Source organism: Streptomyces sp. YKOK-I1, from assembly GCF_054660435.1.
Genome location: NZ_BAAGDR010000001.1, coordinates 5482626 through 5537118 on the forward strand (window position 1 = coordinate 5482626; position 54493 = coordinate 5537118).

At 73.2% G+C, this 54493-nt stretch carries 52 protein-coding genes and 1 pseudogene (2 of these 53 only partly in view); 22 read left to right on the forward strand and 31 right to left on the reverse strand.

Translation table 11 applies throughout. From position 1 onward, the window contains the following. On the forward strand, positions 1-1267 hold the 3' portion of the coding sequence (locus ACYQ8Q_RS24400) for a ricin-type beta-trefoil lectin domain protein (RefSeq protein WP_460067854.1). The gene continues 128 nt to the left of window position 1, outside the view; 1267 of the gene's 1395 nt are visible here — the last part of the coding sequence; the start codon falls outside the window, past its left edge; it ends in the stop codon at positions 1265-1267. Between the two features lie 15 nt (positions 1268-1282). Here ACYQ8Q_RS24400 and ACYQ8Q_RS24405 read toward each other — a convergent pair whose 3' ends face one another. The 3 genes from ACYQ8Q_RS24405 to ACYQ8Q_RS24415 form a co-directional block, all read right to left on the reverse strand. Then, complete coding sequence (locus ACYQ8Q_RS24405; RefSeq protein ID WP_460067855.1) at positions 1283-3325, reverse strand: ATP-binding protein; 2043 nt, start codon at positions 3323-3325, stop codon at positions 1283-1285. Then, on the reverse strand, positions 3322-3999 hold the full coding sequence (locus ACYQ8Q_RS24410; protein WP_460067857.1) for a DUF4255 domain-containing protein: 678 nt from the start codon (positions 3997-3999) through the stop codon (positions 3322-3324). Before ACYQ8Q_RS24410 ends, ACYQ8Q_RS24405 begins: the two co-directional genes overlap by 4 nt. 151 nt (positions 4000-4150) lie before the next feature. Beyond that, on the reverse strand, positions 4151-4765 hold the full coding sequence (locus tag ACYQ8Q_RS24415; protein WP_055632411.1) for a helix-turn-helix transcriptional regulator: 615 nt from the start codon (positions 4763-4765) through the stop codon (positions 4151-4153). A gap of 422 nt (positions 4766-5187) precedes the next feature. On the opposite strand from ACYQ8Q_RS24415, the gene ACYQ8Q_RS24420 reads away from it, so the two are divergent. Together ACYQ8Q_RS24420 and ACYQ8Q_RS24425 are read left to right on the forward strand one after the other, a co-directional pair. Next, positions 5188-8607: a helix-turn-helix transcriptional regulator gene (locus ACYQ8Q_RS24420; protein WP_460067858.1), complete on the forward strand. Its 3420-nt coding sequence runs from the start codon at positions 5188-5190 to the stop codon at positions 8605-8607. A 43-nt stretch (positions 8608-8650) separates the two neighbouring features. Then, positions 8651-8998: an AQJ64_40280 family protein gene (locus tag ACYQ8Q_RS24425; RefSeq protein WP_460073469.1), complete on the forward strand. Its 348-nt coding sequence runs from the start codon at positions 8651-8653 to the stop codon at positions 8996-8998. On the opposite strand, the gene ACYQ8Q_RS24430 is transcribed toward ACYQ8Q_RS24425, so the two are convergent. Together ACYQ8Q_RS24430 and ACYQ8Q_RS24435 are read right to left on the reverse strand one after the other, a co-directional pair. After that, positions 8995-9753, reverse strand: a complete 759-nt coding sequence (locus ACYQ8Q_RS24430) for an SDR family NAD(P)-dependent oxidoreductase (protein ID WP_460067859.1) — start codon at positions 9751-9753, stop codon at positions 8995-8997. The genes ACYQ8Q_RS24425 and ACYQ8Q_RS24430 overlap by 4 nt on opposite strands. A gap of 114 nt (positions 9754-9867) precedes the next feature. Beyond that, positions 9868-10314 (reverse strand): anthrone oxygenase family protein, encoded by a 447-nt coding sequence (locus tag ACYQ8Q_RS24435; protein ID WP_460067860.1) that lies wholly within the window; start codon positions 10312-10314, stop codon positions 9868-9870. Between the two features lie 91 nt (positions 10315-10405). Between ACYQ8Q_RS24435 and ACYQ8Q_RS24440 the strand changes: the two genes are divergently transcribed. Beyond that, positions 10406-10984 carry a TetR/AcrR family transcriptional regulator gene (locus ACYQ8Q_RS24440; RefSeq protein ID WP_460067861.1) on the forward strand — a complete coding sequence of 193 codons (579 nt, stop codon included), beginning with the start codon at positions 10406-10408 and terminating at the stop codon, positions 10982-10984. 16 nt (positions 10985-11000) lie between these two features. Here the strand turns inward: ACYQ8Q_RS24440 and ACYQ8Q_RS24445 are convergent, their stop codons facing one another. Beyond that, positions 11001-11573, reverse strand: a complete 573-nt coding sequence (locus ACYQ8Q_RS24445; protein WP_460067862.1) for a dihydrofolate reductase family protein — start codon at positions 11571-11573, stop codon at positions 11001-11003. 55 nt (positions 11574-11628) lie between these two features. After that, entirely contained in the window at positions 11629-12816 is a 1188-nt protein-coding gene (locus ACYQ8Q_RS24450) for a macrolide family glycosyltransferase (protein ID WP_460067863.1), read from the reverse strand. 192 nt (positions 12817-13008) lie between these two features. Here ACYQ8Q_RS24450 and ACYQ8Q_RS24455 point away from each other — a divergent pair, with 192 nt between their 5' ends. Continuing rightward, positions 13009-14223 (forward strand): wax ester/triacylglycerol synthase domain-containing protein, encoded by a 1215-nt coding sequence (locus ACYQ8Q_RS24455; RefSeq protein WP_460067864.1) that lies wholly within the window; start codon positions 13009-13011, stop codon positions 14221-14223. A gap of 253 nt (positions 14224-14476) precedes the next feature. On the opposite strand, the gene ACYQ8Q_RS24460 is transcribed toward ACYQ8Q_RS24455, so the two are convergent. Next, positions 14477-15076 (reverse strand): DinB family protein, encoded by a 600-nt coding sequence (locus ACYQ8Q_RS24460; RefSeq protein ID WP_460067865.1) that lies wholly within the window; start codon positions 15074-15076, stop codon positions 14477-14479. A gap of 115 nt (positions 15077-15191) precedes the next feature. After that, positions 15192-15962, reverse strand: coding sequence for an SCO2400 family protein (locus tag ACYQ8Q_RS24465; protein WP_460067866.1), 771 nt, complete (start codon positions 15960-15962; stop codon positions 15192-15194). A 251-nt stretch (positions 15963-16213) separates the two neighbouring features. On the opposite strand from ACYQ8Q_RS24465, the gene ACYQ8Q_RS24470 reads away from it, so the two are divergent. Next, positions 16214-17797, forward strand: coding sequence for a carbohydrate-binding protein (locus tag ACYQ8Q_RS24470; protein ID WP_460067867.1), 1584 nt, complete (start codon positions 16214-16216; stop codon positions 17795-17797). 82 nt (positions 17798-17879) lie between these two features. Then, on the forward strand, positions 17880-18194 hold the full coding sequence (locus ACYQ8Q_RS24475; RefSeq protein WP_460067868.1) for a DUF6191 domain-containing protein: 315 nt from the start codon (positions 17880-17882) through the stop codon (positions 18192-18194). Here ACYQ8Q_RS24475 and ACYQ8Q_RS24480 read toward each other — a convergent pair. From ACYQ8Q_RS24480 to ACYQ8Q_RS24490, 3 genes are all read right to left on the reverse strand, one after another. After that, on the reverse strand, positions 18076-19218 hold the full coding sequence (locus ACYQ8Q_RS24480; protein ID WP_460067869.1) for a Rieske 2Fe-2S domain-containing protein: 1143 nt from the start codon (positions 19216-19218) through the stop codon (positions 18076-18078). The genes ACYQ8Q_RS24475 and ACYQ8Q_RS24480 overlap by 119 nt on opposite strands. A gap of 9 nt (positions 19219-19227) precedes the next feature. Further along, positions 19228-19869, reverse strand: coding sequence for a hypothetical protein (locus ACYQ8Q_RS24485; RefSeq protein ID WP_460067870.1), 642 nt, complete (start codon positions 19867-19869; stop codon positions 19228-19230). A 143-nt stretch (positions 19870-20012) separates the two neighbouring features. Continuing rightward, positions 20013-21455, reverse strand: a complete 1443-nt coding sequence (locus tag ACYQ8Q_RS24490; protein WP_460067871.1) for an aldehyde dehydrogenase family protein — start codon at positions 21453-21455, stop codon at positions 20013-20015. Positions 21456-21512: 57 nt separating this feature from the next. Here ACYQ8Q_RS24490 and ACYQ8Q_RS24495 point away from each other — a divergent pair, with 57 nt between their 5' ends. The 3 genes from ACYQ8Q_RS24495 to ACYQ8Q_RS24505 are packed head-to-tail and all read left to right on the forward strand — an operon-like array spanning position 21513 to position 23377. After that, positions 21513-21983, forward strand: a complete 471-nt coding sequence (locus ACYQ8Q_RS24495; RefSeq protein ID WP_460067872.1) for a DUF1569 domain-containing protein — start codon at positions 21513-21515, stop codon at positions 21981-21983. Next, a complete protein-coding gene (locus tag ACYQ8Q_RS24500; protein WP_460067873.1) occupies positions 21976-22635 on the forward strand; it encodes a TetR/AcrR family transcriptional regulator in 660 nt (219 codons plus the stop codon). Before ACYQ8Q_RS24495 ends, ACYQ8Q_RS24500 begins: the two co-directional genes overlap by 8 nt. 52 nt (positions 22636-22687) lie before the next feature. Continuing rightward, a complete protein-coding gene (locus tag ACYQ8Q_RS24505; RefSeq protein WP_460067874.1) occupies positions 22688-23377 on the forward strand; it encodes a DUF899 family protein in 690 nt (229 codons plus the stop codon). Between the two features lie 44 nt (positions 23378-23421). Here ACYQ8Q_RS24505 and ACYQ8Q_RS24510 read toward each other — a convergent pair whose 3' ends face one another. The 10 genes from ACYQ8Q_RS24510 to ACYQ8Q_RS24555 all read right to left on the reverse strand — a co-directional run bounded on the left by ACYQ8Q_RS24510 (position 23422) and on the right by ACYQ8Q_RS24555 (position 36857). Then, complete coding sequence (locus tag ACYQ8Q_RS24510; protein WP_460067876.1) at positions 23422-23838, reverse strand: RidA family protein; 417 nt, start codon at positions 23836-23838, stop codon at positions 23422-23424. A 41-nt stretch (positions 23839-23879) separates the two neighbouring features. Then, complete coding sequence (locus ACYQ8Q_RS24515; RefSeq protein ID WP_460067877.1) at positions 23880-25064, reverse strand: pyridoxal phosphate-dependent aminotransferase; 1185 nt, start codon at positions 25062-25064, stop codon at positions 23880-23882. 39 nt (positions 25065-25103) lie between these two features. Next, positions 25104-25970 (reverse strand): phosphate ABC transporter ATP-binding protein PstB, encoded by an 867-nt coding sequence (gene pstB / locus ACYQ8Q_RS24520; protein WP_460067878.1) that lies wholly within the window; start codon positions 25968-25970, stop codon positions 25104-25106. Positions 25971-25980: 10 nt separating this feature from the next. After that, complete coding sequence (locus tag ACYQ8Q_RS24525) at positions 25981-26871, reverse strand: sortase (RefSeq protein WP_460067879.1); 891 nt, start codon at positions 26869-26871, stop codon at positions 25981-25983. Between the two features lie 98 nt (positions 26872-26969). Continuing rightward, a complete protein-coding gene (locus ACYQ8Q_RS24530; RefSeq protein ID WP_460067880.1) occupies positions 26970-28943 on the reverse strand; it encodes an Ig-like domain repeat protein in 1974 nt (657 codons plus the stop codon). Positions 28944-29066: 123 nt separating this feature from the next. After that, a complete protein-coding gene (locus ACYQ8Q_RS24535; protein WP_460067881.1) occupies positions 29067-31676 on the reverse strand; it encodes a hypothetical protein in 2610 nt (869 codons plus the stop codon). Beyond that, positions 31673-33325, reverse strand: coding sequence for a phosphate ABC transporter substrate-binding protein PstS (locus tag ACYQ8Q_RS24540; protein WP_460067882.1), 1653 nt, complete (start codon positions 33323-33325; stop codon positions 31673-31675). Before ACYQ8Q_RS24540 ends, ACYQ8Q_RS24535 begins: the two co-directional genes overlap by 4 nt. After that, entirely contained in the window at positions 33322-34587 is a 1266-nt protein-coding gene (gene pstA, locus ACYQ8Q_RS24545) for a phosphate ABC transporter permease PstA (protein WP_460067883.1), read from the reverse strand. Before pstA ends, ACYQ8Q_RS24540 begins: the two co-directional genes overlap by 4 nt. Before the next feature lies 1 nt (position 34588). Beyond that, on the reverse strand, positions 34589-35608 hold the full coding sequence (gene pstC / locus ACYQ8Q_RS24550) for a phosphate ABC transporter permease subunit PstC (protein WP_460067885.1): 1020 nt from the start codon (positions 35606-35608) through the stop codon (positions 34589-34591). Between the two features lie 199 nt (positions 35609-35807). Next, positions 35808-36857: a PucR family transcriptional regulator gene (locus tag ACYQ8Q_RS24555; RefSeq protein WP_460067887.1), complete on the reverse strand. Its 1050-nt coding sequence runs from the start codon at positions 36855-36857 to the stop codon at positions 35808-35810. A gap of 129 nt (positions 36858-36986) precedes the next feature. On the opposite strand from ACYQ8Q_RS24555, the gene ACYQ8Q_RS24560 reads away from it, so the two are divergent. Next, positions 36987-37712 carry an ALF repeat-containing protein gene (locus ACYQ8Q_RS24560; RefSeq protein ID WP_460067889.1) on the forward strand — a complete coding sequence of 242 codons (726 nt, stop codon included), beginning with the start codon at positions 36987-36989 and terminating at the stop codon, positions 37710-37712. Positions 37713-37721: 9 nt separating this feature from the next. On the opposite strand, the gene ACYQ8Q_RS24565 is transcribed toward ACYQ8Q_RS24560, so the two are convergent. Beyond that, on the reverse strand, positions 37722-38135 hold the full coding sequence (locus ACYQ8Q_RS24565) for a VOC family protein (RefSeq protein ID WP_460067890.1): 414 nt from the start codon (positions 38133-38135) through the stop codon (positions 37722-37724). Between the two features lie 68 nt (positions 38136-38203). Then, positions 38204-38410, reverse strand: a complete 207-nt coding sequence (locus ACYQ8Q_RS24570) for a DUF4287 domain-containing protein (RefSeq protein ID WP_460067891.1) — start codon at positions 38408-38410, stop codon at positions 38204-38206. A gap of 137 nt (positions 38411-38547) precedes the next feature. Between ACYQ8Q_RS24570 and ACYQ8Q_RS24575 the strand changes: the two genes are divergently transcribed. Beyond that, positions 38548-39165 (forward strand): phosphoribosylanthranilate isomerase, encoded by a 618-nt coding sequence (locus tag ACYQ8Q_RS24575; protein WP_460067892.1) that lies wholly within the window; start codon positions 38548-38550, stop codon positions 39163-39165. Between the two features lie 39 nt (positions 39166-39204). Here the strand turns inward: ACYQ8Q_RS24575 and ACYQ8Q_RS24580 are convergent, their stop codons facing one another. Next, entirely contained in the window at positions 39205-40095 is an 891-nt protein-coding gene (locus ACYQ8Q_RS24580) for a glycerophosphodiester phosphodiesterase (protein ID WP_460067893.1), read from the reverse strand. A 280-nt stretch (positions 40096-40375) separates the two neighbouring features. Here ACYQ8Q_RS24580 and ACYQ8Q_RS24585 point away from each other — a divergent pair, with 280 nt between their 5' ends. The 3 genes and pseudogenes from ACYQ8Q_RS24585 to ACYQ8Q_RS24595 all read left to right on the forward strand — a co-directional run. Further along, on the forward strand, positions 40376-40768 hold the full coding sequence (locus ACYQ8Q_RS24585) for a winged helix-turn-helix transcriptional regulator (RefSeq protein ID WP_460067894.1): 393 nt from the start codon (positions 40376-40378) through the stop codon (positions 40766-40768). Positions 40769-40836: 68 nt separating this feature from the next. Beyond that, the gene (locus ACYQ8Q_RS24590) at positions 40837-41247 is read left to right on the forward strand and encodes a VOC family protein (protein ID WP_460067895.1); all 411 of its coding nucleotides are present in this window, start codon (positions 40837-40839) and stop codon (positions 41245-41247) included. A gap of 28 nt (positions 41248-41275) precedes the next feature. Beyond that, positions 41276-41512: pseudogene (locus tag ACYQ8Q_RS24595) on the forward strand (AraC family transcriptional regulator); the annotation flags it as partial. A gap of 57 nt (positions 41513-41569) precedes the next feature. On the opposite strand, the gene ACYQ8Q_RS24600 reads toward ACYQ8Q_RS24595, so the two are convergent. Next, entirely contained in the window at positions 41570-42205 is a 636-nt protein-coding gene (locus ACYQ8Q_RS24600) for a VanZ family protein (RefSeq protein ID WP_460067896.1), read from the reverse strand. Positions 42206-42373: 168 nt separating this feature from the next. On the opposite strand from ACYQ8Q_RS24600, the gene ACYQ8Q_RS24605 reads away from it, so the two are divergent. Together ACYQ8Q_RS24605 and ACYQ8Q_RS24610 are read left to right on the forward strand one after the other, a co-directional pair. Further along, entirely contained in the window at positions 42374-43690 is a 1317-nt protein-coding gene (locus ACYQ8Q_RS24605) for a sensor histidine kinase (protein ID WP_460067898.1), read from the forward strand. Beyond that, positions 43687-44343 (forward strand): response regulator, encoded by a 657-nt coding sequence (locus ACYQ8Q_RS24610; protein ID WP_460067899.1) that lies wholly within the window; start codon positions 43687-43689, stop codon positions 44341-44343. The genes ACYQ8Q_RS24605 and ACYQ8Q_RS24610 overlap by 4 nt, the downstream gene beginning before the upstream one ends. A gap of 16 nt (positions 44344-44359) precedes the next feature. Here ACYQ8Q_RS24610 and ACYQ8Q_RS24615 read toward each other — a convergent pair whose 3' ends face one another. Beyond that, a complete protein-coding gene (locus ACYQ8Q_RS24615; protein ID WP_460067900.1) occupies positions 44360-45127 on the reverse strand; it encodes a hypothetical protein in 768 nt (255 codons plus the stop codon). A gap of 63 nt (positions 45128-45190) precedes the next feature. Then, the gene (locus tag ACYQ8Q_RS24620; RefSeq protein WP_460067902.1) at positions 45191-47170 is read right to left on the reverse strand and encodes a BTAD domain-containing putative transcriptional regulator; all 1980 of its coding nucleotides are present in this window, start codon (positions 47168-47170) and stop codon (positions 45191-45193) included. A gap of 414 nt (positions 47171-47584) precedes the next feature. Between ACYQ8Q_RS24620 and ACYQ8Q_RS24625 the strand changes: the two genes are divergently transcribed. Next, complete coding sequence (locus ACYQ8Q_RS24625; protein ID WP_460067903.1) at positions 47585-48385, forward strand: SGNH/GDSL hydrolase family protein; 801 nt, start codon at positions 47585-47587, stop codon at positions 48383-48385. An 86-nt stretch (positions 48386-48471) separates the two neighbouring features. Here ACYQ8Q_RS24625 and ACYQ8Q_RS24630 read toward each other — a convergent pair whose 3' ends face one another. After that, entirely contained in the window at positions 48472-49395 is a 924-nt protein-coding gene (locus tag ACYQ8Q_RS24630) for a peptidoglycan-binding protein (RefSeq protein WP_460067904.1), read from the reverse strand. Between the two features lie 118 nt (positions 49396-49513). Further along, positions 49514-50578: an ABC-2 transporter permease gene (locus ACYQ8Q_RS24635; protein WP_460067905.1), complete on the reverse strand. Its 1065-nt coding sequence runs from the start codon at positions 50576-50578 to the stop codon at positions 49514-49516. Positions 50579-50680: 102 nt separating this feature from the next. Here ACYQ8Q_RS24635 and ACYQ8Q_RS24640 point away from each other — a divergent pair, with 102 nt between their 5' ends. Next, positions 50681-51487, forward strand: coding sequence for an inositol monophosphatase family protein (locus tag ACYQ8Q_RS24640; protein WP_460067906.1), 807 nt, complete (start codon positions 50681-50683; stop codon positions 51485-51487). A gap of 606 nt (positions 51488-52093) precedes the next feature. On the opposite strand, the gene ACYQ8Q_RS24645 is transcribed toward ACYQ8Q_RS24640, so the two are convergent. Then, complete coding sequence (locus tag ACYQ8Q_RS24645; protein ID WP_460067907.1) at positions 52094-52414, reverse strand: GYD domain-containing protein; 321 nt, start codon at positions 52412-52414, stop codon at positions 52094-52096. Between the two features lie 236 nt (positions 52415-52650). Between ACYQ8Q_RS24645 and ACYQ8Q_RS24650 the strand changes: the two genes are divergently transcribed. From ACYQ8Q_RS24650 to ACYQ8Q_RS24660, 3 genes are all read left to right on the forward strand, one after another. Continuing rightward, positions 52651-53535 carry a polysaccharide deacetylase family protein gene (locus tag ACYQ8Q_RS24650; RefSeq protein ID WP_460067908.1) on the forward strand — a complete coding sequence of 295 codons (885 nt, stop codon included), beginning with the start codon at positions 52651-52653 and terminating at the stop codon, positions 53533-53535. Positions 53536-53540: 5 nt separating this feature from the next. Further along, complete coding sequence (locus ACYQ8Q_RS24655) at positions 53541-53801, forward strand: hypothetical protein (RefSeq protein WP_460067909.1); 261 nt, start codon at positions 53541-53543, stop codon at positions 53799-53801. A 112-nt stretch (positions 53802-53913) separates the two neighbouring features. Continuing rightward, positions 53914-54493: the 5' portion of a polysaccharide deacetylase family protein gene (locus ACYQ8Q_RS24660; protein WP_460067910.1), read on the forward strand. It continues 137 nt past the right edge of the window; only the first 580 of its 717 coding nucleotides appear in the window; the start codon lies at positions 53914-53916; the stop codon falls past the right edge of the window.

Sequence of the window (54493 nt, forward strand, 5' to 3'; positions counted from 1 at the left end):
CGTCGCGCCCTGGACCACGGTGGAGCCGCAGACGCTGCGGCTGTATCCGGGGACGACGGGGACGGTCGAGCTGACCTTCGCCCCGCCGCGCAGCCCGGACGCGGTCGCGGGGCCGAATCCGTACGCCGTGCGGATCACGCCGACCGAGCATCCGGACGCGACGACGGTGCCGGAGGGGAATCTGACGATCACCCCGTTCACGGAGGTGCGGGCCGAGCTGGTGCCGCCGACCGTGAAGGGGCGGTTCCGGGGCCGGCCGCGGCTGGCGATCGACAACCTCGGCAACAGCAGGGTCACCGCGTCCGTCGCGGGGGCGGACACCGGTGACAACCTGGCGTACGAGTTCCGGCCGGGCAATGTGCAGATCGAGCCGGGGCGCGCCGTGTTCGTGGACACCACGCTGCGGCCCCGGCAGATCATCTGGTTCGGGTCCAAGGAGCAGCGGCCGTACGCGCTGAGCGTGCAGCGTTCGGGGGCGGCGCCGCTCTCGGTGGACGGTACGTTCGTGCAGCGCGGGTTCCTGCCGCGCTGGCTGGCGACGACGCTGAGCATCGCGATGGCACTGACGATCGCGTTCGTGATGATCTGGCTGGCGTACAAGCCGCAGGTGCGGTCCCTCGCCTCGGAGAAGATGGTCGAGGTCAACGGCTCCGCGCTGCCGAGCCCCTCGGTGGCGGCGCCGTCCGCGCCGAAGACCGACTCCTCCGCGCAGGCGCCCGCGGACCAGCCGGCCGCGTCCGCCCCGGCGCAGAACAGCGACAGCGGCGGCTCGGGCTCCGGTTCCGGGTCGGGGTCCGGCGGCGGGTCGGGCGGCTCGTCGGGGTCGAGCGGTGGCGGGGGCGGTTCCGACGACTCGGACGACCAGACCGAGGTGGCCGGGCAGCTGATCATCGGGAAGGGCTCCAACCGGTGCGTCGACGTCACCGACGCGCAGAACGGCAAGGGCAAGGACGGCACCCCGCTCCAGATCTGGGACTGCGCGGGTTCCGCCAACCAGAAGTGGGACTTCCGCAGCGACGGTACGGTCCGCGCGCTCGGTCTGTGCATGGACGTCGCCTGGGGGTCGAAGGACGACGGCGCGGTCATCCAGCTCGCGAACTGCAGCGGCAACCCCGCCCAGCAGTTCGTGCTGAGCGACGCCGGTGACCTGGTCAACCCGCAGTCGGACAAATGCGTGGACGTCAAGGACAACGGGACCGGCAACGGGGCGAAGCTCCAGCAGTGGACCTGCTCGGGGACGCCCAACCAGAAGTGGCGCGTGGAGTGAGCGGGTGGGCGGGGCTCACCAGTTGGCCTCGCCCGGTACCAGGCGGCCCGCCTTGCGGTACTCGCGGCGGGCCCCCTCCAGCAGGTCGCCGTCGCCCACCGGCTCGCCCCGTCCGGCGGCCAGGTAGGCGGCGGTGACGACCGCGCTGCGGATCGATCCGCCCGCCAGCTCGAACTCCCCGGCCAGCGGGGTCGGGTCGACTCCCTCGGCGCAGGGCACATGGACGAGTCCGTGCCGCCACAGGGCGAGCCGCTGCTCCCGGTCCGGGAACGGGAAGTCGATCACCAGGTCGAGCCGGCGGGTGAACGCCTCGTCGATGTTGGCGCGCAGGTTGGTGGTGAGCAGCGCGATCCCGTCGAAGGACTCCAGGCGCTGGAGCAGATAGGCGCTCTCCATGTTGGCGTACCGGTCGTGGGAGTCCTTCACCTCGGAGCGCTTGCCGAAGACGGCGTCGGCCTCGTCGAAGAGCAGGACGGCGTCGGTGCGGTCCGCCTCGGTGAAGATGCGCTCCAGGTTCTTCTCGGTCTCGCCGACGTACTTGTCGACGACCGAGGACAGCTGGACGACGTACAGGTCGAGGCCGAGTTCGGCGGCGACGACCTCGGCGGACAGGGTCTTGCCGGTCCCGGACTCGCCCGCGAACAGTCCGAGTACGCCCCTTCCCCGTCCGCCGCCCGCGCTGAGCCGCCAGTCGCCGAGGACGCGGTCGCGGTGGCGGGCGCGCAGGGCGAGTTCATGGAGCTGGGTGAGGGGGCGGTCGGGAAGGACGAGGTCGGTCCAGCCGACGTCGGGGCGGATGCGGCGGGCGTGCTTCTCCAGTCCGGACGCGGACTGCTGGCGGGCGGCGAGCCGGATGTGGCCGGGGGCGAGGGGGACGCCCTCGAAGGCGGCGAGGGCTTGTGCGGCCCGCGCGGCCCGTGCGACCCGGTCGCCGCCGAGGCGGTAGGGGGCCACGGCGGCGGCGAGATCGAAGCCGGGTCGGTCGGGGGCGGGCCCGGCGGGGGCCGGTTCCCGCCGGGGTACGCCGAGTTCCGTCTCCCAGAGTTCCGTGCCGCCCGCGCTGCGGCGGGGGGCGTCCAGGACCAGGGGGTCGGTGGGGGACCAGTGGGGGTCGTAGGGGCGGGGGTCCGTGAGGAGGACCGTCACGTCCGGTGCGGCGGCCAACGCGGCCACCAGTGGGGCCGGTTGTGCGGGGAGACCGGTCACCACGACCACCCGTCCGGTCAGCCGGGCCTCGCGCAGGAGGGCGGGGAGCTGGTCGGTGGGGCCGGTGAAGCGCAGGGCGTCGGCGCCGGCCGTGTGCAGGGCGGTGGCGAGCGCGGCCAGGCCGTCGCCCTCGCGGTGTTCGCGGAGGTAGGCGGTGAGGGGGCCGTGCCGGAGCCGGTCGGCGAGCCGGTCGGCGAGGCGGGCGGCGAAGGGGGCGGTGGGGTGGCTGGTCGGGGGGTGTGGCAGCGGGTGCAGGTGGCCGTGCAGGGACGCGTCGGGGGTCGGGTCGCCGAGGAGATGCGCGAGGACCCGGTCCGGGACGCGCAACGAGCGGGAAAGGAAGGGGCGTTCGGGTTCCTCGACCTCCAGCAGGCCCAGTGCGGACAGGGGGGCCGAGGCGTGGAAGCGGGCCCGGGCCGACGCGAGGTGGGGAGGCGCCCCGCACAGCTCCAGCGCGAGCCCGACGGTCGCCCGGCGCCTGCTGACGTCGTCGTTGAGGTAGCCGTACAGCGGCTCGAACGTCCGGTCCAGATCGGGCGCGAGGGCGACGAGGAGTACGGCGAGATCGAGCGCGGTGAGGGGGAGGCGGGCGGCGAGGGCGGTGAGGCGGTCGGCGGGCGCGTCCGCGGGCGGATCCGCCGGGGGGACCGGCCCACGGCCCAGCAGGTGCCGTACCGCCTCCTCGGAGAGGTACAGCCCGCGCAGCGGGTCGTCGGCCGTGGGATCCCCGACGGCCCGCCGGTCCACCAGCCCGGCCACCCGCTCGCGCAGGGCACCGAGGCGGGCGAGCAGGGCGGCGGAGTGGTCTGTGCTGTCCGTCGGGTACGCGGCGAGGGCCGTCGTGGCGGTCATCGGCCGTTCTTCTTCGCGGCGGCGCCGGTCTCCCGGGCCTCGCGGGCCGCCTCCAGGTGGTGGGGGCGGTGGGCGCGGCCCTCGTCCTGCGGGGGGTCGCCTTCGAGGCCGGCGACGCGGACGAGGGCGCCCTCGGTGACCGGCGGGCCCGCGTCGTACTCGGGGTAGGCCGGGAAGGGGGCCGTCACCACCAGGTCCAGGGAGGGCTTGAGCTCGCCGCCGAGGGCGGACCAGATCTCGGCGAGGGAACGGGTCTCGGTCTGGACGCCGGCCACGTTCACATGGACCGCGAGCCCCAAGGTGCCCAGGGCGCCGGGGAGTTCGTCGGCGGCCAGGATCTCGCGCGGGATGAGGTTGGCCAACACGGCGGAAAGCAGCCGGTGTTCGTCCTGTGGAGTTTTCGTCCAGGCGGTCACGAGGTAGGAAAGTCTGAACCAGCGCGGCGGCTGACGCCGTTTCACCACGACGTCCCGCTCGTCACGCACCGCGACCTGTCCGCGCTGGCGGCGGGCCACGTCCTCCCGGATGTCGTACAGATAGGCGTTGACGACAGGGGAGTTGCGCCGGGCCGCCCAGTCACGGGTGGGTGCCTCGAAGGAGACGTCGATGCCGGAGCCGGTCAGCGCGCCCCCGCCGAGCAGGCCCTTGAGGACCTCGTCGACCTCGTGGATCACCCTCGCGCTCCTCCGTCACCCGTACCGCGGAACCCCCTTGGAACCCCTTTGACCGATCGTGCCCGTGACCGGCCGGGTTCCGCAGGCGCGCCGGGGTCGGCGGCCGGGCACGACACGCTGCCCGCGTGTTCTCCTTCGAGTGCCCGTTCGGTCAGATGTAGCCTTCCCGGAGGGCATATGCCACCGCATGCGCCCGGTTCCGCAGATGCAGGCGCGTCGTGAGTCCGTGCATCACGTTCTTGACGGTTCGTTCGGAGTAGGACAGCTTGCTGGCGATCTCTCCGGTGTCGAGGCCCTCGGCGACCAGCCGCAGGACGTCCACCTCCCGTGGCGCGAGCCCCAACGAGGGCGCGCCCGGGCGCCCTGCCGCGCCCCGGTGCAGCGTGCCGACCTGGCTGATCAGTCTGCCCAGCAGATCGGAGGGCAGGTCGCCGTCGCCGCGCGCGGCCGCGAGGACCGCCTGCACCAGCCGGTGCGCGGTGGCCTCCCGGCGCCAGACGATCGCCCCGACCCCGCACTCGATGACATCGAGCAGCTCGGTCTCGCGGATCGCGCCCACCACGAGCACCACCCGGGTGCCCTCGGTCCGGGTGATCCTGCGCAGCCGGGCCAGCGCGGTGTCGTCGAGGGTGTCCTCGACGAGCAGCGCGACCGTGCCGGGTGTGGGCGTGGGCTCCTCGCGGACCTCGATCTCCGGCCGGCCGCGCAGCTGGCTCGCGGCGCCCTCCCGGGAGATGGGGTCGGGGGCGAGGACGGCGACGGGCAGGCGCCGCCTGACGTTCGGCGTGCCGGTGTCCGGTGTCCGGGTGTCCGGTGTCCGGGCGTCGGAGGTCCGAGTGTCGGAGGTCCGAAGGGCGGACGTCCGGGCGTCTGCTGTCCGGGGTGAGCTGAGCAACCTGTCCCCCATGGTGACGGGACCGCGGCCGGCGGGAACCGGTGGCGGCTGGGTCCGGTCAACACTTCTGTGGTTCCCGGGGCGGGCGCAATCGTGGACCACCACGAGCCGCACCACGAGAGCAACGGGTAAGCAACCACAAGGTGCGAACATCACTGCAGGTCAACGGGGGTTCGATGGTCGTGCGGGAGGCGTGTCGTGAGCCTCGCCACAACGGCCGTACGACGTCGTGCGGAACCGAGCCCGGCAGACGGACCGCGTCTGCGGGGCGTACCGACTGGCAGGAGACAGGGATGAGCGGACCCTTGCGGGAACGCGGCGACGCGCACGCGCTGCTCGTGGCCGAGGTCGAGCGGGCCCGGGCCGGCGCGGGCCGGCTGGTCCTGCTGCGCGGGGCCACCGGCACCGGCCGCTCCGCGCTGCTGGAGGCCGCGGTGGCGCATGCGGCGGGGCGTGGGCTGCGGGTGCTGCGGGCCCGCTGCTCGCCCGGGGACACCGCCGTCCCGTTCTCCTGCGTCCTCCATCTCCTGGGCCCCGTACCGGAGTTCGCGGACGAGGAGGTGGGGCCCGGGGAGGACGACCGGGGGAGCGCGGCGCGGCTGTGGCGGCTGCTGCGGTCGTACGCGGCCGAGGGCCCGGTGATGGTGGCGGTGGACGACGTCGACCTCGCCGACGACGCCTCGCGCCGCTGGCTGATGGAGGCGGCGCGGCGCGTCGACCGATTACCGCTGCTGCTCGTGGCCACCGAGCGCAGCCAGTACGACATCGATCCCCCGCCGACAGGTATCACGCACGCCCTCACCCCCTCCCTGGTCCGTACCCACACCCTCGCCCCGCTCTCCGACGGTATGTCGGCGGAGCTGGTCCGTGCTGCCTTCCCGCAGGCCTCGCCGCGGTGGACGGCGGACTGCGTCGACGCCGCCGCGGGCAGTCCGCTGCTGCTGCACGCGCTCCTCGACGACCTCGCGGGCGCCCCCTCGTCCACCTCCGTGCCGCACACCTGCGCCGCGCTGTACCCCGGTTCCTACCCGGCTGCCGTGTCCTGGTGGCTGGAGAGCGCCGGGGAGGCGACGGCCGAGGTGGCCCGCACCCTGGCGGCCCTGGAACAGACGGAGGACGACGCAGCGGCCCACCGGGAGCGTGCCGATTCCCGCCTCCCGTCACCGGACGGCTCCGCGAAGCCCCGCCCCGCCGCCGACCCGAGCGGACGGGGCTGGCCTGCCGAGCCTCGTTCGGCCGTTGACCTGAGCGGACCGGGGTGGCCTGCCGAGCCTCGTTCGGCCGTTGACCTGAGCGGACCGGGGTGGCCTGCCGAGCCTCGTTCGGCCGCCGACCCGAGCCGCCCGGGGTGGCCTGCCGAGCATGGGCTGACCGCTGACCTGAGCGGACCGGCATGGCCGACCGAGCCCCGCCCGGCCGCCGACCTGAGCGGACCGGGCTGGCCTGCCGAGCATGGGCTGACCGCTGACCCGAGTCGGTCGGGGTGGCCCTCGGGATCTCGTCCGGCGGCTGATCCGAGTCGGTCGGGCCAGCCCGCCGTGCACGGTCCGACCGCCGCCGATCCGAGCCGGCCGGGCCGGCCCGCCGTGCACGGTCCGACCGGTGAGCCGGGCCGGACGGGACGGCCGGCCGCGTATGGTCCCACCGGTGAACCGGGACGGACGGGATGGTCTTCCGAGGGCGGGCCGACCGCTGATCCGGGTCGGCCGGGGTGGTCCGCCGGGGCGCGGCCGGGTGCCGGTCTGCGGGTTCCGGGGGACGGGTTCGGAGGGGGTGGCGGTGATCCGCGTTCGGGCTCGCTGCGCCAGGAGACCGCCGCGCTGCTCGCCGATGTCTGTGCCGCCGATCCCGCGCGGGTCTCCGGCTGGCTCACCGCGATGACCCGGCTGGGCCTGCTGCGGCCGGGCGCCGACGGGCGTCCCCGGTACGCGCACCCCCTGCTGCGGGACGCCGTCCTCGCCGGCTGGCCCGCGGGGCGCCGGCAGGACGCGCACCGCGCGATCGCCCAGGCCATGCTGCGCCGCGGCGACGGCGTGGAGAGCGTGGCCCGGCAACTGCTGGACAGCGCGCGGGTCGGTGAGCCCTGGGCGCTGCGCGTGCTGCGCGACGCGGTCACGATCGCCGTCCGCGCCGGCCGCACGGACGACGCCGTCGGCTATCTGCGCCGCGCCCTCGCCGAGCCGCTCCCCGACGACCTGCGGCAGCGGCTGCTGACCGAACTGGGCTCCCTGGAGTACGCCTCCGCGGACGCACCGGTCGGCATCCCCCGGCTGGTCGAGGCCCTGGACCTGCCGGCCGAGCCCCGTGACCGGGTCCGTACGGCGGTCGCGCTGGGCACGGCGCTCGCGGGCCGGGGGGAGGTCCGTACGGCGGTGGAGGTGCTGCGCCGCACCGAGGCGCTGCTCCCCGGTCACCCCGAGCTCACCCGCACCCTGCAGACCGCGTCCGCGCTCCTCTCCGACCAGGACCAGACGGTCCGCCAGGACGCCTACCGCTGGCTGGCCGAGACCGCGGAACGCTCCCCGGAGCTGGTCGGCGCCTCCGGCCAGGCCCTCCTGGTGCGGTACGCGGCGACCGCCGGGGACATCGGGGCGCGCGAGGCGATGCGCCGGGTGCGCACCCTGCTGGAGGAGCCCGCCGACCCGCTCGCCGAGCCCTTCCTGCTGGGCACGGCGGCGGCGGTGGCCCAGTGGGCCGACGAACTCGACGAGGCGCAACGCCTGGTGGAACGCGGCCTGGCCTCCCAGCGGCCCTCCCTGCTCCACCCCATGGAGCAGGCGCTGCTGGACACCCGCTGCGACATCGCGGCGGCCCGCGGCGACTACCGCACCGTCCTCGCCGGTCATCCGCAGACGGCCCGCGGCCGCCGCCGCGGCATTCCCGGCAACGCGGACGCGCACGCCCTGACGGCGCTGGTGGAGACGGGTCGTACGGCCGAGGCGCGCGCCCTCGCGGACACCTTCGACCTGCGGGACGCCCCCGACTCCTGGGAACTCAACCGCTTCCTCTACGCGCGGGGCGTCCTCCGCTTCACCGAGAACGATGTCGCGGGCGCCCTGCACGACTTCCTGGAGTGCGGCCGCCGGCAGTCCGCCCGCGCCGTCCTCAGCCCGGTCGTCACGCCGTGGCGTACGGCGGCCGCGGAGTGCCGGCTCGCCCTGGGCAACCCCCGGGAGGCGCTGGCCCTCGCGGAGGAGGAACTCCGGCTGGCCCGGCTGTGGAACACCCCGCGCACGGTGGGGCGGGCGTTGCGCGTGCTCAGCCGGGCGACCCGGGGGCGGCGCGGTCTGGAACTCGGCGACGAGGCGGTCGCCGTCCTGCGGGACTCGCCCGCCGAGGCCGAACTGATCGCCTCCCTGCTCGCCCAGGGCTTCCAGCTCAACGACTCCGGCGAACGCGCCCGGGGCCGCGACCATCTCCGCGAGGCCGCCGAACGCGCCGAACGTCTGGGCAGCGCCCGGCTCCTGGCCCACGCCAACCAGGCCCTGCGCACGGCGGGCGCCCGCCGTACCACCCCGGCGCACACCGGCTCCGGCTCTCTCACGGGCAGCGAGCGCCGTATCGCCGAACTCGCGGTGCAGGGCCGTACCAACATGGAGATAGCCGCGCTCCTGCACGTGGCCCGCCGTACCGTGGAGACCCATCTCACCAGCGCCTACCGCAAGTTGGGCATCCGCAGGAGAGGTGAACTGCGGGCGGCGCTGGAGCGGTGACCGCACGACCGAACACGGACCTGGAGTGGACGACGTGGACGACGTGGACGACGTGGACACAGTGGTGGAGTGGGTGGACGCCCGTGAGCGGCTGCCGCGGTCCGGGACGCCGGTGGCGGCCGCGACGACGGGCCGCTACCCGGACGGGGAGGAGTTCTGGCTGGTGCTGCCCATGTACTTCACCACCCTCCACCTAGCCGAGGACGGCACCGAGCACCACGACTGCTTCGTCGACTCCGACCGGGTCGTCCGCCTCCCCCGGGGCGGCCGCCCCTGCGCCGAGCCCGTCACCCACTGGGCGGCCCTGCCGACGCTGCCGGGCACGGCCGTGCACCAGGTCCTGGGGGACGCCGTGGGACCCGCCCTGCGGCAGGCGGACGCCCGGGACTAGGAGGCGTCGGCGGCCGGGTCCAGGAGCACCGGGGCGCCGGCGAGGACTCCGCCGTCGAGGACGAACTCGCTGCCCGTGGCGAAGGTGGCCTCGGTGATGATGAACAGGACCGTGCGGGCGACCTCCTCGGGCGTGCCGAAGCGGGGGATGGGCTGACCCGCGACGAACCGGTCGTCGAAGCCCGCCGTCATCGCCGTACGGATGGCGCCGGGATGGACGGAGCAGACGCGGACGCCGTCCCCGGCCAGTTCCAGCGCGGCCGTCTTGGTCAGTCCGCGCACGCCCCATTTGCTCGCCACGTACGCGCCGACGCCGGCGTATCCGGTCAGCCCCGCCAGGGAGGACATGTTCACGATCACCCCGCCGCCGGCCCGGCGCAGCGAGGGCGCCGCCGTGCGCATGCCGAGCCAGGTGCCCTGGAGGTTGACGTCGAGGACCCGGCGGAACTGCAGCAGGCTCTCCTCCTCCAGGGTGCCCCATCCGGCGATCCCCGCGTTGTTCACCAGCACCGACACCGGTCCCGCGTGCTGCTCGGCCTTGGACACCGCCTTCTGCCAGCCCCGCTCGTCGCTGACGTCGAGGTGGAGGAAGCGGGCCGGGGCGCCGAGTTCCTCCGCGAGGGCGGTGCCCTCGGAGTCGAGGATGTCGGCGATCATCACCGCGGCCCCCTCGGCCGCGAGGAGGCGTACCACCGCGGCGCCGATCCCCCGCGCCCCACCGGTGACGATCGCCACCCGCTCGTCGAGTCGACCCATCGTGACCTCCGTGACCTCCTGAGACGACGACCACCAGGCCCAGCATCGGCCGCGAAGGGGCGGGACCGCAGTTCCGGCTGACCCGGACGGGGCACGGGGCCGTTGCCGGGGGGCTCAGGTGCGGGCGGTGACCAGCAGGGCGAACGCGGCGATGATGACGGCGACGCGGACGTAGTGGTAGCGGTCCCAGCGCCTCATCTGCTCCTTCCAGTCGGCGGGCCGGTTCTCGGGGGTCCACGTCTTGCCCCGGTTGTTGATCGGGACGAGCAGCAGGATCGACATGATCACGCTGAGGATCAGCAGCGCGGCGGCGACGACGACGAGGCCGGCGCCGTCGTGGTGCCATCCGGCGACGGCCCAGACCGCGGCGAGGACCAGCGAGCCGATGTACCAGAACGGCATCACGGCGCCGAGCATCCGGCCCCCGTGGGCGCGGCCGAGCTGGCCGCTGTCCTCGGGCAGGGCGTCGAAGATCGGGTTGATGACGAACGCGACGGCGAACTCCACCCCCACCATCAGGCCGACGACCACGGTGGTGACGATCTCAAGTGCGGTGAGCATGATGGTCCTCCCGTTTTCTAGCGGTGCTAGGTGATGAGGCAACGCTAGACCTGCTGTCGCTCGATTGTCTAGCGGTGCTAGAATCGGGGGCATGTCGGTACAGGAACGCAAGGAGCGCGAGCGGGCGGGCCGCGAGCGTCTCATCGTGGCGACGGCCCGCGAACTCGCCGAGCAGCAGGGCTGGGACGCGGTCACCACGCGCCGGCTCGCCGAGCGCATCGAGTACAGCCAGCCCGTCCTCTACAGCCACTTCCGGGGCAAGCGCGAGATCATCGGCGCCGTCGCCCTCGAAGGCGCCACCGAGATGGCCGCGGCACTGCGGGCCGCGACCTCCGCCGCGGACGGCCCGCGCGCCCGGGTCACCGCCCTCGCCCGCGCCTACCTCGACTTCGCCGAGCGCAACCCGGCGGTCTACGACGCGATGTTCCAGCTCGACGGCGGCCTGGCGTTCGCGCGGGAGGACACCCCGGAGCCCCTGAAGGACGCCTTCGCCGCCCTGCTGGAGACCCTCGGGGAGGTGGCCGGGGAGGGCGTCCACCCGGGAGTGTTCACCGAGGTGTTCTGGGCGGCCCTGCACGGGCTGGCGACCCTCACCCGGGCGGGACGGCAGCCGCCCGCGCACGCCGAGCGGAGGGTGGCGCTGCTGGTGGACCGGCTCGCCGTCCTCTGACCGGAGGGTTCCTCGCCTACGTCGGCCGGCGCGTCACGCGGTGGCGGAGGTACACGACTCCCGAGCCGAAGGTGCGGGTCTCGGCGAGTTCGAGGTCCACGCGGCGCTCGTGGCGGGGGAAGAACGGGATGCCGCCGCCGACCAGTACCGGGTAGACGATGGTCCGGTACTCGTCGATCAGGCCCGCCTCGGCCGCCTCGGCGGCGAGCGTCGCGCCGCCGATGGCGATGTCGCCCGGCTCCGGCTCGGCCCGCAACCGTTCGATCTCCTCGATCAGGCCGCCGGAGGCCAGGCGGGCATGGCCCTGCACCGAGGAGAGCGTGGTCGAGAAGACCACCTTGGGGAGCGGATTCCAGAGGGCGGCCCACTCGAGTTCGGAGTCGTCGAGTGCGCGGTCCTGGTCGGCGGTCTCCCAGTACAGCATCGTCTCGTACAGCCGTCGTCCCAGCAGGTGGACGCCGACCTCTCGGATCTCGTCGATCCAGAAGCGGAAGACGTCCTTATCGGGTTCCGACCAGTTGAAGCTGCCGTCCGGCCCGACGATGTAGCCGTCGAGTGAGACGTTCATCGAATAGGTCACGCTGCGCATCGGATGTCCTCCTCGGTGCGGGGTTCGACAGTAGGACCGCCGGACGCCGCAGGACTCATCGCGGCTCGCGGGATCCCGAGCGGAGGGCCTCCTCGATCAGGTCGGCCGCCGCTCCCGCCCCGCCCGCCGCGGCGAGTGCGGTGCGCAGGGAGTGGAGGCCCTCGCGGATCTCCGCCGACCCGGTCACCTCCGTCACCGCCGCGCGCAGCGCCTCCGGTGTCACCTGTTCGCGCGGGAGGTGGACACCCAGACGGAGATCCTCGATCTGGGCCGTGTTCACGCGCTGTTCCGCCATCTGGGGGACCGCGACCATCGGGACGCCGTGGGCCACCGCCTCCATCGTGCCGCCCATGCCGGCGTGCGTGATGAAGGCCTCCGCGTGGGAGAGGACCGACAGCTGGGGGACGTGGGCGTGGATCTCGATGTTCGAGGGGACCGGGCCGAGGTCGGACGCGTCGACCTCGAAGCCCACCGGCATCACCACATGGTGCTCGGTGTCCGCGAACGCCTCGACGCAGGCGCGGTAGAAGTCGGGGCGGCGGGTGAACTGGGAGCCCAGGGAGATCAGCAGGACCCGGGCGCCGGGGCGCGGGGGCTGCCAGGTGCCCTGGTGGGAGCGGTCGCCGAGCAGGGGGCCGGTGTAGGCGACGCGGCCGGCCGTGACCGTGTCCGGGCGGCGCTGGAAGGCGCGCGGGAGGGCGGCGATCGCGTACGCGGGGGACGCGAACGCGTGGAGGCGGGCGGGGTCCAGGCCCCGGGAGGTGAAGGCGGCGGCGAGGTCCGGGAAGCCGGGGAGGGCGGGGATCTCGGGGATGCCGTCGAAGAGTTCCGGGATGACACCGTCGTAGGAGAGGTGGGTGGGGGAGAAGAGGACCGTCGGGAGCTGCCACTGGGCGCCGAGGACCAGGCCCGCGAAGCCGTAGACGTCGTAGAGGATCAGGTCGGGACGGTCGGCGGAGTAGGCGCGGGTGAGGGCGGGGAGGGCGCCCAGGGAGACGTGGACGGCGCGGGCGAAGCCCTCGGAGAGACGCTCGGGGGGCTGCGAACCGTCTCCCGCGTCGACCGGGTAGAGGACGGGTTCCGCGCCGGCCGCCTTCACATGGTGGACGAAGTGCTCGCTGATCGCGTACGTCACCCGATGGCCCCGGCGGACCAGCTCCTCGACGACCGCGAGGGTCGGGTTGACGTGCCCGAGCATCGGCAGGTTGACGACGGCGATGTGAGCGGGGCGGGTTCCGGGCACGGGCGTGGTCCTGTCCTGTCGGCGGGCGGTGCGCGGTTCTGCCCAACGAACCCGCGCCGCCGTCCGTGACCCCTCCCCCGTGCAGGATCATCCGATCGGGGAGCGGGGGTGGTGGGAGGTTGACGGCGTGACCGGGGGTGGCGTCGGTCCGTTGGGGTACCACGACCCGACTTCCACGACAGGAGCAGCCCCATGCCCCGATCGATGCCTCTGCCCTTCATGGAGGAGGGCATGGCCCGCTGGCCGTTCGGCCCGCCCAACGCCGGGGTCTGTCTGGACTTCACCGGCACCGCGCCGACGACGGCCGAGCTGCGGGCGCTCGTCGCCGAGCGGTGGGCCGGCCTGCCCCGGCTGGGCTGGCGTCTGCTTCCCGGGCCGCGTCGGCACTGCTGGGTGACGGGGGACGGCGGTGACCCCGGCGGGCAGGTGGCCCGGGAGGACGTCACCCTGCGGGAGGCGGTGGCGGACTGGTTCCACACGCCCTTCGCGGAGGGGCGGCCGCCGTGGAAGCTGCACGTCCTGCGCGGGGCGGCCGACGGGGAGTTCGCGCTGCTGTTCCGGATGCACCACAGCCTGCTCGACGGGCGCTCCCTCACCACCCTGCTGCGGGCCCTCCTCGACGGTGCCCCGCCGGTGGACGCCCCCGCCGCCCGTGCCGAGCCGCGCACCCATCGGCGTACGGCCGTCGGCGGGCCGGGGTTGCTGACGGCGGGGCTGGCGGTGCCGCTGCCGGGCAAGGGCGAGCGGCGGCCCGCGTTCACCGTGGTGCGGCTGTCCGCCGAGCTGCTGCGCGGGGCGCGCGGGGCGGTGCCGGGGCGGGGGGCCACCACCAACGAGGTGTTCCTGGCGGCCGCCTCGGGGGTGCTGCGGTCCTGTCTGCTCGGGTCCGCGGGGGTCCCGGACCCGGCCGGGCGGGTCTGGCTGTCGGTGCCCGTCGACCAACGGCCGCCCGGACACGGGGACTTCCTCGGCAACGCCTTCGGCAATGTGCGGGTGCCCGCGCCGGTGGGCCTGGCCGATCCGGCGGCCCGGCTCGCCGCCTGCGCCGGGCTGCTGACGACCGTGGTCCGTCCACGCCGTACGGCGGAACGGCTGCTCGAAGGGGTCGCCGGGGCGTTCCCCGGGGCGGGGCAGGCGCTGGCCCGGGGCCGGCTCTTCGCACCCGAGTACGCCCCCGCGGCCTGCTCCTACGTCCATCTGCGCGAGTGCGGCCGCACCCTCGCCGGGCGGCCCCTGCGGCGGGTCACCGCCGTCCCCATGGTGCCCCCGGACGACACGGTCACCTTCACCCTCGGCGGCTGCGCCCGCGGCCACACCGTCGGTGTCGCCACCAACTCGGGCGCCGAGGACGCGGAACTCCTCGCGGAGTCGTTCCTCCACGAGCTGGGGCTGCTGGGGCGGAGGTGATGTGGCCGCAGGCCGGCGACTGCGTCAAGGTCAAGGACCCCAAGGGTTCCTCTTGCTACCTTCCTTGCCCATGAGCGACAGCGTGTACGTCGGCAACGCGTCGTCCAGCACGGAGTCGGTGGCTTCGTCGGCCGACTACGTGGACGTCCGCTGACCGTTCCGCACCGTTTCGGGCCCCGGCTCCACAGCCGGGGCCCGACGCGTTGTCCGGGGGCGTCCCGTGCGGGACGGCGGTGGCCGCCGTCGGGTGGGATCAGCTGCCGCCGGCTTCCCGCGCCACGCGCTCGAGCCTGCGCCGGTGGCTTTCCCACCCCTGCTGATCCTGCGGGGGCAGGTTGTCGTTGCCCCGCAGGAACCCGACACTCCCGTCGATGAGCTCGCGCACGATGTCGGCGTGCCCGGCGTGCCGCTGCACGTCGGAGATCACGTGCACCAGGACGCGGTGCAGGGTCACCTCCCGCCCGTCCTCCCCCCACCACGGGACCTGACCGGTCGCGTCCAGGCCCAGCGCCGCGATCGTGGCGTCGGAGTGTTCCCACACCCGGTGGTACAGCCCGACGATCTCCTCGATCGACTCGTCCGCGGTGGCCCACATGTCCGCGTTGGGTTCCGCGTCCTCCCCGCACCACGGGGGCGGGGGCTCCTTGCCGAAGAACGGCCGCCCGAACACGTCGCCGAAGTAGGCCAGTTCCACCCCGGCGACATGCTTGACCAGCCCCAGCAGGTTCGTCCCGGTGGGGGTGAGCGGGCGTCGGACGTCGTACTCCGGGAGCCCGTCGAGTTTCCACAGCAGGGTGTCCCGCGCGCCCTGGAGGTACCGCTGAAGGTCCGCTTTCATGGTCGGTTCGGTCATGCGTGCAGTCTTCCTCAAGGAATCTCCGCAGAACTCCTGTTGCACTCCTGTCCGATGAACGTCGACGACATCGTCGGAGAGACGTCGGACCACGCCACCGCGACGCCCGGTCCGGTCAGCTGAGGCAGACCAGCCCCAGCAGACAGACCTCCGACGGCGAGGTCGACGCCGACGTGTCCGTGTCGTCCGTCGTGGGGGATGTCGTGGTGGATGTCGTGGGGGACGTCGACGACTGCTGGTCGGTCGTGCCGGTCGTGCCGGTGGGGGTGGTGACCGTGCCGTCGTAGGACGAGGTGGTGGTCTGCCGCGGGGCCGTGGCCGACGGTGCCGTCGTGTCGGTCTCCGGGGACGCGGCGGCGTCCGGGCGGATGTCCATGGGCGCGTCCTGCCCGTGTGCCCGGCCGGTGGACCGCGACGGGGCGGTGGCGGAGGACGGGGACCGGTGCGTGTCGGAGCCGGTCGTCGTCGGGCGGGTGTACTCCGACGCCGGTTCCTCCCGGCCCGGGCCGGCGGGGTTCTCCGGTGCCGACGCCGCCTGGGCCCGTTCGCCGCCCTGCCGGTCCAGTGCGACGGCGCTCAGCCCGCCGCCGACCAGGGCGACGGCCGTGGCGACGACGGCGCGACGCTGGTTCTTCTTCCAGCGGGCCAGCTGCCGCCGCCGCGCCGCCCGCCCCAGCGGCGCGGACTGCGCGGGCACCACGGGGGCCACGGGCGCCACAGGCGGCACGGCCGGCACGCTTTCGGGGGTGGGTGACGGGGCGGCGGGCCGGGCCGCCACGGTGCGACCGCCCGAGGTGACCGGAGCTATGTCCGGGGCGTAGGCGCCGCATCCGGGGCACACCAGGGCGCCGTTGAGATGCCGGCGGCACGTGGAGCAGTAGTCCATTGCGGTCTTCCTGGGGCGGGGGGTCCGTGGCGGGCAACGCTAACGACCCGGGTGAGGGACTGTGTGCAGTCTGTGTGAGGCTCCTGCGCGAATCCCTTTGAGGGATCTCCATGCGTGCATGTACATGAACGGAAATCAGGTATGCGTCCGTACATCTCTCTTGACGTGTCCAGGCTAGCCCCCTAACTTCCGGGAGAAAGCGCTTTCCAGTTCGGCCGACCCGCACTCGTCCCGTTCCTGGAGATGAACCCATGCAGCTGAGATCCGTCATCGCGTGCACCGGCCTGCTGGCGGGCGCGCTCGTCGCGCTCGCCGGCCCCACCCCGGCCCAGGCCGCGACCGTCCGCTACGAGGCCGAGACCTCCCCGGCGGTCTGCACCGGCACCATCGACTCCGACTGGACCGGCTACTCCGGCAGCGGATTCTGCAACGGCACCAACTCCACCGGCGGATACGCCCAGTTCACCGTGAACGCGGCCACCGCCGGCACGGCCACCCTGAACGTCCGCTTCGCCAACGGCACCACCACCGCCCGCCCGGCCTCCCTCGTCGTCAACGGTACGACCGTGCAGACGCCGTCCTTCGAGGCCACCGGCGCCTGGTCCACCTGGGTCACCAAGACGCTCACCGTGACCCTCGCCGCGGGCAGCAACACCATCCGTCTCAACCCCACCACCGCGGACGGCCTGCCCAACGTCGACTACGTCGAGGCGACGACGACCGACAGCACCACACCCCCCGCCACCGGCGCGATCTACGTCTCGCCCAGCGGCACCGACAGCGCGGCCGGCACCTCCTCCGCGCCGACCACCCTCACCTCGGCGATCAGCCGGGTCACCGCGGGCGGCACGATCTACCTGCGCGGAGGGACGTACGCCTACTCCTCCACGGTGACCATCCCGCAGACGAACAACGGGACGTCGGCCGCCCGGACCACCCTGTCCGCCTACCCCGGCGAGACCCCGGTGCTCAACTTCTCGGCGCAGAGCGAGAGTTCCTCCAACCGCGGGCTCCAGCTCTTCGGCTCGTACTGGAAGGTGTACGGCGTCGTCGTCGAACGCGCCGGTGACAACGGCATCTACGTCGGCGGCAGCCACAACGTCATCGAGCGCACGGTCACCCGCTACAACCGCGACACCGGGCTCCAGCTCGGCCGGATCGCCTCCTCGACCGCCAGCGCCGACTGGCCCTCGGACAACCTGATCCTGAGCGCCGAGTCGCACGACAACGCGGACTCCGACGGCGAGGACGCCGACGGCTTCGCCGCGAAGCTCACCACCGGCACCGGGAACGTCTTCCGGTACGCCGTCTCCCACAACAACATCGACGACGGCTGGGACCTCTACACCAAGACGGACACGGGCGCGATCGGGCCGGTGACCATCGAGGACTCCCTGTCCTACAACAACGGCACCCTCTCCGACGGGACCGTGAACGCCAACGGCGACCGCAACGGCTACAAGCTCGGCGGCGACGACATCGCCGTCAACCACGTCGTCCGGCGCAGCATCGCCTACCACAACGGCAAGCACGGCTTCACGTACAACAGCAACCCGGGCTCCATGGCGGTGTCGAACAACCTCAGCATCGACAACGCCCAGCGCAACTACTCCTGGGACGCCGGTACGTCGGTCTTCCGCTCCAACACCTCCTGCCGCTACAACGTCAGCGGCTCCAACGACAAGACCGTCGGCGACGCCGACAGCACCAACCAGTTCTGGACCGGAACGAACGGCTCCCGCTGCGCCTCCTCCTACGGCGGCGCCCTGGCCTGGTCCTTCGCCTCGGACGGCAAGCTGGTCGTGACCCTGGGCGGCACCCAGGTCACCCTGTAGCCGCCCCGGACGACGGGAGGACCCGGGCCGGAGATCCGGCCCGGGCCTTTCGCGCGGGGGCCCCGGCACCGATCCTGGTCGCATGGGATTCGCCGTCTTCATGACCCTGCCCGGGCTCGTCATCCTGCTGACGCTGGTGGCCTTCGTGGATCAGCTGCTGCTGCGGGCCGGGCGGGCCGGGCTGCTGCCCTGGCGCAACAGCGTCCGGCAGGGGCAGATCTCCGCGACCGGCTTCGAGCAGCTGCACGCCAGTTTCTCGCCGGGCAAGCAGAACGAGCTCAAGGAGCGGCAGTCGGCTCTGGTGCTGCGGGACGACGAGGAGGACGGGGCTCCGCCGCGCCGGACGACGGTGGATCTGGACGGGGGTGTGGTGGTCGTACGGATGCCGGAGGCGTAGCGGTTTCGGAGGGGTAGAACTGGGCGTACCAGCGGCGCAGGTGCCGTATGCCCTGTTCGTGGGGGAGCAGGACCGGGCGGGGCTGGTGGATCTTGTGGTCCCAGATGTGGACCTCCTCGCGGACCTCGTCCAGCGCCTCCGCGCGGAAGACGAGCTTGAGGGCGGGGGTCAGGAACCGGGCGCGGGCGGGTTTGCGCAGGTAGTAGAGCATCCGGAGTTCGCTGGTGTGCTCGTCCACGGGGGTGCTGAGGGCCACGGCGGTCACGGAGAGGACGGGGCCGTGGGTGCGGACGACCATCACGCCGGGGCCGTACATGAACGCGTCGAAGGTGTTGTCGATGTCCCAGCCGAGGACCCGCCGCCGGATCCGGCCGCGCACCTCGGCGAAGGGGCCGTCCACCTGCCAGTCCTGGACCGGGGGTTCGGCCTGGCCATGGATGAAGTGGAAGTGCGACTCGTCGACGATGTTCTCGCGCATCTCCTGGATGTGGACCCGGGCCCGGCAGGTGTCGTCGACGGGGGAGGCGAAGTCGCGGGAGGTGGTCTCCGGGATCTCGGGGACCTCCCAGGACGGGTCGTCCGGGCCGACGTGCACGAGGACGAGTCCGCTGTGCTCGCGCACCGGGAGGCCGCCGAGGGAGACCTTGGGGGTGCGGACCGCGAACGGCGCCTCGACGCACCGCCCGTCGGTCCCGAACCGCCAGCCGTGGAAGGGGCACTCGACCGTGCCGTCGACGACCTTCCCGCCGGCGCCCAGGTGGGCGCCGTAGTGGGGACAGTGGGCGTCCCGCACGGCCGCCCGCCCGTCGGCCCCCCGGAAGGCGATCAGCGCCCGGCCGAAGTAGTGCAGGCTGACGACCTTGCCCGGCTTCAGCTCGTGGCTGCGCAGCACGGCGTACCAGCCGTACGGCACGGCCGGCATGGGGTACTCGTCGGCGCGGGGGTCGCGGGGGAGGGCGGCGAGGGGGTCGGTGGCCCCGCGCCGCCCTCTGGACTTGTCATGACTCCGGCGGAGTAATTCCATACGGTGATGTTAGGGGTTCTGGTGCGAGTCCTGAGTGGTGGTGTTGGTGGTTCCCCGGCTGTGGAAGGTGTTGTTCGTGCTGTTGTTGTAGGTGGGGAGGATGCGGCTGAGGTTGAGGTCGATGGGCAGGACCGAGCCGTTTCCGGTGCCGCCTCCGCCGCAGTCGCCGCCGGTGATGGGGGTCGGATCGCTCGCCCTGGCACTGAGGCCGCCTCCTGCCTGTTCGACGACGGTGGCGGTGTTGGTGACGGCGCAGGGAGCGTCCTCGGCCACGTCGACGACGATCGTCACCGTGTAGAGGGAATCGGGAGGCAGGTCGGTGTTGCAGGTGACGACGGTGAGCGTGGCGTCCACGGCACAGGAGCCGAAGTCCCCGTCGGCGTTGAACGTGGCGACCGTGAGGCCCTGAGGCAGCGCGTCGGTCATCACCGTCGGGCCGATGGCCTCGGTCTCGTCGGTATTGCTGACCGTGATCAGGTAGGTTCCCTGCCCGCCTCGGGCGAAGTCCCCCGTGTGGGTCTTGGAGATGTTCAGGTTGCCCTGGGCGTACGCGGGCGTGGCCCCGACGGCGAGGGGCAGGGCGACGCTCAGCGTCAGAACGGTGGCGGCGGCGGACACGCGCCGTCTCAAGGTGTGGGGGGACAAGGCCATGGTCGGGTCTCTCCTGTCGAACGACGGGTCACCTGCACCGACAAGAACGGCCGCCAGGAGGAGTGGATGAGGGGTGACGCGGCGATTTCACCCGATCGCCGGAGAGGGCCCGGGGGCCCGCGACGAAGCGGTGGCTGACGTCCTCAGAGGAACCTGCGCAGGAGGCGGGACTTCGTGGGGGTGTACGGCGGGTAGACCGCGCGCAGGGGGTCCAGCAGCAGGGGCTTGTCCAGGACGGCCTTGGTGTGGCTGAAGGTGTCGATCGAGTGCGCCCCGTGGTAGCGGCCGAGGCCGCTCTCGCCGACGCCGCCGAAGGGCAGGCCGGGCACGGTGAGGTGGGCGTTCGGGATGCCGAAGGCGAGGGCGCCGGAGGAGGTCTCGGTGGCGAGCCGGTGCTTGGCGTGCCGGGAGGCGGTGAAGCCGTACAGGGCGAGGGGCTTGTCCCGGGCGGTGATGAACGCGATCGCCGCGTCGAGGTCGGGGACGCGGACGATCGGCAGGAGGGGGCCGAAGATCTCCTCGCGCATCACGGGCGCGTCGGGGGAGACGTCCGCGAGGACGGTGGGGGCGAGGTAGCGGGTCGTACGGTCGTGCGTGCCGCCGGTGACCAGACGGGCGCCGCCGTCCAGCAGGGTCAGGAGGCGGTCGAAGTGGCGGTCGCTGACGATCCGGCCGTAGTCGGCGCTCTCGGCCGGGTCGGTGCCGTACATCTCCTGGATCGCGGCGGTGAGGTGCCGTTCCAGGGCGGGGGCCGTGTCGCCGATCGCGAGGACGTAGTCGGGGGCGGTGCAGGACTGGCCGGCGTTCATGAACTTGCCCCAGGCGATGCGGCGGGCGGCGGCCCTGAGGTCGGCGCCCGGCTCGACCACCACGGGGGACTTGCCGCCGAGTTCCAGGGTGACCGGGGTGAGACGGCGGGCCGCGGCGGCCATGACGATCCGGCCGACGGCGCCGTTGCCGGTGTAGAAGATGTGGTCGAACGGCTGCTCCAGCAGGTCCGTCGTCTCCGGCACCCCGCCCTCGACGACCGCCACGGCCTCCGGGTCCAGGGCCCTGGGCAGCAGATCGGCGAGCAGCGCGGAGGTCGCCGGGGCGAGTTCGCTGGGCTTGATCACCGCGCAGTTGCCCGCGGCGAGGGCGCCGACGAGGGGCGCGAGCGCCAGCATCACGGGGTAGTTCCAGGGGCTGATGATCAGGACCGTGCCCAGCGGCTCCCGTACGGTCCGGGCGCGGGCCGGGGCGAGGGAGACGGGGACCGGGACCCGGCGGGGGCGCAGCCAGCGCCGCAGGTGGCGCAGGGTGTGGTCGATCTCGTTGACGACGAACCCGGTCTCGGTGAGATGGGCCTCCGTGCCGTTCTTGCCGAGGTCGGTGTGGAGGGCGGCGGCGAAGTCGGCCTGGTGGGTGGTCAGGAGGTCGCGCAGGGAGCGCAGTTGGGCCTTGCGCCAGGCGAGGGGGCGGGTGCGGCCGGTAGTGAAGGCGGTGCGCAGACGGGCGACGGCCGGGGTGGTCGTGGTGGTGGGGCCGGCCGTGGTGGTCGCGGCGGTCGCGGCGGCCGTGGTGGTCGTGCGGGGCGTGGTCGTCATGGCGGGCACGATATACGAAACGAAAGTCTTTCGTTTCGTATTGCTTATACTGAGGGCATGCCCATCGCCCCCGCGCCCAGTCCCGCCCCGCTCACCCGCCTCGCCGAGCAGCTCGGCGCGTCCCCCGACCGGCCCGAGAGCGACCTGCTCGCGCCGGGCGGCTCCTGGAACCTCTCCCAGACGCTCCAGCACTGCGCCCAGACCGTCGGCTACTCGGTGACCGGCTACCCCCGGCTGAAGCCGGCCCTCTTCCGGGCCACCGCCGGGACCCTCGCCAAGCACCTCTTCCTGCGCCGGGGAGCCACCCGGCACTCCCTCGACGCGGAACTCGACGGCGCCCCGCCCCTCGACCCCGCGCTCCCCGTCGCCGAGGCGGCGGCCCGGCTCACGGACGCGGTGGCCCTCTTCACCGCCCACACCGGGCCGCACCCGCCGCACCCCGCGTACGGCCGCTGCACCCACGTCCAGTACGAGCGGCTGCACGCCATGCACCTGGCCGAGCACCTGCCGGGGCTCGCCGATGCCTGAGGGCCCGCGTGCGGAGGCGGGCGGCGGAGGCCCGCCCCGGCGCGGCCGGCCCCGGGACGCCGGGCGGGACCGCGCCCTGCTGGAGGCCACGCTCGCCGTGCTGGCCGAGAGCGGGTACGGCGGGCTGACCACCGGCGCGGTGGCGGCCCGGGCCGGGGTCTCCACCGCGACCCTCTACCGCCGCTGGTCCTCCAAGGAGGACCTGGTGATCGCGGCCGCCACCACCCGTGCCGAGGACCTGGTGAAACAGCCCGACACCGGCGGCCTCGAAGGGGACCTGCGGGCCCTGCTGCGGGACAAGGCCGCGAGCCTGACCGGGGAGAGCGGCCGGCTGATGCGCGCCCTCATCGGCGAGGCCGCCCACAACGACGCCCTCGCCGAGGCCCTCGCGACCAGCTTCCTGGTGCCCGTGCGGCGCCGCGTCCAGGAGGCGGTGGGCCGGGCGGCGGCCCGGGGGGAGATCCCGCCGGTCGACGACCTGGAGATGCTCGGCGACCTGGTCGTGGGGCCGATGCTGAGCCACTTCCTGATCACGCCCCGGCTGCCCGAACGGGTGGACGCGCAGGCGGCGCGGGCCGGTGCCGACCGGCTGCTCCCGTTCCTCCTGCGGGCCCTCGGCGCCGGGACGCCGGGCCGCCCCGCACCGGCCTAGACTCGAAGAGGACGGCAGGCGTGGGGGCGGACGAGCACCCCAGGAGGACGTCATGGTGCGGCGGCAGACCCGGCTGGCCGGGGAGAGCGAGGAGTACCTCGCCGCCCGCGAGGAGCTGCGCCTGGCCGAGATCGGGCTGATGCGCCACCGCGAGGAGGTCGCGGCCCGCCGGCGGGCGCTGCCGCCGGGGCCGCCCGTCGGGGACTACGTCTTCCTGGAGGGCCCCGCCGACCTCGACGCCGGTGACACCCCGGTCCACGAGGTCGCCCTCGGCGAGCTGTTCACCGCCCCGGACCGGCCGCTGATCGTCTATCACTTCATGTACGGCAAACGGCAGACGGACGCCTGCCCGATGTGCACCCTCTGGATCGACGGCTTCAGCAACATCGCCCACCACGTCACCCGGAACGCCGACCTCGCCGTGGTCGCCGCCGCCGACCCGCCCACCCTGCGCGCCCACGCCCGGGCCCGCCGCTGGCCCCGGCTGCGGCTGCTGAGCTGCGGCGACAGCACCTTCAAGTACGACCTCGGCAGCGAGGACGAGGACGGCGGCCAGGACTCCACCGTCTCCGTCTTCACCCGCGACCCCGACGGCACGGTCCGCCACTTCTACTCCGCGCACCCCCGCATGGCCGACGACATCGCCGAACGCGGCATCGACCTGCTCGCCCCCGTCTGGCACCTCCTCGACCTCACCCCGGGCGGCCGGGGCGACTGGTATCCGAGCCTCGACTACGGATGACTCGTCCAACGTCCGAGGAAGGCGCTCCCCCAGGTGAGAGCACGTCAGTCCGGGAGCAGGGCCAGCGCCTCCACCTCGAGGAGCAGTTCGGGCCGGAACAGGGCCGCCACCTGGACGGCGGTGCTGGCGGGCGGGCGCTCGACGTCGATGTGGCGGTCGCGGGCCTCGCGCACGGCGGGCAGATGGGCGACGTCGGTGACGTAGAAGGTGAACTTCACGACGCTCTCGAAGCCGGTGCCCGCCGCGGCCAGGCAGCGGCGGAGGTTCTCGAAGACCTGGTGGGCCTGCGCGGCGGGGTCGCCCTCGCCGACCACCTTGCCGTCGGCGTCGACGGCGATCTGCCCGGAGACCGCCACCAGCCGCCCGGTCCCCATGACCACGTGGGTGTAGCCGGTGCCCGGGGCGACACCCTCCGGGGCGGCGAGGTGGGTGAGGTGCGGTGCGCTGTGTGTGGGTGCCATGGCGCGCATTCTGCACGCCGGTCCTGGCGGGCGCAGGTGGATTACGCGGTGGGCCCCAGGGTGGAGACGAACTTGCCCAGCCGGGCGAGCCCCTCCCGCAGTTCACCGGCCGACGCCGCGTACGACAGGCGGACATGGGTCTCGGCCGTGCCCATGCCGAAGTCCCGGCCCGGGGTGAGCGCCACATGGGCCTCGCTCAGGGCACGGGCGCAGAAGTCCCAGGAGGTCAGGCCGGTGGCGGCGACGTCGAAGTAGGCGTAGAACGCGCCGTCGGGCGGGACGGGGACGGGCAGGCCGATGCGCTCCAGGCCGTCCAGGACGAGCACGCGGCGCTCGGCGAACTCCACCCGGCGGGCCTCCGCCACGGCCAGGGACTCGGGGGTGAAGCAGGCCAGGGCGGCGTGCTGGGCCGGGGCGGAGGCGCACAGGAAGTAGTTCTGGGCGAGGCGCTCCAGCGCGGGCACGAGGGCCTCGGGCACGACGCACCAGCCGAGCCGCCAGCCGGTCATGCCGAAGTACTTCGAGAAGCTGTTGATCACGACCGCGTCGGGGTCGTGCGCGAGGGCGGTGCCCGGCGGGCGGCCGAGGCCGTCGGGGTCGCCGAGGTCGAGGTAGATCTCGTCGACCAGCCGCCACGCCCCGCGCTCCCGGGCGAGGGCGCACAGGGCCCGGAGCTCGTCCGCGGGGACGGAGGTGCCCGTGGGGTTGGAGGGGGTGGCGATCATGACGCCGCGGGTGCCGTCCGTCCAGTGCGACCGTACCGACGCCGTGTCCAGCTGGAAGCGGGAGGCCGGGGTGGTCGGGACGAGGGTGACGCGGGCGCCGAAGCTCTCCATGATCTGCCGGTTGCACGGGTAGGACGGATCCGCGATCAGCACCTCGTCACCGGGGTCGACGAGGGCGGCGGTGGCCAGTACCAGCGCGGCGGAGGCGCCCGCGGTCACCGCGACCCGGGCCGGATCGACCTCGACGCCGTGCCGGTCGGCGTAGAAGCCGGCGATCGCATGCCGGAGCGCGGGCAGCCCGAGGGCCGCCGTGTACGCCATGGGCCGGCCGTCCATGGCGTTGCGCATGGCCTCCAGGACGGCGGGCGGCGCGCCGAAGTCGGGCTCGCCCAGGCTGAGTTTGACGACATGGTGGCCGGCCGCCTCCAGTTCGGCGGCCTGCTTGCCGAACTCCATGGCGTAGAAGGGGGCGATGGCCCGGGCGCGCTGCGAGATCCTCATGCCGTCGATTTTCCGGCACGCGGGCGCCGGGGGAGCGGGTCAGCCGAAGCGGCCCGCCACGTAGTCCGCCGTCCGCTGGTCCTGCGGGGAGCCGAAGATGTCCTCGGTGGGGCCCGCCTCCACGATCCCGCCGGGGGTGCCCTGCTCGGCGAGGAAGAAGGCGCACTGCTGGGAGACGCGGTTGGCCTGCTGCATGTTGTGGGTGACGATCACGACGGTGACCTGCCCGGCCAGCTCCTGGACGGTCTCCTCCACCCGGCGGGTGGAGGTGGGGTCGAGGGCGGAGCACGGTTCGTCCATGAGCAGCACCCGGGGGCGTACGGCCAGGGCCCGCGCGATGCACAGCCGCTGCTGCTGGCCTCCGGAGAGCGCGCCGCCGGGCTGCCGCAGCCGGTCGCGGACCTCCTTCCACAGCCCGGCCCGGGTCAGGGACTCCTCGACCAGGACGTCCTTCTCGCGGCGGTTCGCCCGGGTGCCCGTCAGGCGCAGGCCCGCGACCACGTTGTCGTAGATCGACATGGCGGGGAACGGGTTCGGCTTCTGGAAGACCATGCCGATCCTGCGGCGGGCGTCCGTCAGCCGCCAGGAGGGGTCGTAGATGTCCTCGCCCTCGAACAGCACCTCGCCGCCGAAGCGGGCGGCCGGGATCATCTCGTGCATCCGGTTCAGGGTGCGCAGGAAGGTCGACTTGCCGCAGCCGGAGGGGCCGATGAGGGCGGTCACCCGGCCGGCGGGCATGGTCAGCGACACGCGGCTGAGCACCTGGTGGGTGCCGAACCAGGCCGAGACGGCGCGGGCGTCGAGGGTGGCGGGGGCGGCGGGCGCGGCGGTCGGTCCCACCCGGGGGAGGACGACCGTGTCGGTCAGGGGCGCGACCGCTTCGGTCGCTTCGGTCACTTCGGTCATGGCTGACACCTCACAGCAGGTTGGGCAGGAGCTCGGTGGTGCGGGTGGCGACCTGGAGGCCGAGGACCGCGACGACCGGGGCGAACACGATCCAGGTCTGGTGGCGGCCCCACCGGTGCCAGGCCCAGACCGCGGCCACCGCGGCGAGCAGCAGCGCCTGGAGCCACATCACCAGCGGCCACGGCACCCCGTCGGGCCGGGCCAGCGGCTCCTCGGACTCGGGGAGCGTGCCGGAGCGGATCACCGCGGCCGGGGTCGGGAAGGGCGTGGACATCAGATCGGCGTCCACGCGCAGCACCCCGGACGGTACGAAACGGGAGCCGGTGGCGGTGACCAGGACCAGCCGCCCCTTGCCGGAGGCGAGCGGTGCGGGTGCCGGGTCACCGGCCCGTCGTACGCCGCTGACCTGGTACGTCGCCTTGCCCTGGCCGGTGGTCACACGGAACGTGTCGCCCGCCGCGAGGGAGGAGAGCCCGCTGAAGGGGCCGCCGTAGGCGGCGGCGCGGCCCATCAGGACGCTGGTGCCGGCCTGGCCGGGCATCGGCGTGTCACGGCGGTGGCCGGGGCCGTCGGTGAGGACGGAGGAGTCGGTGCCCTCCAGGACGACCTGGGTCATCCCCAGGCTGGGGACGTCGATGAGCGCGACCGGGGTGCCGGGGGCGAGCAGTCGGCCGTCCTGGTCGGTCTGCGCGACCGGGGCGGTGCCGAGGGCGAGTTGATTGCGCAGCTCGTCGAAGGCCGCGTGCTGTGCGGAGTGTTCCTGTGCGCCGCTGATCACCAGCAGCTGTGCGGTGATGCCGAGCAGCAGGGCGGCCAGGCCGAGCAGGCCGCCGCGGGCGAGATGACGGACGGCGGTGACGCTGCGGACGCCGGGGGGCGTCAAGGGTACGGCGACCGTCACGGCGGCCCGCCTCCTTCACGACATGGGTACGGACAGGGGCCGGTCGGCCGGGGAGACACTCCCTCAGTGGTCTCCCCGGCCGCCGGGATCAGGGGAGCTCAGGTGGACCTGATGACGAAGTTCGCGCCGTTCCTGGCGTTCACCGTCGAGGAGCCCAGGTAGCTCGCGTGCAGGGTGTGGCGGCCCCTGGCCAGCTTGGGCAGGGTGACGGTGACCTTGCCGCCGCTCAGGGTGCCGGTGGCGATGATCTTGGTGCCCTCGTAGATCCGGACGGTGCCGGTGGGCGTGGTGCCGGTCGCGGTGACCTTGACGGTGACCTTGGCGCGGGCGGTGTGGGCCACGGAGGCCGGGGCGGTGGTCGCGACCGACGGCGTCGCCTTGGTGATCTTCAGGGAGACCTTGGCCGAGGACGTGTTCAGCTGGGTGCTGCCGCCGTAGGACACGGTCAGGCTGTGCGTGCCGACCTTGAGGTGGTTCGACAGGCCGAGGGTGACCTTGCCGCCGCTGAGGGTGCCGGTGCCGAGGGTGGTGGAGCCCTCCTTCACGGTCACCTTGCCGGTCGGGGCGACCGAGTGCGAGCCGGTGACGGTGACCGCGACCTTCGGGGTCCTGCCGTACGCGGTGGTCGCGGCGGTCGCCTTGACGGTGCTGGCGTACTTGACCGCGCCGGTCCAGGTGGCCTCCGTGCCGTTGCCGACGACGGTGGCGGCGGCGACGGTGGCGGTGTACGTGCCGGTGGCCAGACCGGTGAAGGAGTACGAGGTGGTGCTCGCCGGCACGTCCTTCGTGGCGACGACGCCGCCGTCCGCGTCCTTCAGGGTGACGCGGTAGTCGGTGACGGGCTGCGCGGGCGCCGGGCTGGGCGCGGTCCAGGTCAGCTTGACGCTCGCGTCGCCCACGGTGGACTTCAGGACGGGCGCGCCGGGCGTGGTCAGGCCCGCGATCTCCAGTCCGCCGACCTTGGCGTGCTTGGCCAGGTTGATCGAGCCGTTGTACGACTCGTTCAGGAAGCCGAAGGCCGCGATGACCTTCTCGGCGTTGTCGGAGGCGAGGGCCGCCTCGTGGTCGCCGCTGGTGACGAAGACGTCGTAGAGGTCCTTGTCGAAGAAGACGCTGCTCGTGTCGACCGCGCGGCTCGGGACGACGTTGTAGACGTCGCGGCCGAAGGTGGAGTTCTCGAAGTAGCCGGCGACCGGGGCCAGCTTGCCGTTGACCGTGCTGACCGGGGTGGTGGCGCCGGAGTCGCCCGGCAGCGTGATGCTGGCCAGGTGGCCGCCCGCGGTGATCGCGGTGGAGCTGTAGTCGGGGGCGACGCCGTTGGCCTGGGCGATCCAGCTGGCCACGGAGAACGGGACGAGCGTGCCGTCCTCGGTGAGGGCCGCGTTGGCCTGGTTCTCCTGGACGGTCGGCAGGCTGGTGTCGACCGTGTTCTCGTTCAGGCCGATCGCGCCGAGGAAGAACTTGCGGGTGCCGGAGCCGCTCTGCGGCAGGACCGGGTGCAGGGTCTGGCCGCCCAGTGTGCGCACGCCGCCCGCCATGTAGATGTCGTGCAGCTGCGAGACCGACAGCGAGTCCAGGCCGGTGCCGCGGACCGCGACGCCGACCGCGTCCCGGGCGAACGGGATGTAGGTGAGGGCGTTGCCGGAGAAGCTCGGGCCGCCGGAGGAGCGGGCGAAGTCGACCTGGCCGCCGACGGCGACACCGTCGTTGTTGGGGAACTTGTCGCCGGTGAGGGACATGCTGAGCGCCGCGCGGCCCGGGCCGGAGCCGTTCGGGCGGGTGAACGACGGGCCGCCGGAGCGGGTCTGGATCGTGGACGAGCCGATCGCGTCGTAGGAGGCGATGCCCGCGCCGGTCGCCGACTTCACGGCGGTGCCGGAGTAGTCCTTGCCGCCCACGGTGTCGCCGGCGAGGGCGTTGAGCACGTCCTGCGTGGTGTCGGAGCCCACGCCGACCAGCTGGCGGAAGGTCCCGGCGGGGGTGGGGTCGGCGTACGCCGGGCTCGCGAGAGCCACACCGCCGGCCACCACTGCGGCGGCGACGAGCGCGGCCGTGGAGCGCGTTCTGCGCATGGAGAGTCTCCGTGACTGTGCGAAAGGGGTGGATCGATCTGGCAGGGTGGTGCGGGCCGTCCGCCCCGACTGTCCTTCGGGGCGGGCGGCCGTCTGAGGGAGTGCCGCCCGAGGCGGGGGCGCTCAGGGCCGCAGGAGTCTCCGCAGCCGTTCGGGCAGGGCGCTCTCCGGTACGACCGTCACCGTGCGGCCGCCGGGGAGCGGCAGCCTGAGCGGCAGGCGCAGCCGGCCGCCGCCCGCGAAGGGCGCGCCCACCCCGGCCGCGGCGCCGAGCGCGGCCCCGAGGGGGACGGCGTAGCGCAGCGGGTTCGCGGGGTCGGCGGGCGTGGCGCCGGCGGCGGTGGTCTGTACGGCCTTGCCGCCGTCGTAGGAGGCGGCGCTGCTCGGCGTGGCGCTCGCGCTCGCGCCGGTGCCGCCGGTGGTGCCTGCGCCCGCCGTGCCGCCGGAGAGGTCACCGGTGCCGCCCGTGGTGGTGGAGCCGCCGGTGCCGCCGCCCGGGGCCGATCCGTCGCCGCTCCCGGTGGAGGTGGCCTGGTAGTGCAGGAGCGTGTCGGCGGCCTCGGTGGTCCGGGTGCGCAGCGTCTTCGACAGCGGGGCGTATCCGGCGGGGAGCAGGCCCGGGTCGGCGCCCGTGGTCTGCCCGGTGCCCGCCGCGTACCGCAGCAGGGTCGCGTAGTCCTTGCGGGCGGCCGCGTCGAGCTTCGCGGGGCGTACGGCCGCGTAGACCAGCTGGGTGAGCGGGTAGGCGCCCTTCGCGGTGGCCTTGGCGGGGCTGATCTCGGGGGCGCCCTTGCCGGTGGCGCTCGCCGCGGCGGCGGTCAGGGAGACGCCGCTGGGGGCGACGTACGTGCCGGCGGCGTTGAGCAGCTTCGCGGTCGTCAGTCCGTAGCGGGCGGCGGAGGCCGCGTCCGTGATGGTGATCATGAAGCGGGAGCCGACGGTCTGCGGGCCGGGGTTCTTGTAGGCGGGCGGGCTGGCCAGCGGGTCCCAGGTCGCCTTCCACAGGCTGTCGGTGCGCAGGGTGTGCAGGGCGCCGGCGTGCATGTCCGCCACGTACGGGTGGAAGTCGATCATGCACTGCTTCTCGGTGGCGCCGGTGCCCGGCGGGATCGTGCACCACGGGTCGCTCTTGGGGTAGGTGTCGGTGTTCGCCGGGTCGAAGGCGAAACCGGTGGGGTTGAGGTCCGTGTTGGTGCTGAAGTACGGGTTGACCCGCATGCCCCAGTCGTCGGACACCCCCGCGAGGAAGCCGCGGGCGTCCTTGTCGGCGACGATCCACCGCCACACGGCGCGGGCCGAGTCGGAGTGGCCGAGCGAGGTCAGCAGATCCGTGTCGGTGGCCGGGGTCTCGGCGACCGACAGCTCCGCGAACTCGGGGTTGAGCGCGATGAACTCGGGGTCGCTCGCGAGGCCGGCCGGGTTGCCCTTCGCCCAGCCGTAGCCCTGGGCCGCGGTGGTGCCGACGACCGCTCCCCAGGGGGAGTTGCGGTAGGACTCGGTGAGCAGCTTGGCCACCAGCCGGGGGTTGAGCCGGATCGACTCGACCCTGGTCCCGGCGAGTCTCTGGGTGGACTCGGGGGCGGTGGCCTTGGGTCTGCGTTCGACGGTGAAGCCGATGACGGTGCCGGAGAGCGCGGCCGGCGCGTAGACGGTGGTGTCGTCCGGGGCGCTGGTGCCCGCGTCGGCGCCCAGCGCGCGGGTGGTGAAGGCGAGTCCGGAGGAGCCGTCGTTGCCGAGGCGGGCGCGGGTGTCGGACTCGCCGAGCTCGGTGTAGCCGTAGACCTTGCCGGTGGCGCACAGCGCGGTCTGCCAGCTGGTCATGGCGTCGGCGGCCAGCTCGCTGCCGGTGGTGGGCCGTTCGTCGGAGCCGAGGGCGCAGTTGGTGCCGACCGGGTTGAAGCGCAGCGGGATCGCGACGCGGTTCCTCCAGTTGGTGGAGGAGACCGGGGAGCCCGCGTTGACCTGGCTGTGGTCCGCGTACGGCTTGCCGTCGAGGTCGAGGTGGCCCTGCGGGACGATGACCAGCCAGCAACTGCGCGGCCTGGACACGCCGTCGGTCTTCACGGGGATGCCGCAGCCGAGGTGCGGGGCCTCGTTGGCGGTCTGCACCTCGAAGAACTCCTTGCCGGTGCCGTCGGCGCCGGTGCGGGCGAAGTCGATCTCGTTGGTGGTGTTGCGGTTGAAGTACGGGTTGTTCTGGGTGTTGGAGGTGACGGTGGCGCCGCTGACCGGCTTGAACGGCACCTCTCCCGGGGCGTTGGGGTTGGTCGCGCCGTAGCGGTCGTCCTGGCCGTAGTTGGTGGGGTCGGCGCTGTAGAAGGCCCGGCGGGTGTCGTCGTAGTCGTTGCCGGGCCAGCTGCCCCGGTCGGTGGTCGGGGAGGCGCCGTACTGGCACTGGGTGCGCGAGGGGCCCGGGTTGGCGGGGACCGTGCCGTCGTCGTCGCCCCAGCACTGCATGATCTGCACGAAGTCCGTGTCGAACAGGGTGCCCGCGAAGGTGCTCGGGGTGCCGCCGGTCCAGGAGACGGTGACGGCCTGGCTGGTGAGGTCGGCGGTCTGGGAGACCGTGAACCTCATGTCCTGGAACTCGCCGCGCCCGGGGACGGTGACGGCGGAGGAGGCGGAGGAGGCCGCCGTCGCGGGCGGGGCGGCCTGGGCGACCGCGAGCCCGGCGAGGGCGCCCACGGCGGCCCCGGCGACGAGACGGACCAGGATCCGGCGTACGGCCTTCATCGCGTCCCCCCGTTCGCGGAGTTGCCGCCGCGCAGCAGCCGGGAGACCAGCGAGGGCAGCAGGATCAGGGCGAGGACCAGGAACGCGGCGAGCAGCATCAGCGTCTGGGCGGAGGTCCAGCCGGTGTGCCCGGCGATCGCGACGGGCTGGGCGAGGGCGACCGTGCCGTCGGCGGTGGTGGCCGTACCACCGCCGGAACCGCTCGCCGTGCCGCCGCCGGGGCTCAGGGTCTGGCCGGTGTCGGGGTCGACGGAGGGCTGCCCGGCGGAGCCGGACGCGCCGGTGCCGCCGCCGCTGCCCGTGCCGCCCGACGTACCCGCGCCGCCGGTGGAGCCGCCGGACGTCCCGCCCGAACCGCCGTTCGCGCCGGTCGACTTGGCGCCGCCGCTGCCGGTGGTGCAGGGCGCGGCGCCCTTCTTGTCGCAGTCCTTCGGGTAGGGCGCGGTCTCGGCCAGCTTGTTGCGGCCGTTGGTGGTGAAGGTCGGGTTGTTGCAGTTGCGGATGTTGATGCTCTGCGCCTGCACTCCGGGGATCCGGCGGATCTGGTCGAAGCCCGCCCGCACCAGGTTGATCGGCAGCGGCGAGTAGCCGAGGTCGGGCGCCTGCTGCTGGCCCTGGCACATGAAGTAGTAGGAGAACGCGCCGAGCGTCTTGCCCTTGGCCTTGGTGAAGGTGCCCTGCACCTTCAGCGGCAGGATCATGTACGAGTAGCTGGACAGCGGGTAGTTGCGCCGGTCGCTGTCGTTGTAGACGCCGTTCAGCTGCTGGGTGAGGTAGTCGGCGGAGTTCCTGTCCGTGTTGATCTGCGCCTTGAGCAGCGAGACGGCCACGTTCTGCGGGGTGGGCTCGGTGTAGTAGCCGGCGTGGTTGAGGACCTTGGCGACCGGATAGTGCGCGTTGAGGGCGTAGGAGTAGTTGACGTAACCGATCGCGCCCTCGCCGTAGTTCTGGGCGACGTACCCGGCGACACCGAGGTCGCCGGACTGGGCGATCATCCCCGAGACCGTCGGGTAGTACGAGGTCTGCCCGCACGCCCCCGAGCGGCCGACCCGGGCGCAGTACGCCTGCCACAGCGCCTTGTGCTGGTTGGCCATCCACATCGTGAACTGGGCGGTCGAGCCGGAGCCGTCGGAGCGGACCACGGGCACGATCGGGCGGTGCGGGAGCTGGAGCCCGGGGTTGTCCGCCTTGATCACCGGGTCGTCCCAGGTCTTCACGGCCCCCGTGAAGATCTTCGTGACGACGTCGCCGGAGAGGCGGAGGTTGGTGACCCGCTTGCCGTTGACCGTCAGGTGGTACATGAAGACGGTGCCGCCGGCGACGATCGGCATGTAGGCGTACGAGCCCTGCGCGGGGCGTTCGGCCGCGCTGCCGTCGGTGGGGTTGGTCTGGAACGGGATGTCGGAGACGGCGAAGTCGACGGTGCCGGAGAGGAACTGGCGGCGGCCGTCCGAGGAACCGGTGCCGGCGTAGCTGATGCGCATGCCGTACTGGTTGACGGCCCTGCGCCATTCGTCCACCGCGTTCTCGGCCCAGGTGGAGCCGGCGCCGGCGATCGGCGTGTAGGTGTCGGCCTGGGCGGGGGTGGCCGTGGTGAGGATGCCTATCAGGGCGGCCAGGATGCCCAGTCGTCTGAGGGCGTTGATCATCGGGGGTGGTCTCCGTTGTCGGGTGCGGGTGCGTGGGGGCTGGTCGCGCAGTTCCCCGCGCCCCTTAGGGAGTTGGTCTGGGCGTATCTTTCGGTGTCCCGGAGGGAAGCTCTCGCCGTTCTGCGGGCCTGTCGCTTGGTCTGGTGGCCCGGGCCCCGCCCGCCGATCACCCGGGCGATCGCGAAGAGGATCAGGACGATGGCCATCAGGACCGCCGCCGAGCCGAAGCCGCGGGCGATCATCGTGGGTTCGGGGGACTTGACGAAGTTGAAGACGGCCAGCGGGAGGGAGACCATCGGGCCGCTCGTCGGGTCGGCGTTCAGGGCCGCCGTGAAGCCCGCCGTCAGCAGGACGGGGGAGGTCTCGCCGATGCCGCGCGCGGTGCCGAGGATGACCGCCGTGGCGAGGCCCGAGCGGGCCGTCGGCAGGACGACGTGCCAGACCGTGCGCCAGCGGGGGGCGCCGAGGGCCTCGGCCGCCTCCGTGAGGGTGCCGGGCACCAGGCGCAGGACCACGTCCGAGGCGCGGATCACGATCGGCAGCATCATCACGCTGATCGCGAAGCCCGCCGCCAGACCCGACTTCTGCATGCCGAGGCCGAGGATCCAGACGGCGTACACCATGAGACCGGCGACGATCGAGGGCAGCGCGGTCATCGCCTCGACGATGGTGCGCACGAACCGGGAGAAGCGGCCCGGGAGCTGGTTGAGGTACACCGCGCAGGCCAGGCCCAGCGGGACCGTGATGGTGAGCGCGATGGCGATCATGATCAGGGTGCCGAGCATCGCGTGGGCGATACCGCCGTGGGACAGCGGGTCGAGCGGGCCGGCCGCCTGCATGTCCTGGGTGAAGAAGTTGCCGTGCGGGAGCGCCTCGCGGCCCCGCCAGGCGGTGAAGCCGACGACCAGGACGAGGGCGCTGAAGAGGAGTCCGGCCGCGGTCCACAGGACCACCGTCATCACGCGGTCGCGGACCGCCTGGCCGTCCTCCTCCAGGGCGGTGAGGACGGCGTAGACGGCGAGGAAGGCCGCGTACGCGGTGACGGTGAAGCCCAGGCTGCCGGAGAACGGGGCGATCTCGCCGAACAGCAGGACGGCGACGCACAGACCGGAGGCCGCGGCGCCGGAGAGGGAGAGGACACCGGAGCGGGTCAGGGCGCCGATGCGGCGCGGTACGTCCGGGAGCGCGGGGACCGGGGTGGTGGCCTCGGTGGCTTCGGCGGCCTCGGCCGGCTGGGCGGGGGCGTGCTCTACGACGGTCATCTCAGGCCTCGCTCTGTGCGCCGGACCGGGAGCGGGCCACGATGGAGGAGGCGGTGAAGTTGACCGCCAGGGTGAGCAGGAACAGCGCGAGGCCCGCCGCCATCAGCGCCGACATGCCGAAGGTGGAGGCGTCGCCGTAGTGCAGGGCGATGAGGGAGGAGACCGAGTTCGAGCCGGTCTGCAGGATGTGCGGCTGGATGGTGAAGACCGGCGAGATGATCAGGTAGACGGCGATGGTCTCGCCGAGCGCCCGGCCGAGGCCGAGCATCGTGCCGCCGATGATGCCGCCCTTGCCGTACGGCAGGACGACCGCGCGGATCATGCCCCAGCGGGTGGCGCCGAGCGCGTACGCGCCCTCCCGTTCACCCGCGGGCGCCTGGGCGAACACCTCCCGCATCACCGAGCACTGGATCGGCGCGACCATCAGCGCGACGACGATCCCGGCGACGAACGTGGAGGCGGTGTAGACGCTGTCGGAGGCGAGCGGCTCACCGGGCCGGGTGCCGTCGACGGCGAACAGCGGGAGCCGGCCGAACCAGGTCGACAGCCAGCGCGACAGACCGATCACGTGCTGCTGGAGGAAGAACAGCCCCCACAGGCCGTAGACCACCGAGGGGACGGCGGCCATCAGGTCGACCAGGGTGACGAGGGTGCGGCGCAGGCCGCGCGGGGCGACGTCGGAGATGAACAGCGCGGTCCCGACGGCCAGCGGCACGGAGATCGTCACCGCGACGAGGGCGATCAGCAGGGTGCCGGTGAGCACGGCCGCGATCCCGAAGTTGTGGACGTCCGGCTGCCAGGCGGCGGTGGTGAGGAAGCCGAACCCCCGGGCGCGCAGCGCCTGACCGGCCCTCAGCAGCAGGAACAGGCCCACGGCCGCCATGATGGCGAGGACGGTGACGCCGGTGGCCGTCAGCTGGTACCGGAAGACCCGGTCCCCGAGGCCCCGGGCCGTGTGCAGCCGTCGAGGAACGGGTCTGTCGGGCTCCGGCGCGCCGGAAACCTCCACTGCGGACGCCACTGCGGTCCCCCTAAAGGAAACGGTGTTCTCCCCATACGGCTTCGTGTTCGAGGCGCGCGGGGAGAGTCAATGGCCGGTTCCTTTCCCCTCAACCCGCCGGATGTGGACATGATGTGAACCGTTCATGTCGTTTTCGTGGGCGGGCTGTGGGGCCGTGTCGGTCCCTGCGGGTGCCGTAGGACGGAGGACGGACCGTCGGTCAGAGCGGCTGGGCCGGCCAGTCCAGGAGGCGGGCGCCGATGACGGCGGTCTGCAGGGTGTAGCGGTGCGCGGGGTCGGCGGGGTCGACGCCGGTGAGCTGGTGGATGCGTTCCAGCCGGTAGGTCAGGGCGCGCACGCTCAGCGACAGCCGGCGGGCGGCCTGGGCCGCGACGCACCCCGAATCGAAGTAGGCGGTGAGCGTGGCCAGTTGAGGTCCGGCGCCGCCGCGGGCGGTGGTCAGCGGGCCGAGCACCGCCTGGACCAGGTCGGCCATCGCCTGCCGGTCGCGGGTCAGGACCGGGTAGACGAGCAGGTCGGCGGCGCGCAGCACCGGGTCGGGCAGGTCCAGCCGCCGGGCGAGTTCGAGGGAGTTGAGCGCCTCCTCGAAGGACTGGACGACCCCGCCGGGGCCCGGCTGCGGGCGGCCGATCGCCACCCGGCCGCCGTCGGTCGCGGCCCGCGCCTGCCCGGCGAAGGCGGGCAGGATCTCGTCCCGGTGGCCGGGGGCGACGCACACCAGCAGTCCGTCCTTGGTGGTCAGCAGCACCTCGCGGTCGCCGAACCGGGCGAGCAGCGCGCGCTCCACCGCGCGGGGCACCGGGTCGCCCTCGTCGTAGGCGGTGGGGCCCTGGGCGACGGCGACGGCGTGGGTGTGCGACAGGCGCAGGCCGAAGCGTTCGGCGCGCTGTGCGAGGCGGCCCAGGTCGCTGCGGCCGTAGAGCAGATCGTCGATGAACTCCCGGCGGGCCGCCTCCTCCCGCCGTACGGCGAGCCGCCCGGCCCGCTCGTACCCCTCGGCCAGCGCGTCTATCACCTGTTGTACGGCGGCCAGGGTGCTGTCGGTGGAGCCGGGCCGGACCGAGCGGGCGGCGGTCAGATGGGCGCTCACCAGGGCGCGCAGACCGTGACCGGCGTCGGCGGCCCGTTCGCCGAGGGCGCGCCGTGACTCCAGCTCCGCCCGGGTCAGCCGGCGGCCGGTGGCCGTGACCTCCGTCAGCAGCCAGGTGTAGCCGTCCAGGTACTGCTCGGGAATCTCCCCCGCCACCACGCCCCCCGCGTTCGTGTTCCGGCAACGGACCGGCGGTCAGGATTGCCCGGTCCACGCAGTGCGCGGCGCTGTTCGATTGTGGAGGATCGTCCGGCCGGCACCAAGCCAATCAATCATGGGGGAACGACAATGAGAGCCACCCGAGCGGTGCTCGCCCTTGCCGTGGGCGCGCTGGCCCCGGCCCTGCTGCTCGCCTCGCCGTCCTTCGCGGCGACCGCCTCGGCCACGGCGGCCGTTTCGGTTGCCGCCGAGGACGAGTCGCCGTACGACTCGATGACGGAGGAGGAGCTGCGGATCGCGGTCGCGCGGATCCTCGCCGACGAGAGCGCGGGCACGGCGGTGCGCAGGGAGGCCCAGGAGGCGCTCGACGGCACCGCCGACGATCTGCGCGCCTTCCTGAAGACGGGCCTCGCGCTCGCCCAGGACGAAGACAACAAGGTGGCGATCGCGCGGATCCTGGCCGACCCGGGCAGTGGGAAGGCCGTCCGGCGGGAGGCCGGGAAGGCCCTCGACGGCACGGCCGAGGACCGGGCGGCCTTCCTCGCCACCGGCTACCGGCTGGCCCAGGACGAGGACGACAAGGTGGCGATCGCGCGGATCCTGGCCGACCCGGGCAGTGGGAAGGCCGTCCGGCGGGAGGCCGGGAAGGCCCTGGACGGCACGGCCGAGGACCGGGCGGCCTTCCTCACCACCGGCTACCGGCTCGCCCAGGCCGAGGACGACCGGGTCGCCGTCGCGAGGATCCTCGCGCGGACCGACATCAGCGACGCCCTGCGCGCGGCGGCCCAGGCGGCCCTGGACGGCACCCCGGAGGACCTGCGGTACTTCCTGGAGGTCGGCCAGTACGAGGTCTAGCCCGGCCGGCTAGCCCTGCTGCTGGGTGATGTTGACCAGCCAGGTGATGCCGAAGCGGTCCGTGCACATGCCGAAGACATCGCCCCACATCTGCTTGTCCAGCGGGACGGACACCTCGGCCCCGGCGGACAGCTTCTCCCAGTAGCCGCGCAGTTCGGCGTCGTCGTCGCCGCTCACGCTCACGGAGACGTTGCCGCTGGGGCTGTAGTCCATCCCCGGCGGGGTGTCGGCTCCCATGAGGGTGAAGCCGTTCGGGGCCTCCAGCATGCCGTGCATGATCTGGTCCGCCTGCGGGGTGCCCGCCTGGCCGAACTCGCCGAAGGTGCTCAGCGCGAGCGTGCCGCCGAAGACGTCCTTGTAGTGCTCCAGCGCCGCCCGGGCGTCGCCGTTGAAGCTGAGGTAGGGGTTGAGTCGCGAGGCCATCGCAACCTCCTGGGGAGCGAGAGAGTGACAGAGGTGATCAAACGGGACAAATGGTCACCGGGCGGAGCCTAGCGCTCCGCGAGGGTGTCGGCGACGAGGGCGTTGGCGTGGCCGTGTCCCAGTCCGTGCTCGGACTTCAGCCAGTTCACGAGCTCCATGTGCCGGGTCGGCGGCGAGGAGCGGATCAGGTCCTTCCACTCCGCGATCGGCCGGCCGTACTTCTTCTCGATGGAGGGGAAGTAGGAAGCGGGGCCCTTGGCTGAGGCGGCGGTCATGGTGGCGCTCCCGTCGGGGGTCGGTGGTGTCATGAGTGGGGACCCGGGCGCGAGGGCGGAGTCATCGGAACCGGCGATGTGATCTGTGTCACACTCGCGTGTGCGGCGGTCGGCCCCGATGCGGCAGGCTGGGGTCCGTGAGCAACTCCAGTGACCCCCTTTTCGTCAAGATCTGCGGTCTGAGCACCGAGCGGGACGTCGACACGGCCGTCGAGGCGGGCGCCGACGCCATCGGGTTCGTGTTCTCCGCCAGCCCCCGCCGGATCGACCCCGCCACGGCCGCCCGGCTCGCCCGGCGGGTGCCCGCGCACGTCCTGACCGTCGGCGTGTTCCGCGCCGAACCCCTCGACGACGTACGGTCCGTGGCCGTCGAGTCCGGCATCCGGGCCGTCCAGCTGCACGGCCCGGAGGACCGGGGCTACTACGACGCACTCGCCGCGGGCGGCTGGACGCTGATCCGGGCGGCCGCCTTCGGCGACTCCGTGCCGCGCTGCGGGGAACTGGGCGAGGACATGCTGCTGCTCGACGCCCCGGTGCCGGGGTCCGGCGTCGCCTGGGACTGGTCCCGCCGGACCCCGGCCGGCTCCGGGGAGAAGTGGCTGCTCGCCGGCGGGCTCACCCCGGACAACGTCCGGGACGCCGTCGCCGCCACCCGCCCCTGGGGCGTCGACGTCTCCAGCGGGGTGGAGAGCAGCCGGGGCGTCAAGGACCCCGCCCTCATCACCGCGTTCGTGAAGGCGGCCCGCGGCGGCTGAGGGCGGGAGTCCCGGAAGCGCGGGAGTCCCGGGAAGCGGCTAGCCGAGGGCGCGGGCGGCCACGTCCGGGAGGTCGCTCGTCATGCCGTCCGCTCCCCAACCGGCGACCGTCCGCGCCGCCGACGCGGTGTTGATCACCCAGGGGATGGTCTCCAGCGGCTTGCCGTGCGCGCCCTTGAGCGCGTGCACGGCGGCCACGAAGTCGCCCGAGACCTGGCGGTAGTCGGGGTTGACCTGGTCGGCGTAGGTCGCGTAACCGCGCAGGGCCGCGGCCGACGGGCGGGCGCCGACCAGCACGGACGTCTTCAGCTCCGGGCGTTTGCGGTGGATCGTCTGTACGGCGTTCGTACCGAAGCTCATGACGATCAGCCGGTGGTCGACATGGTCTCCGTCCAGCCAGCCCTTGCGGGCGAGCACATCGAGGATGTCGCCCTCGATGCCCGGATGCAGGTCCGGCTGCTTGATCTCCAGCAGCAGGCTCTGGCCGTTGCGGTCCAGCCGGTCGAGGGTCCGGGCCAGGGTCGGGACACGGGTGCCCGCGAACCGGGCCCCCATCCAACTGCCCGCGTCCAGCAGGGCCAGTTCGGCCGCGGTGAAGTCGCTGACGGGGCGGTCCGCGCGGGACGGGAACACCGACTCGACGTTCGTCGTCCGCCTGAGGTCCCGGTCGTGCAGCAGGACCAGCTCACCGTCCCTGGTGCGCTGCACATCGGTCTCCACCCAGTCGATGCCGAGCGCGTCGGCCTTGTCGAAGGACGGCAGGGTGTTCTCGGGCGCGTAGCCGGCGGCGCCGCGATGGCCGCTGATCCGCGGACGGTTCCCGTCGGCGGCGGCCGTGGCGGCCGTGGCGGTCGGGACGGCCGCGGGGACGAGCAGGAGGGCGGCGGTGCTCAGGGCGACGGAGGTCGCGGCTGCGGTGCGTGAGCGCATGAGGGTTCCTTTCGCCGGCCCCGGTGGGGGACGGCAGGCAGTGGGGGGTGGGACCGACTCGGACGGCCTCGACGGACACGCGTCGGCGCCCGGAGAAGGAAAAGGGGGAGAGGGTACGAAGGGGAGGGGAGGTGAGGCGGTGGGGACGGTGAGCCCCCGCCCGGTCACCGCGGACGGATGCCCGGCCCCGGGTCCCTTCGCGTCCGAGTCTGGTCGTGCCGCGAGCCGGGCGCCGATTCTTGCTGGTCCGATCGAGGCGCAACGGCCGTAAGGTGGAGGCATGGCAGCAACCGAGACGGCGCCCTGGGACCGGCTGCGGCTCGCCGGCGGGGACGCGATGTGCCCGCAGCGCGGCGCCCTGGAGCACCTCACCAGCCGCTGGGGCACCCTCGTCCTGATCGCGCTGCTCGACCGCCCGTACCGCTTCAGCGAACTGCGCCGGGAGATCGGCAGGGTCAGCGAGAAGATGCTGACCCAGACCCTCCAGACCCTGGAACGCGACGGCATGGTCCACCGCGACGCCAAGCCCGTGATCCCGCCCCGCGTCGACTACTCCCTCACCGACCTCGGCCGCGAGGCCGCCGAACAGGTCCGCGCCCTCGCGCGCTGGACGGACCTGCGGATGGCGGCCATCGAGAAGGCCCGCGAGGAGTACGACGCGGCGAAGGCCTGAGGCCGACGGAAGCGGCCGGTCAGGTTTGGAGAAGCGCCCCGCGCCGGGCCGCGGCTAGCGTGAAGGCCATGGACATCACCATTCACACGACCTTCCTCCCGCACGACGACCCGGACGCGTCCCTGGCGTTCTACCGCGACGTCCTCGGCTTCGAGGTCCGCACCGACGTGGGACAGGGCAGGATGCGCTGGATCACGGTCGGCCCGGCCGGGCAGCCCGGAACCTCCATCCTGCTGGCCCCGCCCGCCGCCGACCCCGGCGTCACCGAGGCCGAGCGCCGCACCATCGCCGAGATGATGGCCAAGGGCACCTACGGCTGGATCCTGCTGGCCACCCCGGACCTCGACGGCACCTTCGAGAAGGTCACCGCCGGGGGCGCCGAGGTCGTCCAGGAGCCGACCGAGCAGCCGTACGGAATCCGCGACTGCGCCTTCCGCGACCCCGCGGGCAATCTGATCCGCATCCAGGAACTCCGCTGAGCCGCACCCGGGGAAGGGGGGTACCGCCATGTGTCACCCGGGATGGCGGCACGCGCTGCTCGCGGCGCGGCGCCTGAACGATCTCGCGCGGCTGCGGCGGGTACGGGACCGGATCGACCGGGAGTACGCGCGACCGCTGGACGTCCTCGCGCTCGCCGTCGCCGTGGACCTGCCGGCCGGGCTGCTCAGCCGCGAGTTCACGCTCGCCTACGGCGCGTCACCGTACGCCTACCTGCTGGAACGCCGGGCCGAGCGCGCGAGGGCCGCGGGGCTGTTCCGCGCGCGGGGGTGAGAAGCCGGTGCCCGCGGACGGGGAAGAGGGTCACGAGCGGGCGGTGGTGGGCTCCCCGGCCGGGCGGATCGTGGGACGGGCCGAGGTCCGCCCGTCCGACGCGAACGCGGAGCCCGGCAGGGCGAGGGAGCTGAGCAGCCGGGCGACGGCCGGGACGCGGGCCGCGCGGTACAGGACCACACAGCCGAGGTATCCGCCCAGCGTGTTGACGAGCAGGTCGGTGGTGTCCGTCAGCCGGGCGTTGTTGACGACGACGTACATCAGGAGCTGGGTCAGCTCGATCGCGAGGCTCACCGCGGCGGTGACGGCGGTGACCCGCCCCTTGGCGCCGATCCGGGCGGTCATCAGCGGGAGCAGCACACCGAGCGGCATCATGAGGACCACGTTGGCGACGATGCTGGGGTCGGGGCTGGGCACCGGGATCCAGTTGATCTGGTTGGTCCAGGGCATCAGGTTGGCGTACTCGCCGTAGGTCACGACGAGCGGGAAGAGCGTGAGGGCGAGGACGCCGGCGGCGTACCCGGCGGCCAGCATCCGGGTCACCGCGTGCCGTCCGGTCCAGCCGGCCCGGCCCCGGCGGGCGCGCACGGCCACCAGCAGGCCGAACGCGGCCAGCAGAGGCCCCAGCACGGCCGTGGCGCCGATCTCGAAGTGGACGTTGCCCATGGTGAACTCCTCGGCGGGGACGGGTGGTCGCCGGTGACGTCCGGCGGTGGTGCCCACTCTCGTCCGGTGCGTCGGGGCGACGGATCTTGCGAAAGTCCGGTCTTCCGCGGAGCGCTACGACTTTCGGCCGACCCCCCTTTCGGCCGACCCCCCGGCTACGCTCCCGGCATGAAGTCCTGGCGATGGTCCCCGCCCTTGCCCCGGCAGGTGGCGTGGGTGCGGGTGGTGGTGTGGCCCGTGGTCCTGGTGTTGCTGCTCGGCCTGGGCGCCTTCGACTACGCGATCGGCGCGTTCGGCCGGCTCAGCGACGCCTTCGACCGGCCCGACGCCAGTACGACCGGCCCGCTGGTGATGATCTCCGAGCTGCTGTCCTGCGCCGCCCTGTTGCTCTGGCCGCGTCTCGGCGCCCGCGGGCTGCCGCTCGTGACCGGTGCCGCTGCGGCGCTGTCGCTCGCCGCCACGGCCGCCGTACAGGTCGTCGCGGGGCTCGACCAGGGTCTGGACGACTACACGCCCGTGGAGTCGGTGGTCGGATTCGCCGAACCGGCCGCGCTGCTGGGGCTGTTGACGCTGACCTCCTGGCGCGGCACCCCGAGGCGGGCGGCGCTCGCCGCACCGCTGTGCATGGCGGCGATCGTGCTGCGCCCGCTGGCCGCCGAGGTCGATCTGGGCAGTGTGGTCCTGGCGTTCTTCTTGATGCTGGCCGCGACGGCCGCCCTGGCGGTCGGGCTGACCGTACGGCTGGTCGTCGCGGACCGGCGGCGCCGGGAGACCGCCGTACGGCTGGAGCAGCGCGCGGAGTTCGCCCGGGACCTGCACGACTTCGTCGCCCACCATGTGACCGGCATCGTCATCCAGGCCCAGGGCGCCCGCTCCGTCGCCGCCCGCCGGCCCGATCTGGTGCCGCCCGCGCTGGAACGGATCGAGCACGCGGGCGCGGAGGCGCTGAAGTCGATGCGGGCGATGGTCGGGATGCTGCGCGAGGGGGATCCGCAGGAGGCGCGGGGGCGGGACGTGGCGCTGGCCCCGCTCGCCGGGATGGCCGAAGTGCGGGTCCTGGTCGAGGAGTTCGCGCCGGTCGGCGGCGGCCGGGCGGTGCTGCGGACCGAGGGGGAGTTCGAGGGGCTGCCGGTGGAGGTGGTGACCACCGTGCACCGGGTGGTGATGGAGGCGCTGACCAACATCCGCAAGCACGCCCGTGACGTCACCGAGGTGGAGGTCCATCTGGTCCGGTCCGGGCCGCGGGTCACCGTGACGGTGAGCGACGACGGGCGCCCGCGCGGCGGCCACCAGGCCCTTCAGGCGCTGGGCGGTGGTTTCGGGCTGAAGGGGCTGGCCGAGCGGGTGGGCATGGTCGGCGGCCGGGTGCAGGCCGGTCCCGCGCCGGGCGGGGGCTGGCGGATCGAGGCGACGCTGCCGGTGGGCACGGTCGATCGGGACGGTCCGGCCGGGGCCGGGGGCCGCTTCGTGGGGAGCGCCGCGTGACGGGCCGTACGCCGATCCGGGTGCTGATCGCCGATGACCAGGCCATGGTCCGCACCGGCTTCGAGATGATCCTGGCCGCCGAGGACGACATCGAGGTCGTCGGGCAGGCGGCGGACGGCCTCCAGGCGGTGGAACTCGCCGAACGGCTCCGGCCCGACGTGGTGCTGATGGACATCCGGATGCCCCGGCTGGACGGTCTGGAGGCCCTGCGCCGGCTCACCCGGCCCGGAGTGGTCGATCCGCCCAGGGTCGTGGTGGCCACGACCTTCGACGACGACGAGTACGTGCACCGCGCCCTCGGCGACGGCGCCTGCGGTTTTCTGCTCAAGGACTCCGGCCCCGCCCTGCTGGTCGAGGCGATCCGGGCCGCCGCCTCCGGGGAGGCCCTGGTCAGCCCGTCGATCACGCTGCGGCTGCTGCGGGGCCGGCCGCCGCGGGGCGTCCCGGCCCCGGATACGGGGCTGTCCGCCCGGGAGACGGACGTCGTACGGCTGGTCGCGACCGGTCTCACCAACGCGGAGATCGCCGCCGAACTGTGCATCTCCGTGGGCACGGTGAAGACCCACCTGGGCAAGGTCCAGGGCAAGCTCTCCGCCCGCAACCGGGTGGAGATCGCCGCGTGGGCGTGGCGGTCGGGGGTCGTGACGGAGTGACGGGCGGCCCGCGTCCTCAGCTCGTGGGCGGGGCCGGGGGCTGGTGCGGCGGCTGGTGCGGCGGCTGGTGCGGGGGCGGCGGGGGCTGCTGGGCGGGCGGGTAGGACTGGGCCGGCGGGTACGGCGGCTGCGGGGCCTGCGGGTACGTCTGTGGGTACGCCTGCGGGAGCGGCCCGGTCGGCCAGGGCTGCGGAGGCGGGACGGCGCCGTGGACCGCGGGGCGCCGGGTGTTGAGCACGCCGAGCACGGCCGCGACGAGCCCCAGCGCACAGGCGACGGCCAGCAGGTAGAAGCCGGGACCGAAGGTCGTGGTCCGGCTGTCCGAGTCCCACTGGGTGTCACCGGCCACCGAGGTCAGCGCCGTCAGCGTCGTACCGAACAGCAGCACCGCGCCGGTGACACCGAGCACGCGGGCCAGGGGCTGGCGGCCGCCGGAGCCGGTGAACAGCTGGACGGCCGCGACCACGGCGAGCAGGCAGCCGACGAGCAGGGGGATCCCGTCGAAGCGGGTGACCGACTCCGGGTCGTCCCCCGGGTAGGAGGTGGTGTACGACCACGCCTTCGCGACGGTCCTGAAGACCGTGCCGTCGCTCGTCGAGCTGAAGGTCTGCCGCGAGGTGTCCAGCGTGGTGAACGAACCGGCGAGGGTGAGGGCCGCGCCGACGAGCAGCAGCCCGCCCACGACCCGGTCGGAGGCCGCGCCCGGGTCCGTGGGCGGGCCGGGCGGTCTGCCGTAGGGGACGGGCGGGGGCACCTGGGGGCCGGGTTGCGTCGGTTGCGTCATCTACCGATGGTAGGGAGCGGAGTCGGCGATGATAAGACCAACAGCAGCTGTTTCCAAGGGAGTTCAGCGCTGAGTCGGGGGTGCCATCGGCCCCGCCGCGCGCAGGTGCCGGGCCAGCCGTGCCGGGTCGGCGCCGTCGCGGGCGGCCAGCTCCCGGGCGAACGCGGCGTGCCGGATCTGCCGGGAGGACGGGGTCTGCGTGCTCAGGACGACGTCGCGGGGCAGCTCGGGCAGCCGGTAGCGGCCGGTGCCGCCCGCGCCGGGCTCGCCGTCCCAGACCAGGATCCGGGCGGTGACGGCCGCGTCGATCAGCGGCAGCAGCTGGTCGGGGGCCAGCCCCTGGACGTCGGCGAGGAGACCGAGGTCCAGCCATTCGCCGTCGGCGGCGGCGTAGGTGAGCATGGTCCGCGCCGGGTCGGGCAGGTCGACCAGGCGTGCGTGGAGGAGGTTGCGGACGGCGGCCGGCACCTGCGCCTCCGGGCCGGTGCGCCGCCCGGGCGGCAGCCCCATCAGCTCGGCCAGCGCGAACGGGTGGCCCTCGCAGCGCCGGTGCAGCGCCGCCGCCTCCTCGGGGCCGGCCTCCTCGCCGCACGCCGCCAGCAGGTCGGCCACGTCCTCGGCGGTCAGCGGATCCAGGGTCAGCCAGGTCGCGCCGATCAGGGCCAGGTCGGCGAGGAGCATGCTGGACACCGCGGCGTCGGGGTTGCGCAGGGTGCACACGAACACCACCGGCGCCTCCCGCAGCACCTTCGCGAGCCGCCGCAGCAGCCGGTGGAAGCCCTGCGGAGCCTCGTCGAGGTCGTCCACCACGACCAGCGTGGGTCCCTGGGTCAGCTCGTCGACGACCGTGGCGAGCGGGTCCTTCTGCGCCGCCTCGTCCTCCGCGGAGTCCTTGCCGTCCTGCCGCAGCGCGTCCAGCAGCTGGACGGTGGGGCAGGTCTGGGAGATCCCGCGGTTCCCGCTGAGGGCCTGGCCGGCCCGGGTGCGGGCCACGGTGAACCCGGTCGAGACGGCCCAGGCGGACAGCTCGTCCGTCAGCCGGGTCTTGCCGGAGCCCTGCTCCCCGGTGATCACGGCCCAGCGGGGCCGGCCCGCGATCGCGGCCGACAGCAGCGAGGCCAGCTGCTTCTGCTCCTCCTGCCGGCCCACGAACGGGGTGGCCGCGGGGGCGGCGGGTTCCGGGGGGACGCACGCGGAGGTGAAGTCGCGCACCGGGGAGAGCGGGGCGGCGGAGGGGGCCGTGACCGGTTCGGCCGGCTGCTGGGTGCCGAGGACGACGACGTCGTGCCGCAGGATCGCGGTGTGCAGGTCCCTGAGCTGGGGGCTGGGGTCCAGGCCGAGTTCCGTGGCGAGCATGTCGCGGAACCGCTCGTACTGGCGCAGCGCCTCCACCGGCCGGCCGGCCGCGTACAGGGCGCGCATCAGCAGCGCCCAGGACGTCTCTCGCAGCGGGGCCTTGAGGACGAGGCCCTGCGCGACGCCGATCGCCGGTTCCGTCTCGCCCTGCTGGACGAGGATCGCGGCCTGGAGTTCCCTGGCGTCGTGCAGGGCGCCGTCGAGCCGGGTGCGCTCACGTATCGCGAAGGCGTGCTCGGTGGCCTCGGCCAGCGCCTCGCCGCGCCACAGTCCGAGCGCGGCGTCGATCTCCTGCCGGGCGGCGGGCAGCTGGCGGTTCCTCAGGGCCTCGCGGGCCCGGCTCACGGACTCCTCGAAGACGGCGGTGTCCCGGGCCCCGGCCGGTGTCTTCAGCGCGTACCCGGCGGGGCCGCTGACCAGCACGGTGGAGCGGCCCTGGCGGACCGGGTCGAGGACCGCGCGCAGCCTGCTGATGTGCGCGCGGACGGAGGAGGCGGCGCCCGTCGGCCGGTCCGTCGGCCACAGATCGCGGCAGAGGGTGTCCTGCGAGACGGGCCGGCCGTCCTCCAGGAGGAGTCGGACGAGCAGCAGCCGGCGCTGCCGGGGGCCCAGATCGAGGGAAACGTTGCCTTTGAGCACCTCGACGGGACCGAGCACGCCGAACCGCAGCTCCTGTCGTGAGTTCACCGGGTGGGCCCTCCTGGGCGGCGCTGGAAGTGAAGGGGCCTCGCCGAACACGGCATCGGGGCATGCAGGGTACGCGATGGAGTCAACCAATGGCTCGTTGCTCGGCTGTTGTCCGTCTGTTGTCACGGGTGGCATCGGACGGCGGTCTCCTGCTAGGGAATGGCCCTGTTGTTCTGCTGCGCATTTGCTGCACAGGAGAAATTGTCGGATGCCGGGAGCGCCGGGACATCGACTCGGAATCGGATCTCTCCGCGGGCGGTCTGCAACCGGAGATAGAGGCCGTGACTACGACCGAGGTTGTAGTCGGCGGGCGGACAATCCCTGTGCAACAAGCTGGAGTTGATGGGTTTGTCGACGCCTGTACGATCCTCATTCCCCCCTCACGGACACGAACTCCCGATCCAGAAGGAACCCATGCGTAAATTGACGTCCGCCGTCGCCGGCGCGGTGATGACTTTCGCCGGAATGGCCGGGATGACGAGCACGCCGGCCCAGGCGGCGACGGGCCTGGAATACGTGGCCCTGGGCGACTCGTACGCCTCCGGAGTCGGTGCGGACTACTACGACAGCGCCAGCGGCGACTGCAAGCGCAGCAGCCTGAACTACCCGGCCCTGTGGGCCGCCGCGCACGGCGACTACACGCTGAAGGACGTCTCCTGCAGCGGTGCGAAGATCGCGGACGTGCGGGACAAGCAGCTGTCCGCGCTGAGCGCCGACACCGATCTCGTCACGCTCACGGTGGGCGGCAACGACGCCCAGTTCTCCTCCGTGGTCCAGGGCTGCCTCACCCAGAGCGACAGCTACTGCGACACGGCGACGCTGTACATGTCGTCCTACGCCAAGGGCCAGCTGGTGACGTCGCTCGCCGGGCTGTACAAGGACATCAAGACCAAGGCGCCGAACGCCCGGGTCATCGTGCTGGGCTATCCGCAGGCGGTCTCCCCGACCGGCACCTGCCCCCTGATCGACCTCAGCTCCGCCAAGCGCACCGCCATGAACGGCCTGGCCGACGCGCTGGCCGAGGGCACCAGGGCCGCGGCGGCCAAGGAGCCGGTCGAGTTCATCGACGTGCGGGACACGTTCAAGGGCCACGGCGCGTGCGGCTCCGACCCGTGGATCAACAACCTGAACGCCGGGACCGCGGTCTTCCACCCCACCCTGATGGGCTACCTCGCGGGCTACGACGCGCGGCTCAGCGAGGCCACGGGCGGCTGAGCCCGGACCGGACCCGAGACCGGACCGGGAACGGACGAACCCCCGGGTCACCTCCCCGGGGGTTCGTCCGTCCGTTCGTCCTGGCGTCAGGCCGAGAACAGCAGCTTCCAGGTCAGCGGGCCGGGGGTGCCGTCGGCGTCGCCGCGCAGTTCCTTGCGGGACTTCTGGAAGTCCCGGACGTTCAGCCGGTCCGCCTCGCTCCAGCTCCTGCCGGGGCCGACCTTGTAGTGGTCGCCGAAGCCGCGCTTGACGAGCTGCTTGCCGAGCTGGAGGACGTACGCGTTCGTCGCCCCGGCGGCGAAGTACTTGCGCCCCGGGAACGCCGGGACCTTCGGCTTGGCGGGGGTGGTGGTCTGCGGGGTGTCGTCGTCGCCCACGTCCAGATCGGCCTTCGCGTACTTCAGGATCCTCGCGAAGTCGATCGCGCCGGGGTCGCCGTGGACGTTCTCCGGCACGTGCATGTGCCCGCAGACCCCCTTGAAGGCCGTCCACTGGGTGCCCGTCATCCGCTGGCCGCCGCCGTCGCCGTACGACGTCGGATACGCGGGCCAGGTCTTCGGGCCGGACAGCGGGACCCCGTGCTCCTCGTGCATCCAGGCGAGGAAGCGGGCGACGCCCTGGAGCGCCCAGTCGGGGGCGTCCGGCCAGTAGACGTGCGCGTGGCCCGCGGCCTGCCACTTCGCGTGGGTCTTCGGGTCGCAGGTGCCGGTCAGCTCGACCTGGCAGACGTTCAGGGTGTTCGTCTCGACGCCGCCGCGCAGGTTCACCAGGGCCCGGGAGGAGGTCTCGATGTCGAAGTGCTGGTACCACTTCAGCTTCTTGGCGGCGAGGTCCGGGACCGCCGTCAGGTTCGGCGCGACGGAGCCCCCGTCGTAGCCCGGCAGGGTGTAGCCCTCCGTGGTGTGCAGGACGACCACGTCGACCTGCAGGGCGTCGCCGCCGAAGTCGTCCTGGTACCAGTTCGCCCGGCTCGCGCCGGGGTAACGCTGAGGGCCCGTCTTGGTGCTCATCACAGACTCCTGGGTGAGTGCGTCCTCGCTCGGCGCCGGAAGGCGGGTCGAGTCGGGGCAAGCAGTCAACCAACGGGCCGTTGCACAGGTGTTGTCGTGTGTTGCCGCCCGATTGTCCTCAGCCGGCCGCGGCGACCGAGGGGGCCGCGGACCGGCGTTCGTTGCGCCAGGACGCCGCCAGGGCGACCAGCGCGCCACCCGCCGCGTAGGCGCCGAGCACCCACAGGGCCGCCGTGGTGGCGTGCCCCGAGAAGTACACCGTGTTGCGGACCAGGGTGGTGCCGGCGCCCGGCGGCAGGGCCTGCCCGATCGCGCTCCAGAACGCCGGCAGCAGCGGCGCCGGGTACACACCGCCGGAGCTCGGGTTGCCGAGGACCACGAAGAGCAGGATGACCACGCCGGTGCCGAGGAGCCCCAGCAGGGTCTGGAGCGCGAGCGCGGTCGCCGCGGAGGCGAGGACCACCAGGGTGCCGATGGCGCTCAGCGCCCAGAAGTGCCCGCCGAGGGCGTCGAACACCGGGCCCACGACCACCGCTCCGGCGATCCCGGACACGGCCGCGTACAGCACGAGGACCGCGAGGCGGATCAGGGTGCGGTGCCGGTTGGCGGGCCGGGAGCCGGCCGACATCCCCATGATCGTCGCGGTGAGATAGCCGCCGATCACCCAGCCCAGCACGAGATAGAACGAGGTCATGCCGCGCCCGTCGCCGGAGTGCGGGGCGCGGATGTCCGTGACGGTGATCTGGCGCTTCTGCGCCGCCTCTATCCTCTGGGCGATCTGAGCGGCGGTCTGCGACACCGAGGGCCCGCCCGCCGAGGCGACCAGCAGGGTGTCCTTCGTGCCGGTCGCGTCGAAGAGGAACGCGGCGTCCGCCTCCCGGGTCAGCACCCGGCTCCGGGCGGCCGCGGCGCTCGGCGCGGCGGTGGCCTCGACCGGTTCGCCGTCCAGCGCGTTGAGCTGCGCGACGATCTTCGCGGACGCCTGCTGCGGGGCGGCGACCGCGACCGGTATGCGGTGCGGTGTGGGGGAGTGGAAGGCCCCGACGTACGACACGACGAAGGCGAGCTGGACGAGCAGTCCGCCGAGCACGAGCCCGAAGGCCCGCAGGGTGACGGCGTCCTTGAACTCGGCCGCGAGGCCACGGGACTTGGCGGGGGAGGGGGTGGCTGAGGGCTCATTCACGGCCGCATGATCGCACAACCGGGTGAACCTGCCATTCCGTTTGACGGGCGGCTACTGTCCTGTGCGGCGGACGCGATCACCGGCTATGAGGAGCGATCTCACGTGGAGACGGAAGTGGATCTGGACCGCGCCCTGGACGTCGCGAACGAGCTGGCGGCCTGGGCCTCGGAGACGATCCGGGGCGCCCGCACCACCGCCGTACGGCAGAAGGCGAGCCCGGCGGACATCGTCACCGACACCGACGAGGCCGTGGAGCGGCACGTCCGCAGGGTGCTCGGCGAGGCCTTTCCCACCCATGGCGTCGTCGGCGAGGAGTACGGCACCACGCAGGGCGCCCGCTCCGCGCCGACCTGGGTGGTCGACCCGGTCGACGGTACGTCCAACTTCGCGCACGGCATCGGCTGGTGCTCCTTCTCCCTGGGGCTGGCCGCTCCCGACGGCACGCCGCTGCTCGGCGTGGTCGCGGACCCCTGGCGCGGGGAGACCTTCACCGCGATCCGCGGCGGCGGCGCCCACCTCAACGGCGTCCCGGTCCACGCGGCCGACCACACCACCCTCACCGGCCACCTCTTCCTCACCGAGTGGGCGGCCCACGCCCACTGGCCCGGCCTGGACACCCTCCTTGCCGAACTCTCCGCCCGCCACTGCACGGTCCGCGTGATGGGCTCCACGGCCCTGTCCCTGGTCCAGGTCGCGGCGGGCCGTGCGACGGCGGCGGCGATCGGCGAGTTCCACCACGTCGACGGCCTCCCGGCCCTCCTGATCGCCCAGGAGTCCGGCGCCATCGCCCTCCCCACCCTCCCGCCCTACGACGAGCCCCTCCTCCTGACGACCCCGGGCACAGCCGAGGAGGCGGCGGGACTGTGGCGGGGGGCGGGGGTGGGGGCGGGGGTGCGTCGGCCGGGTTGATCGGCTCTGGGAAAGCAAGGAGAGACAGCCGACCGGCCAGGCGGCGAGATGCGCATGCAGGCATGCGGGCATGCGGCTAGGTAATCGGGGGCAGCCCGCGAGCCGCTGTGTCCGGCATGGGGCGGCCCACCTGTGGCGCGTCCGGCGTGCGACTGCGGTGGCTCCGCTCCTGGGCCGGGTGGCGCGCGTCGGCTTGTGGCCCCGTGGCCCCCGGCTCAGCGCGTCGGCGCGGCCCGCGAGCCCTCGTGTCCGGTGAGCCCTTGTGTCCGGCATGGGGCGGCCCACCTGTGGCGTGTCCGGTGTGCGACTGCGGTGGCTCCGCTCCTGGGCCGGGTGGCGCGCGTCGGCTTGTGCCCCCCGGCCGGACTCCGCGTCGGCCTGTGCCCTGTGGCCCCCGGCTCAGCGCGTCGGCGCGGCCCGCGAGCCCTTGTGTCCGGTATGGGGCGGCCCACCTGTGGCGTGTCCGGCGTGCGACTGCGGTGGCTCCGCTCCTGGGCCGGGTGGCGCGCGTCGGCCTGTGGCCCCGTGGCCCCCGGCTCAGCGCGTCGGCGCGGCCCGCGAGCCGCTGTGTCCGGCCTTCGGCCCATGAGCACCGGGGCCGGTGCCCTAGGCCCCCGGGGCCCGGAAGGCGACCTGGCGGCGGGTGGCCTCGTCGATCTCCTCCGTGGTGAGGAGGGGAGTGGCGCGGGTCTGGAGGCCGCCGCTGGCCTTGACCGCGAGGGCGACCGCGGCCATGTCGACCCGGTCGGGGAACTCCACGATCAGGATGGCGTCCATCTCCCCGAAGGCGTAGTAGATGGCCTCGACCGAGCCGCCGAGGCCGCCCACGACCTGCTCGACGGCGGCCCGCCGCCCGCTCGCCCCTTCCCTGAGCAGCCCTTTGGCGCCCTCTTGTGTATAGGTCGCCTGGATGAGGAACTTCGGCATCGGGACGCTCCCTGACCCTCGCTTGTCCGGTACGGGTACGCACACTGCCCTTCCCCCCGGCACCCGGCCCGCCCTCCGCCCGGCACCGGATTCACCCGGTAGCAGCCACGCCCGCCCCGCAGCATCGACGCACCCCGTGTCATCCTTCCTTCGTCCCTGTGTCGGAACCCCGGCACCCTGTTCGACATCAAGCAGGTGGACAGGGCACGGCGCACGGACGACACAGGGGCAACGCGGTGAACAGGTGGATCAGGGGGGCGGCACTGGTCTGCGCTCTTCTCGCGACGGGTGCCACGACGGGATGCGGGACCGAGTCCCGGGCGGACACCCGGGCGGACAGCCGGGAGGCCACCCCCTCCGCTTCTCCCTCCGTCTCTTCCTCCGCCGGGCACTCGAAGCCGTCCCGTGACGACGGGCGTGACGCGCGGGCGGCCGTCGAGGCCGCCTACCGCAAGTGGGGTCTCGCGCCGCTCGCCGCCCCGCCGGCCCCGCCCGCCGTCAAGCCGGTGCGGCTCCGGGCCGACGGCGGCCGGGTGCCGGTGATCAGCGAGATACCCACCCGGGAGAAGATCGTCTTCCTCACCTTCGACGACGGGGCGGAGAAGGACCCGGAGTTCGTGACGATGATGCGGGAGCTGAAGGTCCCCTTCACGATGTTCCTGACGGACGCCGCCATCCGCGCCGACTACGGCTACTTCAAGCGGCTCCAGGCCCTCGGCAACGGCGTCCAGAACCACACGCTGACCCATCCCGACCTGCGCACCCTCGGCGCGTCCGCCCAGCGGCAGGAGATCTGCGGCCAGCAGACCAGGCTGAAGGACGAGTACGGCACCACGCCGCGGCTGCTGCGTCCGCCCTACGGCAACTGGAACGAGGACACCCGCGCCGCAGCCGCCTCCTGCGGCCTCGAGGCGATCGTCCTGTGGCGCGAGTCCATGCAGATCAAGAACATGCAGTACCAGTCGCCCACCAGGAAGCTCCACCCCGGCGACATCATCCTGGCCCACTTCCGCGGCCCCTCCGAGCTCAAGGGCACGACGATCACCGAGATGACGGCGAACCTCCTCCGCCACATCCAGGAACAGGGCTTCACGGTCGCCGCCCTGGAGGACTACCTCTAGATCTCGTGTACTGGTACCGCCTGCGCATCCGTACGGCCGCCGAACCGTGGGCAGGGTGGCAGGGGCTCGGCGGCCCCGAGTTCGAACGGGTCCCGGACGCGGCCCTGCGCGACTCGACCCTGGAGGCCTGGGCCACCGCCTTCCTCCAGCAGGCCCGCGCCGAACTCGACGACCTCCGCGGTGACCTCCGGATCGAGTGCTACGACGAACCGGCCCCGGCCCCCGCCACCACACCCGTCCTCACCGCCCAGGTACCCCTCCCCTAGACCGCTCCACCGCCGAGTGGCCGAATGTACCGGCATCCAAGCGCACTTCCGGTTTGTCCTACAGGGCAAGCCGCTTGCCCGAAAGGGAAGTTCACCGCGCCTGGAGGATCCGATGCACCGTCGCCTCGTCATCTCGGCCGTCACCGTCGCCCTGTGCGGCACCACACTGGCCGGCACCGCCACGTCCGCCTCCGCCACGGCCGCCGCCGTCGACTGCCGCAGGGTGAAGTGCGTGGCGCTCACCTTCGACGACGGACCGGTCGCCGACACCCAGCGGCTGCTGCGGATCCTGAAGGAGCGGAACGTCCAGGTGACCTTCTACCTGGTCGGCAAGAACGTACAGCGGTACCCGTCCACGGCGCGCACCGCGGCGGCGGCCGGTCACCAGATAGGCAACCACAGCTGGGACCACGCCGACCTGACCAGACTGAGCAGCGCGGCCGTCAAGTCGAACATCTCCCGCGCCGACACCGCGATCAAGCAGGCGACCGGCAAGAAGCCCACCACTTTCCGCGCCCCCTACGGCGCCCACAACGCCACCGTCCGCGCCGCCGCCGCCCGGCCGCTGGTGCACTGGAGCGTCGACACCCTCGACTGGAAGTACCGCGACACCGCGCGGCTCATCAGGGTCGTCAAGGCGGACACCCGGCCCGGGGACATCGTCCTCATGCACGACATCCACAAGACGACCG

What these genes read in the sequence shown, in the direction of transcription:
- ACYQ8Q_RS24405 (WP_460067855.1), bottom strand. Translation starts at nt 3,325, where the DNA reads ATGACCGCCACGACGGCCCTCGCCGCGTACCCGACGGACAGCACAGAC.
- ACYQ8Q_RS24420 (WP_460067858.1), top strand. Translation starts at nt 5,188, where the DNA reads ATGAGCGGACCCTTGCGGGAACGCGGCGACGCGCACGCGCTGCTCGTG.
- ACYQ8Q_RS24430 (WP_460067859.1), bottom strand. Translation starts at nt 9,753, where the DNA reads ATGGGTCGACTCGACGAGCGGGTGGCGATCGTCACCGGTGGGGCGCGG.
- ACYQ8Q_RS24435 (WP_460067860.1), bottom strand. Translation starts at nt 10,314, where the DNA reads ATGCTCACCGCACTTGAGATCGTCACCACCGTGGTCGTCGGCCTGATG.
- ACYQ8Q_RS24440 (WP_460067861.1), top strand. Translation starts at nt 10,406, where the DNA reads ATGTCGGTACAGGAACGCAAGGAGCGCGAGCGGGCGGGCCGCGAGCGT.
- ACYQ8Q_RS24445 (WP_460067862.1), bottom strand. Translation starts at nt 11,573, where the DNA reads ATGCGCAGCGTGACCTATTCGATGAACGTCTCACTCGACGGCTACATC.
- ACYQ8Q_RS24455 (WP_460067864.1), top strand. Translation starts at nt 13,009, where the DNA reads ATGCCCCGATCGATGCCTCTGCCCTTCATGGAGGAGGGCATGGCCCGC.
- ACYQ8Q_RS24460 (WP_460067865.1), bottom strand. Translation starts at nt 15,076, where the DNA reads ATGACCGAACCGACCATGAAAGCGGACCTTCAGCGGTACCTCCAGGGC.
- ACYQ8Q_RS24465 (WP_460067866.1), bottom strand. Translation starts at nt 15,962, where the DNA reads ATGGACTACTGCTCCACGTGCCGCCGGCATCTCAACGGCGCCCTGGTG.
- ACYQ8Q_RS24470 (WP_460067867.1), top strand. Translation starts at nt 16,214, where the DNA reads ATGCAGCTGAGATCCGTCATCGCGTGCACCGGCCTGCTGGCGGGCGCG.
- ACYQ8Q_RS24475 (WP_460067868.1), top strand. Translation starts at nt 17,880, where the DNA reads ATGGGATTCGCCGTCTTCATGACCCTGCCCGGGCTCGTCATCCTGCTG.
- ACYQ8Q_RS24480 (WP_460067869.1), bottom strand. Translation starts at nt 19,218, where the DNA reads ATGGAATTACTCCGCCGGAGTCATGACAAGTCCAGAGGGCGGCGCGGG.
- ACYQ8Q_RS24485 (WP_460067870.1), bottom strand. Translation starts at nt 19,869, where the DNA reads ATGGCCTTGTCCCCCCACACCTTGAGACGGCGCGTGTCCGCCGCCGCC.
- ACYQ8Q_RS24490 (WP_460067871.1), bottom strand. Translation starts at nt 21,455, where the DNA reads ATGACGACCACGCCCCGCACGACCACCACGGCCGCCGCGACCGCCGCG.
- ACYQ8Q_RS24495 (WP_460067872.1), top strand. Translation starts at nt 21,513, where the DNA reads ATGCCCATCGCCCCCGCGCCCAGTCCCGCCCCGCTCACCCGCCTCGCC.
- ACYQ8Q_RS24500 (WP_460067873.1), top strand. Translation starts at nt 21,976, where the DNA reads ATGCCTGAGGGCCCGCGTGCGGAGGCGGGCGGCGGAGGCCCGCCCCGG.
- ACYQ8Q_RS24505 (WP_460067874.1), top strand. Translation starts at nt 22,688, where the DNA reads ATGGTGCGGCGGCAGACCCGGCTGGCCGGGGAGAGCGAGGAGTACCTC.
- ACYQ8Q_RS24510 (WP_460067876.1), bottom strand. Translation starts at nt 23,838, where the DNA reads ATGGCACCCACACACAGCGCACCGCACCTCACCCACCTCGCCGCCCCG.
- ACYQ8Q_RS24515 (WP_460067877.1), bottom strand. Translation starts at nt 25,064, where the DNA reads ATGAGGATCTCGCAGCGCGCCCGGGCCATCGCCCCCTTCTACGCCATG.
- pstB (WP_460067878.1), bottom strand. Translation starts at nt 25,970, where the DNA reads ATGACCGAAGTGACCGAAGCGACCGAAGCGGTCGCGCCCCTGACCGAC.
- ACYQ8Q_RS24530 (WP_460067880.1), bottom strand. Translation starts at nt 28,943, where the DNA reads ATGCGCAGAACGCGCTCCACGGCCGCGCTCGTCGCCGCCGCAGTGGTG.
- ACYQ8Q_RS24535 (WP_460067881.1), bottom strand. Translation starts at nt 31,676, where the DNA reads ATGAAGGCCGTACGCCGGATCCTGGTCCGTCTCGTCGCCGGGGCCGCC.
- ACYQ8Q_RS24540 (WP_460067882.1), bottom strand. Translation starts at nt 33,325, where the DNA reads ATGATCAACGCCCTCAGACGACTGGGCATCCTGGCCGCCCTGATAGGC.
- pstA (WP_460067883.1), bottom strand. Translation starts at nt 34,587, where the DNA reads ATGACCGTCGTAGAGCACGCCCCCGCCCAGCCGGCCGAGGCCGCCGAA.
- ACYQ8Q_RS24560 (WP_460067889.1), top strand. Translation starts at nt 36,987, where the DNA reads ATGAGAGCCACCCGAGCGGTGCTCGCCCTTGCCGTGGGCGCGCTGGCC.
- ACYQ8Q_RS24565 (WP_460067890.1), bottom strand. Translation starts at nt 38,135, where the DNA reads ATGGCCTCGCGACTCAACCCCTACCTCAGCTTCAACGGCGACGCCCGG.
- ACYQ8Q_RS24570 (WP_460067891.1), bottom strand. Translation starts at nt 38,410, where the DNA reads ATGACCGCCGCCTCAGCCAAGGGCCCCGCTTCCTACTTCCCCTCCATC.
- ACYQ8Q_RS24580 (WP_460067893.1), bottom strand. Translation starts at nt 40,095, where the DNA reads ATGCGCTCACGCACCGCAGCCGCGACCTCCGTCGCCCTGAGCACCGCC.
- ACYQ8Q_RS24585 (WP_460067894.1), top strand. Translation starts at nt 40,376, where the DNA reads ATGGCAGCAACCGAGACGGCGCCCTGGGACCGGCTGCGGCTCGCCGGC.
- ACYQ8Q_RS24590 (WP_460067895.1), top strand. Translation starts at nt 40,837, where the DNA reads ATGGACATCACCATTCACACGACCTTCCTCCCGCACGACGACCCGGAC.
- ACYQ8Q_RS24600 (WP_460067896.1), bottom strand. Translation starts at nt 42,205, where the DNA reads ATGGGCAACGTCCACTTCGAGATCGGCGCCACGGCCGTGCTGGGGCCT.
- ACYQ8Q_RS24605 (WP_460067898.1), top strand. Translation starts at nt 42,374, where the DNA reads ATGAAGTCCTGGCGATGGTCCCCGCCCTTGCCCCGGCAGGTGGCGTGG.
- ACYQ8Q_RS24615 (WP_460067900.1), bottom strand. Translation starts at nt 45,127, where the DNA reads ATGACGCAACCGACGCAACCCGGCCCCCAGGTGCCCCCGCCCGTCCCC.
- ACYQ8Q_RS24625 (WP_460067903.1), top strand. Translation starts at nt 47,585, where the DNA reads ATGCGTAAATTGACGTCCGCCGTCGCCGGCGCGGTGATGACTTTCGCC.
- ACYQ8Q_RS24630 (WP_460067904.1), bottom strand. Translation starts at nt 49,395, where the DNA reads ATGAGCACCAAGACGGGCCCTCAGCGTTACCCCGGCGCGAGCCGGGCG.
- ACYQ8Q_RS24645 (WP_460067907.1), bottom strand. Translation starts at nt 52,414, where the DNA reads ATGCCGAAGTTCCTCATCCAGGCGACCTATACACAAGAGGGCGCCAAA.